General features: G+C 33.0%; 52 protein-coding genes, 1 tRNA gene and 1 pseudogene (2 of these 54 cut by a window edge). 18 read left to right on the top strand and 36 right to left on the bottom strand.

From position 1 onward, the window contains the following. Together ACW9JY_RS03040 and murB are read left to right on the top strand one after the other, a co-directional pair. Nucleotides 1-936, top strand: partial view of a sulfotransferase gene (locus ACW9JY_RS03040; RefSeq protein WP_457283340.1) — the 3' portion only. Its footprint begins 12 nt before the window's first position; only the last 936 of its 948 coding nucleotides appear in the window; its start codon lies off the left edge, out of view; the stop codon is at nucleotides 934-936. A gap of 18 nt (nucleotides 937-954) precedes the next feature. Further along, nucleotides 955-1,875, top strand: a complete 921-nt coding sequence (gene murB, locus ACW9JY_RS03035) for a UDP-N-acetylmuramate dehydrogenase (protein WP_457283339.1) — start codon at nucleotides 955-957, stop codon at nucleotides 1,873-1,875. Nucleotide 1,876: 1 nt separating this feature from the next. Here the strand turns inward: murB and rnr are convergent, their stop codons facing one another. The 11 genes from rnr to ACW9JY_RS02980 form a co-directional block, all read right to left on the bottom strand. After that, nucleotides 1,877-4,090, bottom strand: a complete 2,214-nt coding sequence (rnr, locus tag ACW9JY_RS03030) for a ribonuclease R (protein WP_457283338.1) — start codon at nucleotides 4,088-4,090, stop codon at nucleotides 1,877-1,879. Nucleotides 4,091-4,333: 243 nt separating this feature from the next. Further along, nucleotides 4,334-5,704: a replicative DNA helicase gene (gene dnaB, locus ACW9JY_RS03025; protein ID WP_103077405.1), complete on the bottom strand. Its 1,371-nt coding sequence runs from the start codon at nucleotides 5,702-5,704 to the stop codon at nucleotides 4,334-4,336. A gap of 15 nt (nucleotides 5,705-5,719) precedes the next feature. Then, nucleotides 5,720-5,929: a hypothetical protein gene (locus ACW9JY_RS03020; protein WP_103064959.1), complete on the bottom strand. Its 210-nt coding sequence runs from the start codon at nucleotides 5,927-5,929 to the stop codon at nucleotides 5,720-5,722. Then, the gene (locus ACW9JY_RS03015) at nucleotides 5,929-6,993 is read right to left on the bottom strand and encodes an alanine/ornithine racemase family PLP-dependent enzyme (RefSeq protein ID WP_457283337.1); all 1,065 of its coding nucleotides are present in this window, start codon (nucleotides 6,991-6,993) and stop codon (nucleotides 5,929-5,931) included. Before ACW9JY_RS03015 ends, ACW9JY_RS03020 begins: the two co-directional genes overlap by 1 nt. Nucleotides 6,994-7,054: 61 nt before the next feature. Continuing rightward, nucleotides 7,055-7,294 (bottom strand): hypothetical protein, encoded by a 240-nt coding sequence (locus tag ACW9JY_RS03010; RefSeq protein WP_103064957.1) that lies wholly within the window; start codon nucleotides 7,292-7,294, stop codon nucleotides 7,055-7,057. Nucleotides 7,295-7,309: 15 nt separating this feature from the next. Further along, on the bottom strand, nucleotides 7,310-7,666 hold the full coding sequence (locus tag ACW9JY_RS03005) for an RnfABCDGE type electron transport complex subunit B (protein WP_457283336.1): 357 nt from the start codon (nucleotides 7,664-7,666) through the stop codon (nucleotides 7,310-7,312). 61 nt (nucleotides 7,667-7,727) lie between these two features. Beyond that, nucleotides 7,728-8,168 (bottom strand): GatB/YqeY domain-containing protein, encoded by a 441-nt coding sequence (locus ACW9JY_RS03000; RefSeq protein ID WP_457283335.1) that lies wholly within the window; start codon nucleotides 8,166-8,168, stop codon nucleotides 7,728-7,730. Further along, entirely contained in the window at nucleotides 8,169-8,546 is a 378-nt protein-coding gene (locus ACW9JY_RS02995) for a hypothetical protein (protein WP_457283334.1), read from the bottom strand. It abuts the gene before it with no gap. Continuing rightward, nucleotides 8,543-10,552 carry a ferrous iron transport protein B gene (gene feoB / locus ACW9JY_RS02990; RefSeq protein ID WP_457283333.1) on the bottom strand — a complete coding sequence of 670 codons (2,010 nt, stop codon included), beginning with the start codon at nucleotides 10,550-10,552 and terminating at the stop codon, nucleotides 8,543-8,545. The genes ACW9JY_RS02995 and feoB overlap by 4 nt, the downstream gene beginning before the upstream one ends. Before the next feature lie 17 nt (nucleotides 10,553-10,569). Then, nucleotides 10,570-10,821 carry a hypothetical protein gene (locus tag ACW9JY_RS02985; RefSeq protein WP_103077398.1) on the bottom strand — a complete coding sequence of 84 codons (252 nt, stop codon included), beginning with the start codon at nucleotides 10,819-10,821 and terminating at the stop codon, nucleotides 10,570-10,572. A gap of 3 nt (nucleotides 10,822-10,824) precedes the next feature. Continuing rightward, a complete protein-coding gene (locus tag ACW9JY_RS02980) occupies nucleotides 10,825-11,283 on the bottom strand; it encodes a FeoA family protein (RefSeq protein ID WP_457283332.1) in 459 nt (152 codons plus the stop codon). Between the two features lie 240 nt (nucleotides 11,284-11,523). Between ACW9JY_RS02980 and ACW9JY_RS02975 the strand changes: the two genes are divergently transcribed. The 4 genes from ACW9JY_RS02975 (at nucleotide 11,524) to ACW9JY_RS02960 (ending at nucleotide 15,366) form a co-directional block, all read left to right on the top strand. After that, nucleotides 11,524-11,599, top strand: a tRNA-Pro gene (locus ACW9JY_RS02975). A 167-nt stretch (nucleotides 11,600-11,766) separates the two neighbouring features. Continuing rightward, a complete protein-coding gene (gene iadA, locus ACW9JY_RS02970; protein ID WP_103077396.1) occupies nucleotides 11,767-12,897 on the top strand; it encodes a beta-aspartyl-peptidase in 1,131 nt (376 codons plus the stop codon). A 22-nt stretch (nucleotides 12,898-12,919) separates the two neighbouring features. Beyond that, a complete protein-coding gene (locus ACW9JY_RS02965) occupies nucleotides 12,920-13,987 on the top strand; it encodes a mandelate racemase/muconate lactonizing enzyme family protein (protein WP_103077395.1) in 1,068 nt (355 codons plus the stop codon). A gap of 17 nt (nucleotides 13,988-14,004) precedes the next feature. Beyond that, nucleotides 14,005-15,366: a transglutaminase-like domain-containing protein gene (locus ACW9JY_RS02960; RefSeq protein WP_457283331.1), complete on the top strand. Its 1,362-nt coding sequence runs from the start codon at nucleotides 14,005-14,007 to the stop codon at nucleotides 15,364-15,366. 4 nt (nucleotides 15,367-15,370) lie between these two features. On the opposite strand, the gene ACW9JY_RS02955 is transcribed toward ACW9JY_RS02960, so the two are convergent. Genes ACW9JY_RS02955 through ACW9JY_RS02940 form a run of 4 tightly spaced genes read right to left on the bottom strand, consistent with a single transcriptional unit; the run spans nucleotide 15,371 to nucleotide 19,647 of the window. After that, entirely contained in the window at nucleotides 15,371-16,447 is a 1,077-nt protein-coding gene (locus ACW9JY_RS02955) for a Gfo/Idh/MocA family protein (RefSeq protein ID WP_457283330.1), read from the bottom strand. Between the two features lie 25 nt (nucleotides 16,448-16,472). Further along, nucleotides 16,473-17,780: a nucleotide sugar dehydrogenase gene (locus ACW9JY_RS02950; protein WP_457283329.1), complete on the bottom strand. Its 1,308-nt coding sequence runs from the start codon at nucleotides 17,778-17,780 to the stop codon at nucleotides 16,473-16,475. A 50-nt stretch (nucleotides 17,781-17,830) separates the two neighbouring features. Further along, complete coding sequence (locus tag ACW9JY_RS02945) at nucleotides 17,831-18,997, bottom strand: DegT/DnrJ/EryC1/StrS family aminotransferase (protein ID WP_457283328.1); 1,167 nt, start codon at nucleotides 18,995-18,997, stop codon at nucleotides 17,831-17,833. Further along, nucleotides 18,994-19,647: a winged helix-turn-helix transcriptional regulator gene (locus ACW9JY_RS02940; protein WP_103077391.1), complete on the bottom strand. Its 654-nt coding sequence runs from the start codon at nucleotides 19,645-19,647 to the stop codon at nucleotides 18,994-18,996. The genes ACW9JY_RS02945 and ACW9JY_RS02940 overlap by 4 nt, the downstream gene beginning before the upstream one ends. A gap of 296 nt (nucleotides 19,648-19,943) precedes the next feature. Here ACW9JY_RS02940 and ACW9JY_RS02935 point away from each other — a divergent pair, with 296 nt between their 5' ends. The 3 genes from ACW9JY_RS02935 to ACW9JY_RS02925 are packed head-to-tail and all read left to right on the top strand — an operon-like array spanning nucleotide 19,944 to nucleotide 22,408. Next, nucleotides 19,944-20,765, top strand: a complete 822-nt coding sequence (locus ACW9JY_RS02935; RefSeq protein ID WP_457283327.1) for a fumarate hydratase — start codon at nucleotides 19,944-19,946, stop codon at nucleotides 20,763-20,765. Beyond that, nucleotides 20,752-21,249 (top strand): FumA C-terminus/TtdB family hydratase beta subunit, encoded by a 498-nt coding sequence (locus tag ACW9JY_RS02930; protein WP_457283326.1) that lies wholly within the window; start codon nucleotides 20,752-20,754, stop codon nucleotides 21,247-21,249. The genes ACW9JY_RS02935 and ACW9JY_RS02930 overlap by 14 nt, the downstream gene beginning before the upstream one ends. A gap of 19 nt (nucleotides 21,250-21,268) precedes the next feature. After that, the gene (locus ACW9JY_RS02925) at nucleotides 21,269-22,408 is read left to right on the top strand and encodes an NAD(P)-dependent malic enzyme (protein WP_457283325.1); all 1,140 of its coding nucleotides are present in this window, start codon (nucleotides 21,269-21,271) and stop codon (nucleotides 22,406-22,408) included. Nucleotides 22,409-22,440: 32 nt separating this feature from the next. Here the strand turns inward: ACW9JY_RS02925 and ACW9JY_RS02920 are convergent, their stop codons facing one another. Then, nucleotides 22,441-24,033: a DEAD/DEAH box helicase gene (locus ACW9JY_RS02920; RefSeq protein ID WP_457283324.1), complete on the bottom strand. Its 1,593-nt coding sequence runs from the start codon at nucleotides 24,031-24,033 to the stop codon at nucleotides 22,441-22,443. A 188-nt stretch (nucleotides 24,034-24,221) separates the two neighbouring features. Here ACW9JY_RS02920 and ACW9JY_RS02915 point away from each other — a divergent pair, with 188 nt between their 5' ends. The 6 genes from ACW9JY_RS02915 (at nucleotide 24,222) to ACW9JY_RS02890 (ending at nucleotide 33,509) form a co-directional block, all read left to right on the top strand. Continuing rightward, nucleotides 24,222-24,674, top strand: a complete 453-nt coding sequence (locus tag ACW9JY_RS02915; RefSeq protein WP_103077380.1) for a hypothetical protein — start codon at nucleotides 24,222-24,224, stop codon at nucleotides 24,672-24,674. Between the two features lie 4 nt (nucleotides 24,675-24,678). Next, nucleotides 24,679-27,924 carry a PD-(D/E)XK nuclease family protein gene (locus ACW9JY_RS02910; RefSeq protein ID WP_457283323.1) on the top strand — a complete coding sequence of 1,082 codons (3,246 nt, stop codon included), beginning with the start codon at nucleotides 24,679-24,681 and terminating at the stop codon, nucleotides 27,922-27,924. Between the two features lie 121 nt (nucleotides 27,925-28,045). Beyond that, nucleotides 28,046-29,923: a GumC family protein gene (locus tag ACW9JY_RS02905; protein ID WP_457283322.1), complete on the top strand. Its 1,878-nt coding sequence runs from the start codon at nucleotides 28,046-28,048 to the stop codon at nucleotides 29,921-29,923. Nucleotides 29,924-30,021: 98 nt separating this feature from the next. Continuing rightward, the gene (locus ACW9JY_RS02900) at nucleotides 30,022-32,181 is read left to right on the top strand and encodes a GumC family protein (protein WP_457283321.1); all 2,160 of its coding nucleotides are present in this window, start codon (nucleotides 30,022-30,024) and stop codon (nucleotides 32,179-32,181) included. 26 nt (nucleotides 32,182-32,207) lie between these two features. Further along, nucleotides 32,208-32,846, top strand: a complete 639-nt coding sequence (locus tag ACW9JY_RS02895; RefSeq protein ID WP_457283320.1) for a CpsB/CapC family capsule biosynthesis tyrosine phosphatase — start codon at nucleotides 32,208-32,210, stop codon at nucleotides 32,844-32,846. A 111-nt stretch (nucleotides 32,847-32,957) separates the two neighbouring features. Continuing rightward, the gene (locus ACW9JY_RS02890; protein ID WP_457283319.1) at nucleotides 32,958-33,509 is read left to right on the top strand and encodes a GNAT family N-acetyltransferase; all 552 of its coding nucleotides are present in this window, start codon (nucleotides 32,958-32,960) and stop codon (nucleotides 33,507-33,509) included. Between the two features lie 49 nt (nucleotides 33,510-33,558). Here ACW9JY_RS02890 and ACW9JY_RS02885 read toward each other — a convergent pair whose 3' ends face one another. The 14 genes and pseudogenes from ACW9JY_RS02885 to ACW9JY_RS02820 all read right to left on the bottom strand — a co-directional run bounded on the left by ACW9JY_RS02885 (nucleotide 33,559) and on the right by ACW9JY_RS02820 (nucleotide 48,292). Then, complete coding sequence (locus ACW9JY_RS02885) at nucleotides 33,559-35,010, bottom strand: oligosaccharide flippase family protein (RefSeq protein WP_457283318.1); 1,452 nt, start codon at nucleotides 35,008-35,010, stop codon at nucleotides 33,559-33,561. Nucleotides 35,011-35,066: 56 nt separating this feature from the next. Then, nucleotides 35,067-36,053 carry a glycosyltransferase gene (locus tag ACW9JY_RS02880; RefSeq protein ID WP_457283317.1) on the bottom strand — a complete coding sequence of 329 codons (987 nt, stop codon included), beginning with the start codon at nucleotides 36,051-36,053 and terminating at the stop codon, nucleotides 35,067-35,069. Between the two features lie 8 nt (nucleotides 36,054-36,061). Further along, nucleotides 36,062-37,252 (bottom strand): glycosyltransferase, encoded by a 1,191-nt coding sequence (locus tag ACW9JY_RS02875; protein ID WP_457283316.1) that lies wholly within the window; start codon nucleotides 37,250-37,252, stop codon nucleotides 36,062-36,064. A 43-nt stretch (nucleotides 37,253-37,295) separates the two neighbouring features. After that, on the bottom strand, nucleotides 37,296-37,793 hold the full coding sequence (locus ACW9JY_RS02870; protein ID WP_457283315.1) for a winged helix-turn-helix transcriptional regulator: 498 nt from the start codon (nucleotides 37,791-37,793) through the stop codon (nucleotides 37,296-37,298). 67 nt (nucleotides 37,794-37,860) lie between these two features. Further along, nucleotides 37,861-38,772, bottom strand: a pseudogene (wecB, locus tag ACW9JY_RS02865) (non-hydrolyzing UDP-N-acetylglucosamine 2-epimerase); the annotation flags it as partial. 84 nt (nucleotides 38,773-38,856) lie between these two features. Next, a complete protein-coding gene (locus tag ACW9JY_RS02860; RefSeq protein WP_457283314.1) occupies nucleotides 38,857-39,759 on the bottom strand; it encodes a glycosyltransferase family 2 protein in 903 nt (300 codons plus the stop codon). Continuing rightward, a complete protein-coding gene (locus tag ACW9JY_RS02855) occupies nucleotides 39,756-40,694 on the bottom strand; it encodes a GDP-L-fucose synthase family protein (protein WP_457283313.1) in 939 nt (312 codons plus the stop codon). The genes ACW9JY_RS02860 and ACW9JY_RS02855 overlap by 4 nt, the downstream gene beginning before the upstream one ends. Nucleotides 40,695-40,709: 15 nt before the next feature. Next, a complete protein-coding gene (locus ACW9JY_RS02850; protein ID WP_457283312.1) occupies nucleotides 40,710-41,318 on the bottom strand; it encodes a hypothetical protein in 609 nt (202 codons plus the stop codon). A gap of 846 nt (nucleotides 41,319-42,164) precedes the next feature. Then, the gene (gene fcl, locus ACW9JY_RS02845; RefSeq protein ID WP_457283311.1) at nucleotides 42,165-43,100 is read right to left on the bottom strand and encodes a GDP-L-fucose synthase; all 936 of its coding nucleotides are present in this window, start codon (nucleotides 43,098-43,100) and stop codon (nucleotides 42,165-42,167) included. A 26-nt stretch (nucleotides 43,101-43,126) separates the two neighbouring features. Then, nucleotides 43,127-44,248: a GDP-mannose 4,6-dehydratase gene (gmd, locus tag ACW9JY_RS02840; protein ID WP_457283310.1), complete on the bottom strand. Its 1,122-nt coding sequence runs from the start codon at nucleotides 44,246-44,248 to the stop codon at nucleotides 43,127-43,129. Beyond that, the gene (locus ACW9JY_RS02835; RefSeq protein ID WP_457283309.1) at nucleotides 44,245-45,366 is read right to left on the bottom strand and encodes a glycosyltransferase family 4 protein; all 1,122 of its coding nucleotides are present in this window, start codon (nucleotides 45,364-45,366) and stop codon (nucleotides 44,245-44,247) included. The genes gmd and ACW9JY_RS02835 overlap by 4 nt, the downstream gene beginning before the upstream one ends. A gap of 68 nt (nucleotides 45,367-45,434) precedes the next feature. Next, a complete protein-coding gene (locus ACW9JY_RS02830) occupies nucleotides 45,435-46,754 on the bottom strand; it encodes an exopolysaccharide biosynthesis polyprenyl glycosylphosphotransferase (protein ID WP_457283308.1) in 1,320 nt (439 codons plus the stop codon). 323 nt (nucleotides 46,755-47,077) lie between these two features. Beyond that, on the bottom strand, nucleotides 47,078-47,665 hold the full coding sequence (locus ACW9JY_RS02825) for an outer membrane beta-barrel protein (protein WP_457283307.1): 588 nt from the start codon (nucleotides 47,663-47,665) through the stop codon (nucleotides 47,078-47,080). 93 nt (nucleotides 47,666-47,758) lie between these two features. Then, nucleotides 47,759-48,292, bottom strand: coding sequence for a hypothetical protein (locus ACW9JY_RS02820; protein WP_457283306.1), 534 nt, complete (start codon nucleotides 48,290-48,292; stop codon nucleotides 47,759-47,761). Between the two features lie 135 nt (nucleotides 48,293-48,427). Here ACW9JY_RS02820 and ACW9JY_RS02815 point away from each other — a divergent pair, with 135 nt between their 5' ends. Together ACW9JY_RS02815 and ACW9JY_RS02810 are read left to right on the top strand one after the other, a co-directional pair. Next, complete coding sequence (locus ACW9JY_RS02815) at nucleotides 48,428-50,032, top strand: gamma-glutamyltransferase family protein (protein ID WP_457283305.1); 1,605 nt, start codon at nucleotides 48,428-48,430, stop codon at nucleotides 50,030-50,032. Nucleotides 50,033-50,109: 77 nt separating this feature from the next. Continuing rightward, entirely contained in the window at nucleotides 50,110-51,312 is a 1,203-nt protein-coding gene (locus ACW9JY_RS02810; protein WP_457283304.1) for an MFS transporter, read from the top strand. On the opposite strand, the gene ACW9JY_RS02805 is transcribed toward ACW9JY_RS02810, so the two are convergent. The 5 genes from ACW9JY_RS02805 to ACW9JY_RS02785 form a co-directional block, all read right to left on the bottom strand. Beyond that, nucleotides 51,307-52,248 carry a ribokinase gene (locus ACW9JY_RS02805; protein WP_457283303.1) on the bottom strand — a complete coding sequence of 314 codons (942 nt, stop codon included), beginning with the start codon at nucleotides 52,246-52,248 and terminating at the stop codon, nucleotides 51,307-51,309. The genes ACW9JY_RS02810 and ACW9JY_RS02805 overlap by 6 nt on opposite strands. 200 nt (nucleotides 52,249-52,448) lie before the next feature. Next, nucleotides 52,449-52,637, bottom strand: a complete 189-nt coding sequence (locus ACW9JY_RS02800) for a transposase (RefSeq protein WP_457283357.1) — start codon at nucleotides 52,635-52,637, stop codon at nucleotides 52,449-52,451. 213 nt (nucleotides 52,638-52,850) lie between these two features. Then, complete coding sequence (locus tag ACW9JY_RS02795) at nucleotides 52,851-54,359, bottom strand: IS1634 family transposase (protein ID WP_457283356.1); 1,509 nt, start codon at nucleotides 54,357-54,359, stop codon at nucleotides 52,851-52,853. Between the two features lie 141 nt (nucleotides 54,360-54,500). Continuing rightward, nucleotides 54,501-54,707: a transposase gene (locus ACW9JY_RS02790; RefSeq protein ID WP_457283355.1), complete on the bottom strand. Its 207-nt coding sequence runs from the start codon at nucleotides 54,705-54,707 to the stop codon at nucleotides 54,501-54,503. 20 nt (nucleotides 54,708-54,727) lie between these two features. Continuing rightward, nucleotides 54,728-54,865, bottom strand: a complete 138-nt coding sequence (locus ACW9JY_RS02785; protein WP_457283302.1) for a hypothetical protein — start codon at nucleotides 54,863-54,865, stop codon at nucleotides 54,728-54,730. 171 nt (nucleotides 54,866-55,036) lie between these two features. On the opposite strand from ACW9JY_RS02785, the gene ACW9JY_RS02780 reads away from it, so the two are divergent. Further along, complete coding sequence (locus tag ACW9JY_RS02780; protein WP_457283301.1) at nucleotides 55,037-55,336, top strand: hypothetical protein; 300 nt, start codon at nucleotides 55,037-55,039, stop codon at nucleotides 55,334-55,336. Nucleotides 55,337-55,581: 245 nt separating this feature from the next. Here the strand turns inward: ACW9JY_RS02780 and ACW9JY_RS02775 are convergent, their stop codons facing one another. Next, nucleotides 55,582-57,671 carry the 3' portion of a family 78 glycoside hydrolase catalytic domain gene (locus tag ACW9JY_RS02775; protein WP_457283300.1) on the bottom strand. Its footprint extends 601 nt past the window's final position, so 2,090 of the gene's 2,691 nt are visible here — the last part of the coding sequence; the start codon falls outside the window, past its right edge; its stop codon occupies nucleotides 55,582-55,584.

The following is a 57,671-nucleotide window of genomic DNA, read 5'->3' as shown; positions in this document are numbered from 1 at the left end:
TTTGATAAACATTGTGTATTTATCACTTCAACCGGAAGAACAGGTACGAGATTCCTTGCAAAAAGTTTATCAAAAATGGTTGAAGATTGTTATGCGGTCCATGAACCTGCGAATGTGTTTATTAAAGATCTAAAAAAATGGAGAGATGATATAAAAAGGTTCGGTTTTTATCAAATGACCGTAGGGCAGTTTTTGCCTTCCAAATCCATGTGTAAGTTGAGTACTTACAGGAGAAGAGGGAAAATAACCGATGAAAAAGCAAAAGAGTATATAAAGGGTTTGAGAAAACAAATTTTGGAGGAAACAAAGGAAAGTTTGTACGTCGAATCAAGTAACCATCTTCATGGGGTTATAGATCTATTGGGAGATGTCTTTCCTAATAGTAAAGTCGTGTTTATTATAAGGGATCCAAGAACATGGATCCGTTCAGCTATAAGTTCCCCTGTTTATTTATTGTATAGTAAAGTTGATTTTTCATTTTTAGGAATGAGTATGAGAGCTTTCCATTTCAAAGACGATCCCTACTCGATGAAATGGAATAGCATGAGTAAATTTGAAAAGTTTGCCTGGTATTATAATAAACTGAATACTTTGGTATTAGAATCTATGAAAAATAAAAAGAATTTCAAATTATATCGATACGAAGACTTATTCCTCGGTGAGAAAAAAGAAGAGAATTTTATTGATCTATTAGAATTTTCCACGAAGTTTGAAGATGGATTCAGTAGAAAATATACTTTTGAGCCTTCTTTCCTAAAGAAGAAAATAAACTCAGCGTCGGATGAATATAAGATACCACATTGGAAAAATTGGGATAAAAAGAAAGCGCAGATACTTCAAAAACATTGTGGAGATTTGATGGATATGTTCGGTTATGGAAAAGAACCTGAGTGGTTAGAAAAGTTGAATTCGGATTATAAAGAAGAGTACGCATAATTAATATAGGAGTATTCAATGATTTCAGAAGATCTTAAACTTAGTTTGTACACAGATGGATGCGATATTAGACAAAATGAATTTCTCAAATATTATACGAGTTTTAGAATAGGAGGGTCTGTTCCATATATCTTATTCCCTAGAACTTTAAATGCTTTTGTGAATGCTTTATCGCAATTAGTTAAAAGGAACATTCCTTTCAGAATTATAGGTCAAGGAACCAACCTCATCGTAAGTGATGAGCCTTTAAAATTTGTGGTACTTTCCACGAAATACTTAAATAAAATGAATTTTGAAGAAAAAAATAATATGGATTTGATTGTAGAAGCACAGAGCGGGATGTCTTTATCTGCTCTTTCTTTTTTGCTATCAGAAGATGGATACTCTGGACTTGAGTTTGCATGTGGCATTCCAGGAAGTGTAGGCGGTGGAGTTTACATGAATGCAGGAGCCTACGATGGTGAGATGAAGGATGTCGTTGTGGAAACAACGGTACTCGATTTAAAGGATGGAAAAATCAAGACTTTAAATAAATGTGATTTAGAGTTTGGTTATAGAACCAGTATTCTCCAGAAAGGTTCTTTCGTCCTTCTATCCACTAAATTTTTACTAAAAAAAGATGACCTTAAAAGGATCAAAAGTAAATTGATAGATTTTTCAATCCGCAGATGGGAAAAACAACCAATCGATTTACCATCTGCGGGGAGTATATTCAAACGACCGAAACCAGATTTTTTTGTGGGTACTACGATAGAAAATTTAGGATTGAAAGGCTTTTCCATAGGCGAAGCTCAAATATCAACAAAACATGCAGGTTTTATAATCAACAAAGGTAACGCTACTTTCAATGATGTGATTTCATTAATTGAGTATGTAAAACGTATTGTAAAAGACGAATACAAGGTGGATCTAGAGGTTGAACCAGAGATTTGGGAATGAATTATGATTTTTTCTTTTTTTTCTTATTTTTTTTGTTAACTTTTATTTTGGCATGAGGATGTTCCTTTTTCAATTTTTCAAAATCATCTTCCGTATATGGAACAAAATCTACTTCCGTTCCAATTTTATCTGCTCTTACCACCTTGGCTTGTAACTTATCTCCGATCCTATAAATATTGCCGGTTCTTTCACCTTTCAACGTATTGTCACGTTCATCGTAGATATAATAATCATCGCTCAGCTCTGATATATGTATCAATCCACTTATCATCTTTTGGGGTATTTCTACGAATAAACCAAACCTTGTGACGCCTGTTATGTACACCCAAAAGACTTCTCCTATATGCCTTGAAATGTATTCAACTTTTTTCATATCTATTAGATCCCACTCAGCTTGATCTGCGACCCTTTCCATTTCAGAAGAATTTTTAGCTATTTCAGGAAGCATTTCAGAATACTTCTTTATTTCTTTTTTTGAAAGGGTTCCTTTATGTTTGATGAACTCTTTCAGCAATCTATGAACCACTAAGTCAGGGTATCTTCTTATTGGTGATGTGAAATGTGTATAGGATGATGAAGCAAGACCAAAATGTCCCACGTTTTCTTCAGAGTACAATGCCCTCTTCATAGACCTAACAAGCATCATCTGAATATTTTTACTTAAAGGATGATTCTTTGTTTTTTCCAATATTTCCTGTAGGACCTTCGGATGAATATTTTGAGGAAACTTTACATTTATTCCCAACATATCCAGATAATTTCGCAATTGAAGTAATACATCAGGATCCGGATTTTCGTGGATTCTATATATAAAAGGTAAGCCTTGAACATCAAAGTATGAAGCAACTGTTTCGTTGGCCAAAACCATGAACTCTTCGATCATTTCTTCCGATATGCCTCTTTCCACAGGGATGATATCCTTTACATAGCCTTTTTCATCGAATTCAAAGTATACTTCATTGCTTTCAATGTCAATTATCGAGCCTCTTTCTTTTCTTTTTGCACCAAGTATTTCCATCAGTTCTTTCATCATCTCAAGATCTGGCTTTAAAAAGCCTATTTCTTTTTTTACTTCTTCACTACAATTGTCAGATAGGAGTTCATTAACTTTTCTATAGGTCAATCTTTTGGTACTTCTTATCACTCCATTGTATATTTTTGAGTTTACCAAGTTTCCATAAGGGTCAATTTCCATTAGTAGGGACATTGTCAATCTATCTTCACCTTCAACCAAAGAACATATCCAGTTGGATAACTCAAATGGAAGCATTGGGATAACGGTGTCGATTAAGTAAACGCTTGTACCACGTTTGTATGCCTCTCTATCAAGAGCACTGTTATTTTTTACATAATGAGATACATCTGCTATATGTACCCCGAGTAAATAATTGCCGTTATCTAACTTTTTTATACCAACGGCATCATCAAAATCTTTTGCCGTATCACCATCGATAGTAAATATAGTTTCTTTTCTAAAATCTTTTCTGTCTTTAATTTCATTTTCAGAAAGTTTATTTGGAAGTTCTTTAGCCTCTTGTACCACTTTTGGAGGGAAGTAACCTGGCTCAGGTAAATCATGCTTGAAGATCACTATAGGCAAATCTATGGAAGGGTCATCTTTGTCACCAAGGACATTGACTATCTCCACCTCTGGTTTTTTCGTGGGAGATTGATATTTTGTTATCAATGCTTTCACTATTTGACCATTTTTAGCTTTTCCTATACTTTCTGGGGCTACGTAAAAATCGGTATTTATTTTTCCATCAATAGGTATAACGAATCCAAAGATCCCTTTTCTTACGAACTCACCTACCACATATTTTAATCCTCTTTTTAATATTCTAACTACCCTGCCTTCTTTTAAATCACGCCATTTACCTATTATTTCAACCAAAACTAAATCTTTATGCAAACTGATTCCAGAATTTTCAACCTTCACAGCAATTTCGCTTCCATCTGGGCATTGTACAAAAGCTATATTTCCACTCTTCGTGAATTCGATGGTTCCAACAGCCATGTTTTCATCTAATTTTCTGTATCTGTTTTGTGAATCTTTAATTATTTTTCCTTCATTTAGGAGTTTTTTTAGTATTCTTCTGATTTTAGCCTTTTCCGATTTTTGAAATGCATTTAGATTTTCGTAGAGTTCTTTTTGTATCATAGGCTTTTTATCTATTATTTCCAATATTAGATTTTCTAAGTTGTCTTCATTCATATTTTACCTCCATTCAATATATTATTCCATTTTTTTAAAAAGCTAAAAACTTGTTTCAGCGCCCCTTCGCCCCGCTCCCCACCCTTCTAAGGAAAGGACCTGCGGTCCCTTAAACCCAAACATTAAGGAGATTCCCCTTAAAAACCCCAAATCAAGGTCAAAATCATTTAAAAAATTGTTTGCACACTGACGCAAACTGGGCTCTGCCCTGTAACCCTTTAAATTAAAATCTTATTTTTACAGTTACTGATATCCTCTATCAGAGGTGTAAAAAGTTGCAAGTTTAGGATTGAAAGTTAGTTTTATGGTTCCAACCGGTCCGTTTCTTTGCTTACCTACAATAAGTTCTGCTTCATGTTCATCATTTAAAGAATCTTTACCGGGCTCATCTTTTTTTCTTTTGTAATATGAATCTCTATACAAAAACATAACGACATCAGCATCCTGTTCAATTGCTCCTGATTCTCTGAGATCACTTAAACGAGGTCTTTTATCTTCTCTTTGCTCAACTGCACGGGAAAGTTGAGACAAAGCAACTACGGTGATATTTAACTCTCTAGCGAGCAATTTCAGGGACCTTGATATATCTGTTATTTCTTGTTGCCTGCTCTCATAACCTTTAGATCTAGAAGTCATCAATTGTAAGTAATCGATAAAAATTACTTCTATACCATATTCTCTTTTCATTCTCCTTGCTTTTGCCCTCAGCATTCTGGGAGTTAGATCTGGTTCGTCGTCAAAGATAAGTCTTGATTTCGATAATTCTCCTGCTTTTTGTACTAATTTTTCCCACTCTTCATCAGAAATTTGTCCAGTTCTAACCTTGTGTAAATCGACTTTTGCCTCAGAACATAAAATTCTGTTAGCTAACTGTTCTTTCGACATTTCCAAACTAAAGATTGCCACGGCAACATTTGCCTGTAAAGCCATGTTAGTTGCAATATTTGCGGCAAAAGACGTTTTACCCATGGATGGTCTAGCGGCGATGATAATTAACTCAGATCTATGAAATCCTGAAGTCATCCTGTCTAAAGCTTTGAATCCAGTAGAAACACCCGTAACGAGATCTCCCTCGCCTTTTTGAGCTCTGTTCTTCAATTCTTCTATCTGTTCAAAAACATCATGCATTACATTGGATAAAAGATCGTATGTTCTGGTTGCACGGGCTTCGGCTATGGAAAATATTCTCTTTTCTGCATATTCTAAAACTTCTTGAGCATCTCCAATATTTCTTACGGCATCAACTATCTCCGAAGATGCGTTTATTAAAGCTCTTAAAAGGGCTTTCTCTTTTACAATTTGGGTGTAATACATCACATTAGCCGTTGTTGGGACAACCTGAGCTAAATAAATTATTGTATCTTCTCCACCGATTTTCTGTAAAAGATTGGATTCTCTTAGTTTTTCAATCACCGATACAGTATCAACAGGTTCCCCTTTGTCAAAAAGTTCTTCCATAACTTTAAATATTATCTTATTGTTTTCGTAGTAGAAGTCTTCCCATCTTACCTCTTCGATCACGTCAGGAAGTATGGAAGGGTCTAAAAAGATGCTACCTATGACCGACTCTTCAGCTTCTTTACTATTAGGAGGGGTAAAAGAAGTAAGTTCCATTTGTATCCACCTCGATCAAACTAATAAGCTCAAAAAATAAGATAAAACAAAAATTCCAACACTTATTAAAAGGCCTACCAGTCCTTTTTTGTCCATTTTTTTTACGTCTTCATCAGAACTTTTACTACCGTTTCTTATCATTTTAGCAGATCTCCATAAAAATACGGTTGAAATTATAAAAAGGATCATTGCTATTACAAAAAGAGTGTTTACAAAAGCAAACATTAAAGTATCACCTTTTCAACATAAGGACTTGTAAAGGCCCTCAAAACAGAGGAGTAACCTAACCTAAATCTTATCTTATCTCCTACTTTATACCTCACTTTAGATTCAGTTAAGTCTACGATTGTATGATCACTACTTGCATGGAGTATTTCAATATCGTCATCCAACGGATACATACTTGTAGGATTAATATCTTGTTCTCCCACAGCTAAAATGCCTTTTATTCTATTACCTTTGTCTTCAAATTTTGGTTTACGACCAAATGCATCATAACCAATGTTGCCGTAGGGGACGGAAGGTTTTTCTTTTAATTCCACAATTTCTGCTTCCAAGATTATCGTATCCTGCCTTGTCCCTGGAACGTTGCGGTTGTTAGTTGCGTCCATTCCACAGATGATCGATTCGCCTAGTCTATATTGGTTTATACCCTTTGGTAAACTTCCTTTTTCAATTAAAGGTAAGGCAGCGGTATTTCCCCCGGAGATTATATCTAGAGTTCTTCCAGTTTCTCTTTGGATTTCTTTCTTTATTTTTACGAGCCTTTGCATATTAGTTTCATCAGGGATTACTCCACCAAAACATCCTAAGTTTGTGCCTATTCCAACAATCTCTATTCCTTCTATAGCAATGGCATTTGAAACCTCAGAAACAGCTTTTTCAAACCAAACTCCTTCTCTCAGATCACCCACGTCAACCATATAGATGACTTTAGATCTCTTATTGAACTTAGAAGAAACACTCCCCAATTTCTTACTTATCTCTAAATCACTTATTAAAGTATAATCAACATAATTTGCCACATCATCAAGTTCAGAGATCATGGGTATGCGAAGTAACATAAAAGGTCCTTTTATACCAGAATTCCTCATTTTCTTTATGTTTTGAATCCTTGAATCACCCAGTATTTCAATTCCACATTCTTTAAGTGCATGAGCTATTGTAGGTTCACCACAAACTACTTTAGTGACAGCTATTATTTCTACACCCGAATCAGTACACAATGATTTTAAAAATCTTGCATTTTCTTGAATCCTTTCTAAGTAAGCGTAAACCTTTGGATACAAGGAAAATCCTCCTTTATTTAAAATTGCGGGCAATCTTGGCCCGCAATTATGAAAATTTTACTTACGTTAAAACATCTAGATTTTGACCCTGATACAATTCACCAACGGTTCTAACTAATTTCATCGAAATTCCAGTTTGTTTGTAAATTACAAAAGATAAAAGTTTTTCCATCTCTTCCTTGGACATTGTAGGACTCTGGTTAATGTTTTGACTACTCGTGTGTGGAAGTTGATCACTTCCATAATCAAAACTACTTAGATAAAGTGGCTTGTATTGTTGAGAGGATATAGGATCGATCAATTTGATCCCCCCTTTTTAATTTTGTTTTAGTAGTTTTAAAATTTTAGAATCGTCTTCCCCGCTTTCTTCATATATTTTGTTCAATTCGTCAACAGACATCTTAGATATTTTCTCCAAAAGTTCTGGGACACCTTGAGATTTGCCAGGAACACAACCGTCTTTTCCAACCTCACCTTTGACAAATGCCTTTGCGAAGGCTGCACATCCAGGATAACCACAAGATCCACAGTCATTACCTGGCAATACGGCTTTAACAATAGCTTCTCTTGGATCTTCCTTTACTTCAAATTTTTTTGCCGCAAATGCTAAAAAAGTACCGGAAGCAAACCCTAAAATCCCTAATAATAAAACCGAATAAACTATTGTGAGCACTGCAAAAAACACCTCCAAAGAAATTCTTTCTAGTATTATTATATCACATATTAGTTATATGTTAATTTAAAAGTGTCGACAGTATTTCACTTATTTTCTTTCCATCGGCCCTTCCTTGAACCTTTTGAATTACTAATTTCATAACTTTGCCAAAATCTTTTTTTGATGTTGCATTAACTTCGTTTATAGTTTCTTCTATTATTTTTTTCAATTCTTCGTCAGAAAGCTGCTCAGGAAGGTACTCTTGCAAGATCTCAACTTCTTTTCTTTCTTTTTCAGCAAGATCTTTCCTATCTGCTTTTTCGAATTGTTCAATGGAATCTTCTCTCATTTTTATCTGTTTTTTTATCAACTGGACTATTTCTTCCTCTGTTAATTCAGAACCTTTTTCAACCTCTTTATTCTTAATCTCTGATATTATCGATCTAACCGCATTTAAAGCAAGGGTATTTTTTTCTTTCATATATTTTTTTAAATCATTATTTAATATATCTTTTAACATTTATTGTTCCTCCTTATTCAATGCTTCATTTCTCTTTTTTCTTAGATACCTCAATTCTAAAAAGAATATGATTATGCTTAGTATACCAAAGATTATAACATAAATATTTAAATTTATTTCAGAAAATTCACCCGCAAGCATAGTGAACAAAATATCCAAGATTTCATAAGCTAAAAGAAATAGACCGATAAAAGAAGAAACTATTATATGGGCAGATTTATGATACCATATTCTATTATCATTAGAAAAACCGTAGATCGAAATTAAAAATATAACAAAAAAAGAAAAGACGTAGAAAAAGTTTTTCTGTATATTTAGCAACATGAAAATAATCGATAATATTGCTATCAAAGAAAGTGTCAAGTTTTTGTGCTTCATAGAAAAATACCTCCCACAAAAAACACCAAATTAGCTATAAGATAAGCAACGACAGTGGTGTAAATAAAACTAAAAACAGCCCATCTCCACCCATTTGTCTCCGCTTTAATCGTGGCTAACGTTGCAAAACAAGGAATATAAGCCATAACGAAGAATATGAGTGCTAAAGCAGATGCTGGGGTTAATGCATTTTGTAAGGCATAGGTTAAAGAGCCTTCTCCAACATTAAAAATTGTGGCATAGGAAGACACAACTATTTCTTTTGCAGCGACACCAAAAATCAAGCCGGTGTTTATTCTCCAATCCCATCCCAAGTGATTGGTTAAAGGTTCAAACACTCTCCCTATAGAAGCGGCAAAACTACTGTTTATATCTGTTCCGAAATTAGGGAAGAAAGACAAAAACCAAATTAGTACGGTGGCTATTAAAATTATGCCTCCAGCTTTTTGTAAAAAGTGCTTTCCTCTGTTCCATGTATAAATGGATAAATTTTTTAAAGTAGGCATCCTAAACCTCGGCAGTTCTATGATGAAGGGGATATCTTCTGATTGGGTAATGAATCTTTGTAAAAATTTTGAGGATATTAAGACTAACGCTATACTCGATAAATAGACTAGCAGCATTATAGTGGCTGCATGTGTTGAAAAGAATGCACTTATTAAAAGAATGTAAACGGGTAACCTTGCACTACACGATGCAAAGGGAAGGCTAAGAATTAAAGCTAATCTTTCTTTTTTATTGGCAATCGTTTTAGTAGAGATAATGGCTGGAACGTTACAACCAAAACCTAAAATAATAGACATAAAAGATCTACCACTTAATCCAAAATTCCTGGCAATTCTGTCGACTAAAAAGGCCGCCCTTGGTAAATATCCCGATTCTTCCAAGAATCCTAAGAAGAAAAATAAGATAAAAATCTGTGGAATAAAAACTAAAACACCACCAACGCCAGCTATAACCCCATCAACTAGTAGTGATTCCAACCAAGGAATAGTTACAAATTCGCTGATAGAATTACCCAAAAAAGTAAAAGTCGAATCCAGCAAATCCGATAACGGTTGAGCGAGGCTGAATGTTAGAGAAAACACTGCAAACAAAGCAAAAACATATATCAATATTCCCAAAATCTTATGTGTAAAAACGTGGTCTAAAATATCTCTCAAAGACCAGTCTATACCCTCTTTTATTATCGAAGAACTAACTAGATAAGAAATGAAATTAAACTTCCAATTTAAATATTTGTTTTTAAGTTCTTCTATATCAAAATTTTCTTTTAACTCAGTCAAAAAATCTTGGGGAAGTTCTAAATCTTCACTTCCAAACTCTAAAAAATATATTGGTAACCAACTACTATCTATATAATTTTGATATTTTGAACTTATTTTAGGAAACTTTGAAACTTTGTCTTGAAAAAAATTGATAAAATTCTCTATTTCTTCTGGATACATTATTTTCTTTTTTGTAAGATTTTTTTCTTTTGAAAGCTTATATGCTTCTTCTAAAAGTTCTTCCTTACCTTCACCTGTCTTGGCGGAAGTCAATATGACAGGGATGTTTAAAGTTTTGGAAATCGGGGATGGATCGATGATTCGTCCTTTTTCCCGAGCTTCATCTACGGAGTTTATAACCAAAATAGTCTTCACGCCTATTTCTATAAGTTGAAACAATAAAAACATAGAACTTTCCAAGTTCAAAGCATCTGCTACGACAATTACTATCTCTGAAGTATTACTTATTAAGTAATCCTTAGCAACTCTCTCGTCTTCACTTTTAGCTGAAAGGGTGTAAACACCTGGAAGATCAACTAATTTAAAGGTTTTACCTTTATACTTAAAACTTCCTATTTTCTTCTCTACTGTAACCCCTGGCCAATTGGCAACATATTGCTTTGTGCCCGTTAAAAGGTTGAATAGAGAAGTCTTTCCGACGTTAGGATTTCCAATTATTGAAATCTCAGCTTCCTTGTCAACGGTTTCAACGTTATCTTTGAGGGTATCCTTGCTCATTCAAGCTCCTCCCTGTATTAAATTTGTTTTGTAGAGTTATTAGTATAATAACAGTTATTTAACAGGCCTTTTCCACATTTATCTGACAATGGACAACTTTTACATACAGGTTCTATTTTATTTATTTTTTTAATTTCAACATCCATTATTCTTAAAAAAGGAATCAAAATATTAGTTTCACTTTGATTTAAGTGAAATTTCTCTTTTAATTCCAAAATATCTACTTCTTTATTATTTCTTACGTATTCTTCTATAAGCGATATATTCATTAATTATTCCACCTTTTTACAAAATATCTTGGAAGCTCTTCCCCTGCCCAATTCGTATTTTTTCCCATCAACATCTATAATTATCCTATTCCCAAGCTTATTAACTAAATTAATATTAACTCCTTTATACAACCCCATACTTCTCATTTCTTCTACAAAATTCCTTCCGCCTTTAATATCGATAATTTCATATTTTCCAATTTCACTTTCCAAAAGGTTGAATACTTTGTAAGGAACATCTACAATGATCCTAGAAGCTTCGCTCCTTCTTAAAACTACTTTTTTTTCTCCAATTTTAAATACTAAAGGATCCCCAAAAGGAGAAACATGGGCTAATTCTATAAATTTACCTGGAGTAATTCCCATTGCGATAAGACGATTTTTAGTACTTTCTTCTTCAATGTTTAAACTCACTATCTTTCCCTTTTGTCCAATAAACAGGTTGTGTAAAGGAATTAGCAAATTATAATCACCTCTTTCAATTATTTCATATCAATTATAACATTTTTTAAAAGAGTTAGCTGTGCCTAAAATTAACAATAAAATGAATTATTATAACGCAATAGTTAAATTATATACGGATATATGGTTTGTAGCAACTTCACTTATATTATTTAGACAATTTATTATTTCTCAATTTTTTTATTAGTCTTCACTTCGATTCAAAAATATGATAAAATCAATTATGGAATAATAAGAATTCGGGGCGTAGCGCAGTTGGTAGCGCGTTGGTTTCGGGAACCAAAGGTCGCTGGTTCAAGTCCAGTCGTCCCGACCATTACCAAACTTTTCTTTCTTTGAAAGCTCAAAAATCTTTTTTCGGATTTTTGAGCTTTTTGTTTTTTATTTAAAAATTATTGGTAGAATGCGTTAACTTGACTTTATAATATTTCTATGGCATGATTGAAATAAAAATTATAATCATAGAAAAGGAGAAGAAGAATTTTGCTTACCCTCATAAAGAATGCAACGGTTTACTCACCGAAAGCTTTAGGGAAAAAAGATATATTAATTGGTGGAGAAAAAATCTTAGAACTAGTCGATTCGATAGAATTAAATTCTAATCTTAAAGTTGAAATTATCGATGCTGAGGATTATATAGTAGTTCCAGGTTTTATAGACTCTCACGTTCATATAACAGGAGGAGGTGGAGAAGGGGGATACAGCACAAGAACCCCAGAGATATTTGTTTCTAAGATAGTAAATTCTGGAATTACTACCGTAGTAGGTGTTTTGGGAACCGACAACGCAACTCGAAGTATGCAAAACTTAATCGCAAAAGCAAAAGCATTAAAACAAGAAGGAATAAGCTGCTACACGTATACGGGTTCTTATCATTTTCCTATAAAAACTTTTACCGGCAGAATTATAGACGATTTGGTTTTCATTGAAGAAATAATAGGTGTTGGAGAAGTCGCTATTTCAGACCATAGAGGTTCCCAACCAACCTTAGAAGAACTGATAAGATTGACTTCAGAAGCTCGAGTGGGCGGAATTTTATCAAAAAAGGCAGGCATTGTAAATATTCACGTTGGCAGAGGAGAAAAATTTATTCAAATATTGATAGATGTTGTTGAAAATTCAGAATTACCTATTACACAGTTCCTTCCAACTCACATGAACAAGGGAGAAAAAGCTCTTAAAACATGTAAAAATTTTATAGAAATGGGTGGAAGAATAGATTTCACAACTAGTTCGTCAAAAAAGAAAGACAAAGAAGATCCATCAAAACCATCTAAAGCTTTGAAACTTTTGTTGGAAGATGGGGTAAGTATTGACAATATATCATTCTCATCCGATGGACAGGGGAGTTTACCACAGTTCGATGACAAAGGAAATTATTTAGGTTTAACAGTAGCAGATGTAGGTACACTCTTTGAAGAGGTTAAGGATTGTGTATTACAACAAGATATCCCTTTAGAAGAAGCTTTAAAGGTTATCACTATCAATCCTGCAAATTTTCTTAAATTAGAAAACAAAGGCCAAATAAAAGAAAACTTTGATGCCGATATAGTGTTCTTAGATAAAAGTAATCTGGAAATAAAAAAGGTTATGGCAAGGGGTCGAACTATTTAAAAATCCAATGGGAGGTAGAGAAATGAGAATAACAGATTTAAAATTTGAAAAAATCAAAATTAAACTCAAAAAACCTTTTGTTATTTCGCGAGGAGCAACGGAGTATTGTGAATCGGTGCTTGTAAAAATAACTACTGATGAAGGATACTACGGTTTTGGAGAAGCTACTCCTTCTCGTTCGGTAACGGGGGAAAGTATCGATAGTGTAACATTTGTTCTTAAAACATTCAAAGAAATATTAATAGGGCAGGATCCACTCGCAATAGAAAGAATACATTATATATTGAACAAAGCAATTGCAGGAAATACAGCAGCAAAAGCAGCGGTTGATATCGCTCTCTACGATATAAAAGGGAAAGTGATGCAAGAACCTCTTTATAAGCTTCTTGGTGGATTTGAAAACAAAGTACAAACAGATATCACGATAGGGATTGGTGCACCACAAGAAATGGCAAACGAAGCCAAAGAGAGCGTAGATAAAGGATTTAATATATTAAAAATCAAAACTGGCGTTGATCTTAAAAACGACATTGAAGCTATCAGGCTAATAAGAAATAGCGTGGGAGATAACGTAAGATTGAAAATAGATGCCAACCAAGGATGGAATATACACGATACGTTAACCGCAATCAAAATGATAGAAAATTACAACGTTGAAGCCGTTGAGCAGCCGTTAGCCGATTGGGATTTTGATGGGTCTGCACTTTTGCGAAAAAAGGCTGATATGAAGATAATTTTAGATGAATCAGTTCATAACGCTCATGATGCAATGCATGCAATGAAAAAAGATAGTGCCGATATGATCAACATAAAACTGATGAAAAGTGGAGGGCTTTACGAAGCTGAAAAGATTAACGCAATTGCAGAATCTGCTGGAATTAATTGTATGGTTGGATGTATGGTAGAAACAAAGGTGGCCCTTACTGCGGGGGCAAGCTTAGTCGCAGCTAAGAGAAATATAACAGATGCTGATTTAGATTCTTTCATGTATTATGAAGAATTCGAAGGAATAAAAGGAGGATTTGAAGTAAAAGGAGATACAATAATTCTTTTGGACAAACCTGGTTTAGGAATAGAAATCAATATGTGAAAGGGGAGGGGAGACTTTTGAACGATAACGATTTAGGTTTTTTAATCGCAAATTTACCAGAAGATATCGAAAAACTTGTAGATTCTGGAGAATTTGAAAAGGCTAATAAACTAATAGATATTTATTTACAAAGAAACATTTCAGGTACTTTAAAAGAAAGGTTGAGTTTTGAAAAATACAGAATGGAAATTCTAAAAAAAGAGTATATCTATGATTATGAAAATGCATTGAAAATGCTTCAAGAACAAATAAAAGACTTTGAAGTAGAAGAACTAGAAAGGTTGAAAGAAGAAAGATACGCTGATTGGATCAATATTAATGGTAAAGTAATGTTTCACAAAAGATTTTTTGAAAACATCCAAAAAACCTATTCATCGATGAAAGGGCGTCTAATCAGTAAGCCTCAAGAAAATGAAGAAGCAAAAAAATTACAAGAAAGTATTATAAAAGAAATTATTGAAAAGGGTGAGAAAAGTTACTTCATACATTTAAAAACAGGTATTAAGTTTAAAAAGGGAAAAGGACGATTAAACGAGACTGTCAGAGTTCACCTGCCCATCCCACAAAAGGCTCAGCAAATCAAAAATATCAAGATTCTAAATACTTCACACAAACCAAAATTTATATCTCCAGAAACTTATCCTCAAAGAACAATATACTTCGAAGAAAAACTAAAAGAAGAAGAGAGCTTCACCGTTGAATACTCCTACGAAAACCATGTTAAATATGTAGATCTTGATTATAACAAAGTGTTAGACCGCCAACCCAATTTCTACACATCTGAATGGCCACCTCAGATTGTTTTTACTCCTTTTTTAAAAGATTTGGCAAGAGAGATTGTAAAAGACGAAAAGAATCAATTAAAAAAGGCTAGAAAGATCTATGATTACATAACCCAAAACGTTATATATTCTTATGTCAGACCTTATGTTTCGATACTAAACATACCAGAATATGCAGCCTATAATTTAAAAGGCGACTGTGGAGTTCAAGCACTTTTGTTTATAACGTTGTGTAGAATAGTCGGCATTCCCGCAAAATGGCAATCTGGTCTATATGTCGATCCCCACAGTATAAGTCCTCATGACTGGGCACAATTTTATGTCGAACCGTTTGGATGGTGTTTTGCTGATCTATCTTTTGGTGGCAGTTCATTAAGAAAACGAAATGAAGAAAGATGGAACTTTTATTTTGGTAATCTTGATCCTTTTAGAATGGTTTCTAACTCAGAATTTCACTACAATTTCTATCCTCCCAAGCATTTCTTAAGGTTGGATCCTTACGATAACCAAGTTGGTGAAGCAGAATATCTTGATAAAGCTATAGATAAAGATAACTTTGAAACTATTTTGGAAATAATCGAAATACGTGAAATTTAAGATGTCATTGTTGACCCCTTTTGATTTCTATCGTTGAAAAATCGATTGGAAATTTCACAGGTCTGTCCAAAAGGGCAGACTTGTAAATTCCTAAAACAGCTTCTACAGCCTTTTTCCCTTCTTCACCGTTAATAAAGGGATCTCGATCTTCTTCTATCGATTGATAAAAATCTCTGTAAAGTGGAATGTGCCCGCTCCCATAAACCGTATCAGGATCTGGGAGATTTTGAAATGGATGTCCATCTTCTCCTTCAAATCTCCAATGTTTTATCTTATTCACCGCTAAGCCACCGATAACCACTGTGCCTTTTTCTCCAAATATCGATAGAGTTTCTTCCAAGTTTTTTGGATATATATTTGCTGATCCTTCTATAATTCCTACAGAACCGTTTTTAAATTTTACTATTGCCCCTCCAAAATCCTCGGCTTCTATATAAGGATGCGTGAAGTTCTTAATAACACCGTATATTTCATCTATTTCAGAGCCCATATTCCACAATAGCAAGTCTATATTGTGCGTACATTGGTTCATCAACGTGCCCCCGTCGTATTCCCAAGTGCCCCTCCATTTTGCCTGCTTATAATATTCTTCGTTTCTATTCCACCTAATGGAAGCTTGACCATGGAGAATCCTTCCAAATGAATCTGTTGTAATTTTTTTTCTTAATTCTTGTATAGGTGGATTGAACCGATTTTGAAAACAAACCCCTAACTTTAAATTTTTCCTTTTTGCAAACTCTATCATCTCGTTCATATGTTTTGTTGATAGGGCCATTGGTTTTTCCACTAACACATGTTTGTTGTTTTGCAGAGCTTGCATGGTGATTTCATAGTGATTTCCACTTTCGGTGGCTATTGCCACGGCATCTATATCGGTTCTTTTCAACAATTTACTGTAATCCGTGTATATTTCTGGTTTGTTTAATCCAGAATTTTCTACCTTACTGGCAAATTGTTTTGCTCTTTCTTCTTTTAAATCGCAAACAGCCACGTTTTCAATAATATCAGAATTTTTTATGATCGCTTCTGTGTGTTTTTTTTGAGCAATTCTTCCACAACCTATTACAGCCAATTTAAGCACGGAATATCACCTACTTTTAAACTTTTTATAATAGAGAAACTTTTTCTGGATACTTCTCTCTAAGTTCTTTTGTGATATTTTTTGTATCGAAAACTATATCGGCATTTTCCAAAACAAAATTGTAATCCACCTTTTTATGTCCGGTAGTAATTAAGACCGCATCTGATTCCTCTAACAATTCTTTAGTTAAATCTACCGTTTTATACTCTATTCCTTTGTGAGAAAAATTTTTTATATAGGGATCATGAATCTTTACTTCTGCTCCCTTTTTTTTCAAAAGCTCCAAAATTTTCAATGCAGGAGACTCTCTTAAATCGTCTATATCGTTTTTATAACTCACCCCTAACATCAATATTTTGGAACCATTCAAACACTTTTTATTTTCGTTTAAAATGTCCATTAGTCTTTCGATTACGTACTCGGGCATATAATCGTTTATTTCCCCTGCCAATTCTATTATCCTTGTGTGATAGTCAAACTCTCTAGCTTTATACGTTAAATAAAAAGGATCTATTGGAATACAGTGACCACCCACACCTGGTCCTGGATAAAAAGGCATGAACCCAAAAGGCTTTGTAGCAGCTGCATCTATGACCTGCCAGATATTTATTCCCATTTTCTTTGCTAAAATAGCCATTTCATTGATGAGACCAATATTCACTATTCTAAAGGTATTTTCCAAAATTTTTGACATCTCTGCTTCCTTAGGGGACGATACGGTGAAAACTCCTGCGTTTAATACGTTTTCATACAGTGTTTTTGCATGTAAAGTACATTTTTCGGTAACTCCACCGACTACTTTTGGTGTATTTTTGGTCTTGTAAATCAAATTTCCTGGATCTACCCTCTCTGGGCTAAAAGCTAAATAAAAATCTTTTCCAACCTTAAACCCATATTCTTGTAATAATGGCAGAATTACTTCTTCGGTGGTTCCTGGATATGTAGTGCTTTCTAAAACAATCAATATTTCTGGGTGAAGCCTTTTTGCAATCTCTTTTGTTGAATCAACAACAAAACTTAAATCAGGTTGTTTGTATTTATTCAAAGGAGTTGGAACACATATCATAACACAATCGCATTCCCTTATTCTATCATAATCAGTTGTGGCGCTTAGATAACCATCTTCAACTAGCTTTTCTAACTCTGAATTTACAATATCTCCAATATAATTTATTCCTTTGTTGACCTTTTCAACCTTTTCTTTTTGAATATCGAACCCTAAAACATGGTACCCTGCCTTTGCCTTTTCTACTGCAAGAGGTAAACCCACATAACCTAAACCTATTACCCCTACCTTTGCCGTTTTATCTTTTATTTTGTCTAGTAATGCCATTTTTCAGTCCTCCCCTTTCTAAAATAACACTGTTTTTATGAATTCTAAAACTATTTTGAAAAAAACTCTTTAATACATTTAACTACGTATTCCTGCTCTTTTTTGGTGAGCTCTGGAAACATTGGCAAAGCTATCGTCGATTTAGATGCCTTTTCAGCTACAGGGAAGTCCCCTTCTTTATAACCCAAGTTCTCAAAACACTTTTGAAGGTGCAAACCCAGGGGATAGTATATCGATGTTCCAACACTTTTATTTTCTAAGAATTTTTTTAATTTATTCCTATCTTTGGGGTTATTCAAAGTGACAACGTATTGGTGATAGACATGGGTTCTATCATTAAAATAAGCAGGATAACTTAAATCTTCGTTGAGGTTATGTAATTCAAATAATTCTTCATAATTTTTTGCCTTTTTTATTCTTTTATCAATGTATTCATCTAAATTGTTTAGTTTTATTCTCAATATTGAGGCTTGAACTTCGTCTAACCTTGAATTGTAACCAACTTCATCGTGATAATATTTTTTTGCTGCACCATGGACTCTTAATTTTCTGACCCTATCTGCCAAATCCGCATCGTTTGTAACAACCATTCCACCATCACCATAACCACCCAGATTTTTTGTTGGGAAGAAAGAAAAAATACCCAAATCTCCTATACTACCACTAAATTTTCTTTCGCCATTCTTATACTGCCATACAGACCCAATAGATTGAGCGGCATCTTCTATGATTTTTACGTTGTAATTCTCTCTTATTTTTTCCAATCTCTCTAAATCAACGGTTTTTCCAAAAAGGTGTACAGGAATAATTGCTTTAATTTTTTCTTTTTCCGGATGATTTTCAAGCAAATCTTCGACTTTATCCAAATCAAGGTTGTAGTATTTATCTTCTACATCCACGAATATAGGGGTAGCACCATTCAGGACAATGGCACTTGCGGTTGCAAAAAAAGTATATGGTGTGGTGATAACGTAATCTCCTTCTTTTATACCCAGAGCTTGAACCGATATTCTTAGGGCATCAGAACCATTAGCAACACCGATAGCATACTTTACATTTATATACTTCGCAATTTCCTCTTCTAAGGCTTTTACATTACTTCCCATAACCACGTTTCCAGAAGTGAAAACGGCATCCAACTTCTTCAGAACATCTTTTCTCAATTTTTCATATTGCCTTGTTAAATCAAAAAGAGGAACCTCCATCTTATCTTTCATTTCATATCCCCCTCCAAAGAAATATTGCCTTCCTCATCTATCTTAAAAACGTACAATTTTTCCAAATTTCTTTCCGTTGCCTTTTCCAATATTTTTTCTGACTTCCTGAACGAAGCTATTATGAGGGCATCATAGGTTAACTCTTTGGCTTTTTCCGGCGGGTAAATATCTATTCCTTGGAGCTTATCTCCTTGCTTTGAAGGAGAATCATCCAAAAATCCAATTATATTAATATTTTCATCCTTCAAAACCTTTAGTACAATCCCTCCAACAACCCCTGCACCATATAAAAGAATATCCTTTAAATTATCTTTTTTAAGAGTTTGAAAAACTTTTTTGAAGGAGTCTTTGGTTTCTGTGTACAGCTCAGAAACCTCATCAACGAAACTCAGGGTTAAAAATTGCAACCTCTTTTTTCCCGCCTCTGTAAGTTCATAACTCATATTACGTTTGTTTTCACCGCTTTTTATAATATTTCCATTCTCTTCAAAATCCTTTAAATACTTGTTTATCATCGATGGGACAACCCCTACTTTTTTCGCCATCGTTTCTTGAGAAATATCGTTTTCTTGAGAAATTAACTTTAAGATCATCATTTCTCGAAAGTTTGGAGAGGGGTTGAAAAAAGTGTAATTTTGAATATTTAGCATTGGGAAGATCACCTCTAATCATTTCATTCATACACCAAGTGAATAATCATAATTAATTATAACAATTATTTTTTTAAAAGTCAATTGAACGCATTAGATAATGTTAGATGCCGCGTTGTTAAAGTCGAGTAGAGGCGATTAGGACTCAAAAACTAAAAAATTCTTAATTTTTCATTTTTATGTTAAAATTTCAAAAAGATGGAAAAATAGACGATAAAATAGAAACTTGAGAAATTAAACAATTAGCATCGCTAAAGAGAGTAATCAATTATAAAAAAGGAGTTTGAAATTTTGAGATGATATCTAAGCGTGAAATATTAGAAAAGTTGACAAACCATATAGTACAGGTCAATGAAACGATAAATCCAGAAGTAAAAACTTACATAGACGAATACAAAGGTCCATTTTCTCAAGCGCTAAAAGAAAATTATAAGATTGCAGAAGCTGAAAAATTACCTCTCTGTCAAGATACAGGCATTGTTGAATTTTTTGTTTTTCTAGGGAACGAAGTTATTCTTGAAGACCCGATATTTTCCACGTTAAGTGAGGTGGTTGAAAAGGTATATACGGAAAATCCCTTTCGATTTTCAGTTGTAAGTGATCCCCTTTTTGAAAGAAAAAACACTAAAAATAACACTCCACCTGTGGTACACATATTCCAAGTCTCTGGGAAGAGTTTAGAGATCAAATTTTTGGTGAAAGGCGGGGGGAGTGAAAATCTCTCAGCCTTGTTCATGTTAAAGCCATCGATCGGGGTCCAAGAATTAAAAGATGTAATAATTGGGCATGTGAAAGAAAACGGAGTAAAAGGTTGCCCGCCTTTACATGTTGGAATAGGAATAGGTGGAACTTCTGATAAAGCAATGGTTTTATCCAAATTAGCATTGACCAAAAGTTTCAAAGAAAGAAATCAAAACCCTGTATATGCGGATTTTGAGGAAGCGCTTTTGAAAGATTTAAATACTTTAAAAATAGGATTTCAAGGACTAAAAGAAGGAGTTTCGGTTTTTTCTGTACATGTAGAATATGCTCCCACACATATTGCAACACTTCCTGTGGGGGTTTCCTTAGATTGTTACCTTTGTAGAAAAGGTGTGGTAAAATTTGAAGATAGATGAAATTGAAAAATTAAGAATCGGAGAACTCTTACAATACACTGGTGAATTGATAGTTATGAGGGATGCTGCACACCAAAAACTTTTAGAATTACTTTCAAAAAATTCGCAGCTTCCTGTAGATTTAAATGAAAAAATTGTATTTTATGCAGGCCCTGCAAATCCTCCAAAGAACTCTAAGATAGGTGCTATAGGTCCGACAACGAGTGAAAGAATGGATAAATATCTTGAAATGATCTTTAAATTAGGTGTGCTAGGAACTGTTGGAAAGGGAAAAAGAAGTGATTTGGCAGTAAAGTTATGTATAAAATACAAGAGAGTTTATTTTATAACTCCAAGTGGTGCAGCTGCGTACCTTTCTAAGTGTGTGAAGGATATAAGGGTTCTTGCTTTTCCAGAATTAGGGCCAGAAGCTATTTACAACATAAACGTGGAGGATTTTCCTTTAATGGTGGCAATAGATAAAAACGGCAATCAAATATTTTAACTTTTAAGGAGAGTTAATCTTGGACGCAAAAGAATTACACAAAATACTCAAGGGAAAAATCAGGACAATTTCAAATGTTGACAATTTGAACGAAGAATCGTTATCCCTACTATACACTCCTGGGGTAGCAGATGTTGCAGAAAGATGCTCAAAAGATCCAGAAAACACATTTTTATACACAAGACGTTGGAACACCGTTGGTATCGTTTCAGACGGAAGCGCTGTACTAGGTCTCGGTAACATAGGTCCATATGGTGCTCTTCCCGTTATGGAAGGTAAAGCATTATTGTTTAATCTTTTTGGCCAGCTTGATGCCTTCCCAATTTGCTTAAATACACAAGATCCAGAAGAAATTGTTTCTATTGTGAAGAACTTAGAACCTTCGTTTGGAGGTATAAACTTAGAAGACATCTCTGCTCCCAGATGTTTTCGAATATTAGAAGAATTGAATAAAACAATGAATATTCCGGTTTTTCATGATGATCAGCAGGGAACTGCTGTAGTAGTCACGGCAGGATTGTTGAATGCATTGAAATTAATGGGCAAAGAAGCAAAAAATATTAAAGTTGTTATTAACGGTATAGGGGCAGCGGGATACAATATAGCCAAGTTTTTGATGGATTTTGGGGTCATAAATCTTGTTTTAGTTGACAAGAATGGGGTGTTGAATAAAAATGTTCCAGAAAGTTGTTTGCATGAATATCACCAAGAATTAGCAAAGATAACGAATCCAGAAAATATAACCGGGAATCTCTCAGATGCTCTTTTTGGTGCGGATGTGTTTGTAGGGGTATCTAAAGGTAATATTTTGAATGAAGAGATGGTAAAAAAAATGAATAAAAATCCTATAATATTTGCACTTGCCAACCCTTTACCGGAAATAGATCCAATATTAGCAAAAAGCTTCGGGGCAAGTATAGTGGCGACTGGCAGATCAGATTATCCTAACCAAATCAACAATCTCATAGCCTTTCCTGGAATAATGAAAGGAGCGATAGAGAAAAAATCAAAGATAACTAAAAAAATGCTCCATTCTGCAATACTTGCAATTTCAAATTCATGTATTCCTACACCTAATAGGATTTTACCCGAAGCTTATGATAAAAGATTACATTTGAACGTATACGAAGCGGTTAAAAATGCTTCTAGTTCGAACTAATTCTTCCTATAATCCATTTTTGATTTCACTTTCTAATTTCTTTTGGACTTAGCTTGTACTACTAGTGGTCTTTTTCTCTTTGATTTTTGCTTAAAGATCTCTATTATTGCTTCAGCTTGTTCGGAAGGAACCGTCACAAAAGAAAATTTATCCATTATTTGTATATCTTTTATTTTTTTTCTATTTACACCAGTTTCCTTTTCTATGAATTCAGCAAGTTTTCTTGGTGTCATTTTACTTAAACTACCTAATGCAACAAATAACCTTTGGTCTTTTCTTTTTGAAGAGTTTTTAACTTCTTTTATTTTGCTATAATTTTCTTCTTTCAAGATTCCACCATAAAAATACTTTAAAATAGAAGCAATTATTTGGCTCGGCTCTTGGTCGGTCTCCTCTAAGATTGTTTCCGCCAAGATTTCATAAATGGGATCTATATCTTTGGAAAGATTAGATTTGATCTCATCTTTTATTTTTTCAACTTTTGCGTTAACAATATCTTTGGCTTGTGGTATTTTAGCTTCTTCTATTAAGGCTTTTGAGGAATGCTTGATGAACATAAATTTTCTATACTCGCTCGGTGTGACAAAAGTAATAGCTATACCCTCATTTCCAGCCCTCGCAGTTCTTCCTATACGATGTATATAATTTTCTGGATTTTGTGGAAGAGAATAATTGATAACGTATTTAAGATTGTCTATGTCTATACCTCTGGCTGCAACATCTGTGGCTATTAAAATTTTTATACGTTTGCTCTTAAATCTATCCATTATTCTTTCTCTTTGATTTTGAGAGACATCACCATTTAGTGCTTCTGCTTCGTAACCTTTTTTGATTAATTTGTTTGCGATTTCTTCTGATTGGACTTTTGTTTTAGTAAATACAAGACCGTAAAAATCACTATCTATATCTATGAGCCTACTCAAAAGTTCTATTTTATCAGATTCAGAAATCATGTAATAAATTTGTTTTGCCTTTTTTACGGTTATATCCTCTTTGTTTCCTTGAACTGTTGTTACCGTTTCAAAATTCCCCATATACTTTCTAGCAAGGGTAATAATCCTTTGAGGTATCGTAGCTGAAAACATCAAAATTTGCTTTTCTTTATTAGTTTTTGAAAGTATCGTCTCCACATCTTCTATAAAACCCATATCTAGCATTTCATCGGCTTCATCAATGACCAAATACTTAATTTTGCTAATATCTAAAGTACCTCTGTTCAAATGGTCTATTATTCTTCCTGGGGTACCTACTACTAAATCTACGTTTCTCTTAAGGGCTCTGATTTGATTTCCAATTGAGACCCCTCCATACACGGGAAGAAGATTCAATCTTTTGTTTCCCTTCAGTGAGTCAATTTCGTTACAAACTTGCAAAGCTAATTCTCTCGTAGGGGTTAATACTAAAGCTTGAACGTCGTTTGCTTTCTCTTCTAATCTTTCAATTAGAGGTATACCAAATGCTGCAGTTTTTCCTGTACCAGTTTGAGCCTGACCGATTACATTATTCTTGCCTGATAAAAGAAAGGGGATAACCTTTTCTTGGATAGGAGTTGGTTCTTCGTACCCTTTTCTATCAATCGCGTTGAGTATGCTATCAGAAAGGCCCATGTGTTGAAATTTTGTCATGTTTTTACTCCTTTTTCTAATTTTTGGGCCAAAATAACCTTTTACATTATACCATAAGTTTCGTAAACAAATGGTATTTGTTTAAGAATTTAAATAACAATTACCTTAAAAATCTTTTGTGTATCGAGATAATAAATATGATATAATTAACTGAAAGAGAGTTACACCATTAAAGAGGTGAAAGACAATTGAAAGAAGGATTTTTAGAAATCTTACTTCCTTTTGCAATAATTCTTTTGCTTTTTGGTTTTTCTTCACAAAAAGCTTCAACAACAGCTCAGCCATCTCCTACAACAGCCCCAGAAATACCTTCGTTTTCAGAAGAAGATGAAAACTTATTCGAAGTCACTTTTATAATCACTTCCGTTCCAGAAGATACACCGGAAGATGCTTCAATTTATATGATGGGAAACTTCAACAATTGGTTGGTGGGAGATGAAAATTATAGGTTTGAAAAAATGGAGGATGGGACGTACCAATTGTCTCTTAGAATGCCTCCAAATACTGAAATAGAGTACAAATATAACCTTGGTAACTATGATTATATAGAGAAGGATTTCTTTGGGAACGAAAGAGAAAATAGAACTTACAAATTTGAATATAACTTCGATGAAGTGAGAAACGAAATAGAAAGCTGGTAGAAAAATGAGAAAGGTCTATTTATTTGACTTAAATCCAGAACATTTTAAAAACGTTGGAGATCTTGTACTTCCTTTTTACAACGAAGACCCTCTGAACTTTTTGTTTCTAGGACCTTCTGGTTTTTATGTGAAGCAAGTGGCAGAATACGTTGCCTCACAAACAAAAAAAACTATCAATCGTGATGCCTTCAGGGTTATAAACCAATATGTAACTGAGACGCTAAAAACATACCAGCCACAATCTGTAATACTGGATAGAGATTTTTTGAAGGTATACATCGAAAACGAGATAATGGACTTAATAGAAGAAGAGAAGAAAGACGAAGAATTTTCTGAATATCTAAACGTTATATCCAAATCTCAAAAATCAGTGGAGTACATATTAGATATTTTCGAGAAAAAATGGGAAATTTCAAGGGTTGAAGATGAAGAAATCGTTGAATCCTCTGAAGAATACAAGTTGCTCGATGATTCTATAGATAACAATTCTAATTTGTACATACTTTACACTAAATTAGAAAAAAAACTCGAAGATATTTTAGAAACGAAGTTCGATATGTCTATTAAATATCAAAGAAATTACGATCCCGTTAGTGTGTATAAATGGTTTTATGAGATTTTACCTACTAGATTGAAAGAAGAAGGGAAAAAATATATAGGAAAAAGGGTCGTTATTTCGGGTTTTTTTGATATTTCTCCAGCCGTTAACAAAACTCTTAAAGCTTTCTTTAATCTCTTTGAAGAGGTTCATTTTATTACTTGGGTCAATATAGAAGACAGAAGTTTTGATTCTATAACTAACATACACAACTTTTTAAAAAATGAAGGGTTTGAGTTCCAATCGAAAAATAAAGGGTTAAAACGGATTTTTGAAAATACCAATATTGAGATCTTTCCAATGAACAACGATGTTTCTGAAATAGAAACCCTTACAAAAGAAATAAAAAGAAAATTGATAAGTGAAAATCTTTCACCTGATGAATTGGGGATCGTTGTTCCCAATAGTTCAACTGCAAAATTATTGGCGGATTATTTGGAAGATGCCAAGGTACCTTACCGGTTTAAAAATGATGTTCCTCTAAACGAAAGCCAAATAGTTTTAATACTTCTTCAACCAATTAAAACGTTGGTGAGGGGTTGTGAAGTTGAAGATATCTTGGCGATGATTGAAAGTGGTTACGGGGGAGTAACTGAACTGACAATGGAGCAGATAGAAAAGTATCTAAAGCGACTGAACTTATTCTATGACATACAAAAATCCTCTCTCAAGAACCGAAAAGAAAAGTGGATGAATACCGTTGAGAAAGAAATAGATAAAAGAAATTCTCAACTTAAAGGTACAGAAGAAATAGAAAGAATAAGCGAAGAACTCAAAGACTTAAATGAATTAAAAAAATGTCTTGGCAACATATTTTCTCTTTTAGAAAATATCCAGAAAAGCAAAGATCGAAAAAAGTACTTCAGTGTTTCTGATTACAGGGAGTTAGTGAAAGAATGGATAGATACTTACCTATCTCATTTCAACATACTGAAAACATACGAGGATGTACTCTCTATTGAGAGTCAATTAAATGCATTAAAAGCTTTTGAAGCACTAGTATTTAACGTCGAAGAAAATTTGGAGAAAATTCTAAAGTCAAATAAAAATTTAGGAATTGAAAAGTTCTACAAAATACTTTCTTCTCTTATTCAGATTGAAACGTATAGAGAATCCGAAAGGTACGATAATACAGTAGAAATAATGAGCCTTGAAGACTCAAGATTTGTAAAGAAAAAATACAAATATATTGTCGGTTTCACCGAAGAAAACTACCCTTCAATAAAGATCAATCCTTTCATCACATCTATGAGTAACGAAGGGACCTCAATCGCCAAACATTCAGAAAAGATCAGTAGAAGAAACTTGTTTATCTCGATGATCTTCGCTGATAATATAGTATTTACATATCCAAACGCTAAACTAAGTGGTGAACCAATACTACCCTCTCCATACGAAAAAGAGTTTAGGAACAACTTTAAAAACGTCAAATATTCGAATAAGTTCCTCTCTAAAAAAGAAATCCTACCAAAAGATCCCGAGAATATATTCTCTGAATCAGAAGCTTCTATTTATTACATATTGAACGGGAAGAAAGAATATTTACAAAGTAAACACTTTACTGATATTGAAAGATTAAAAAAAGAGATAACTAATCCAGGCTGGCAATTATATAAAAATACCGACCTTGGACGGTTAAGTCATACAAAAATAACTACTTATGTGGATTGCCCTTTTAAGTATTATCTTGGAATTGAAGGTCGGTTAAACGGAGATAAAGATTTTGAGAAGTTTTTTGATGGGCTTATAAAGCACAGGGTAATGAAAGAGATATTTTCCAAATACAAAAATTATGAAGTTATGTCCCAAAAAATTCTCAACAAAGAAGAATTGAAAGAAGAAATAAAAGATATCATTGAAGATATTTGGGAGGAGTATACAGACGATTTTTTACACACTTATGAAGCTATAAAAGACGTGGAAAGTGAAATAATAACAGAAGATATTTTAGAAAGCATAGAAGACATACATCGAAAGTATATCCATTTCAAAAAAGGTATAGATCTCACTTATTCTCAAGTTATAGCTACAGAGTTAGAGGTAAATTCAAAGATAAATATCGGGAATTTTCACGATGTAGACCTAACCTCCAGAATAGACAGGGTAGATCTTTTGAACGGAAACTATGTGTACCTTCTTGATGAATTTGGCGACCAACTTTTACCAGAAGCTTACTCAATTATGGATTACAAAAGATCAAAAAATTTCCAAAGTGAACAATTGCTAATTTATTACCTAACCTTATTAAACAACGAAGAATGGAAAAACAAATTAGCAAATTCTGACGTGTATCTAAAGTTTCAAGTAGTATCAAAGAAAAAAGAACATAAAAATAGTAATTTTATAAAAATACAAAAAAATATTATTATATATAAACAACACGGGCGGGGTGTTAAGTTCGTATCTTTCGATATTAAAGAATTCTACACGTGGTTAGAGAAAGTTTTTCAAAACATCAATAAATCTGATTTCACCCCTATAGCAGTAAAAGAAAGACAAATAAGAAGGTTCTTAGAGGAAATGCATGATAAATACAACAACGCAAAAACAGGAGAAAAATATTATGATTGCTCTTCTTGCCAATTCAGAAGTTTATGCGAGCTGATGCAGTACAAAAGAGATTTTAATATGAACATAAAAAAATACTTTTGAAATAAGTCTACCATATGGTAGAATATTTTGCATAGAATAAAATAAAGGGTGGGGAGCGGGGCGAAGGGGCGCTAAAAGAGCCTAAACACAGTAAAAAATAACTAAAAATTGGAGGATGGAAATGGAAGAAGAAAAAGAACTAACCTTTTCAGACATACTCAGAATTTTTAAAAGAAGAAAGTGGACTTTTCTAATTATTTTCTTTTTAACTATCTTTTTAACAGTGGTTTATCTGTTTTTCATTGCAACCCCCACGTATGAAGCAAAGCAGGTTATAGAGTACAAATCAAGTTCTTCCCAACCAAGTGTCTCTTTAGGGTCCATGTCTTCTGCCGCAAACTTGTTAGGAATTAGCCAACCGGCTGACTCGGGTTTAACCACCGAAATTGAAAGGATGAAAGCCGATTGGGTGTTGGCAAACGTTGTAAAAGAGCTCAATCTTGTAGAAAAAGCGAATGAAAACAAAGGGTTAATTGCCAGATTAAGAGGCACAGAAGTAACAGAAAGAGATCTTATCGATTCACTAAAAGAAAATATAAATATACAGAATGTGGAAGAAACTAATATGATAGAAATAAGCTATCAAAGTTCTGATCCAACTATTGCTGCTTCGGTTGTGTCACTAGTGTATTCTTACTACACCGAATATGCAAAAAAACTTTATTTTGAGGATTCGCAATCTTATTTGAATCAAGTCGAAACTCTATTTGAAGATGTTTCTCAGCAATATGATCAGATAAATAAAGAGGTTTTGGATTTTCAAACTAAAAATAAACTACAGGGAACTACTTTAGATCCTTCATCAGAAAGCACTCAAGGTGTGGATCCCTTAATTAATTACTACTCAGAAACCTATATGAATATACTCAAATTAGAAGCTGATAAAAACCAATTAGAAATCAGAAAGCAAGCTATTGAAGATAATATTTTCAAAATGAGCCCAGAAACTAAAGAGTTTATATTAACAAATACAGAAAAAGATACACCTGTTAAGGATATAAAATCCAAATTAGTAAGTGATAGAATAGAATTAGAAACTTTAAAGTTAAATTCCCCTAGTTCTCCGAGAATTGGTGCTTTGGAAGCTGAAATAACCGTTTTAGAAAATGAATTGGAAAATAACCTTGAAGCAATTTTTTCCAACGATTTAAACTTTCTTGCATCGATTGATATGGGAACTTTTAATGAATACACAGGGATAATTACACAACTCCAACTTTTCGATGTAACAAGACAAGTGTACGAAAATATGCTCCAACTTATAGATGATGAAATTGCGAAAAGATCCCCTATTATGTACGAATATTTCCTTTTGAGAAAAGATCAAGCTATACTTCAAACAAGATACAACACTTTACTAACTGTATTAGAGCAAGAAAGAATGAAGGCATCACTGTACGATAACAAATTCACAGTAATAACCTCCGCTTACGTACCAGAGAATCCTGTATCACCAAATACCACCCTCTCTTTAGCTATTGGAGTGGTATTGGCAATATCCTTGGGAATTTTGGGGGTTTTCGTAAGAGAAGTAAACGACAAAACAGTGAAAGATCTATACGAATTTGAAAGTTTATTTGGGATTCCTGACATTATTTTAAATGATTCAAACGATGCTGAGAAGATAGTTAATTATATTTACAAAAAAGATTTTAAAAAGTTTGGATTGTTGTTTTTGGGAAATTTCTCAGTTGCCCAAAATCTTGCCCAAAGAATTTACAACATCTTAAATACAATAAAATCTTACAAAATAGAGTATTATATCTCACAAGAAAACGAAGATTACAAAGAAAAGTTTGAAAAATTTGAAAAGTTTAAAAATACGAACGAGGCTTTTATCGTGTTTGACAATTTTAACAACAGTGATTATATACTATACAGAGATGATTTAGAAAAAATTATTATATTTATAGAAGAAAAAAGAACAAACTTGGAAGATATAATGGAGGTTTTAGAAAAAGAAAAGGATCCCACCGTTGTTTATGTGAAAAAATATTAAGAGATTAAATAAAATTCATTATATTTGGTATAATGATTTTATAGAAGAATTTATTATTCAGACATGAAGTAAGTTAAAGACCCCTGGGAGGTTTAAAGATGGAAAATGAGTTGACATTCGAGGACATTTTAAAGATATTTAAAAAAAGATTCTGGTGGTTTTTTTTAACCGTAGTTGTAACGGCAGTAATTACCCTAATCTACCTTTTCAACACTACTCCAATTTATGAAGCAAATACAACCTTGAAAATTGACCCATCTCAACAAAGTTCCGTTGCAGATATTTTCGGTACACAGATGGGGTCAACCTCATCTAAGATATCGACAGAAATTGAATTGATAAAAAGCAGAAGAAATCTAGAAAAAGTAATCGACAATTTAAACTTAATGGAATATTTTCAAGCAAAAGCTGAAAACCCAGAAGAGGTCACAAGAAACGGCGTTGTTCGTGCCCTCGAACAAATGATCACGGTCTCACCTGTTAGCGATACAAATGTCGTAAGGATATCGGTTCAAAGTGAAGACAAGGAACTGGTAAGAAGCATCGCTGATAATTTAGCGATTGTATACAACGATTTGTTAAAAAGTTTGTCTCAAAACGAGTACACCGCAAGAAGAAAGTTTATAGAAGAGCAAATTCCATTAGCTGAAAGTGATTTGAACGCTGCTCAAGACGATCTTAGAAATTTTAAAGAGGAAAATAATATTTTTTTGTTAGATGAAGAGGCAAAATCAATATTACAATTTCTGGTTTCCTACGATCAACAGATAAATACTTATCAGATGCAAATGGAAGAAACTAAGATAAGGCTGCAAACGTTGAATGATACCTTAAAAAGTATGGATCAAGAAATCATTTCATCTGAGACAATATCAATAAACCCAGTCGTAAGTAATTTAAGAAATCAGATAGTTAATATCCAGGTTCAGCTCGCAGGCTTGGAAGGTACTAAATCTCCCAGCGATCCCGAAGTTTTGAGACTAAGGGAGGAACTGAACCAAGCCCAAGAGATGCTAAAAAGTGAGATAAGTACTATTGTAACTTCCCAAGTGAGAACTACCAATCCGCAGTATAATAGCTTGTATTCACAATTGATTGAAGAACAAGCCAGACAACAAGTTCTTCAAGGCACAATACAATCTTTAACAACGTTAAGAAACACCTATCAATCCCAATTGAACCAATTACCTGCATTGGAGCAAAGACTTATGAATTACGAAAGAGAGGTAAGAGTAAAAGAAAATCTGTATGTTCTTCTTTTAGAAAAATTGGAAGAGGCTAAGATTGCTGAAGCTGGTGTAATTGGTACAGCAAATATAATAGACCCTGCTTTTGTTTCTCCAAATCCTGTTAAACCAAATAAGACTCTGACTGCCTTAATAGGAGGAGTTTTAGGAATCTTTTTAGGTATACTTGTAGTTTTTCTCATCGAATATCTGGATAAAAAGGTTAAAGATGAAAACGAACTGAAGATGATCGTTAAGGGTTACCCTGTTCTTGGTAGAATACCGCATTTACATGTAGACAAAGAAACAAATGATGAATTAATAGTTTTAAGGGATCCAGTCTCCCCAATTTCTGAAGCTTACAAGATGTTGGCTACCAATATTAACTTTTCTAACGCCAAAGAACCTAATGTTATTACCTTTTCCAGTGGTGGACCCACTGAGGGTAAAACAATAACCGCAGCAAATGTTGCTATTTCATACGCCCAAAGCGGTAACAAAACGTTATTGATAGACGCTGATATGAGAAGACCAAGAGTTGAAAAGATTTTGAATTTAAAAAGTAAGAATGTTGGGTTAATAAATCATTTATTGAGAGGAGCTTCTATAGAACAATCTGTAAAGAAACCTTTTGAGACTCTAGATAACTTTTATGTTTTGCCTGTTGGAACTTTACCTCCAAATCCCACAACTGTACTAACTTCAAATGGATTTAAAGATCTACTTGATAAACTCAAAGAGTTTTACGATAAGATAATTATTGATCTTCCACCAATAATGGTTGCTCCCGATGCTATGATCGCATCAAGATATTCAGATGGACTGGTATTAGTGACTCGTTATGGACAAACTTTGAAACCAACTTTAAAAGCCGCAATTGAAAACATAACAACATCAGGGGTAAAACTCATTGGAACGGTTATAAATGATGTAAACGAAAAATCCTCTAATTATTACTATTACTACTATTATTACTCGGATGATGGGGATAAAAGCAAGACAAAGAAGAGAAGAAGAAAAACTAGAACATAAGGGGCCCATAAAGGGGGTAAAATAAAATGTATATCGACATTCATTGCCATTTATTACCTGGAGTTGATGATGGCGTAAAAACTATTGAAGAAACATTAAATGAACTGAGAAGGTATAAAGAAAACGACATTACCCATGTTATTTTTACACCTCATGTCAACCATCCTTCTGTTAAAACAGATATAACTAACATCAAAGAAGTTTATCAAAAGGTGAAAGAAAAAATAGAGAATGAAATTGGTTTAAAGACCTATCTTGCCTCTGAATTATATCTAACCCCAGATTACAAAGATTTTATTCCGTTTAATTCCTTCGTTTTGATAGAATTCCCAATACAACCTATGCCTATTTATGCCCTTGATTCGATATTTAATTTACAATTGGATGGTTATGAAGTTATTCTTGTACATGTGGAACGATACAAATGGTTATATGAACACAAAGACATCATTCAAAGAATGAGAGAAATGGGTGTACTCTTCCAGGTCAATTTTGAAGGGTTAAAAACTCAAGAAGGTAAGTATTATTTTGATAATTACTTGGTGGATTTCTTAGCGACTGATAATCATGGAAGTTCGAATAGAGAAGAAGTGGATTTAAGTCTTTTCAAGAAATATTCTGAAATAACTAAAAACGCCTTCGACATTTTAGGAATAGTTCCTTAAGTTACTTATTAAAACGATTCCTTAAGCAACTAATTTTAAGTAATTCCTTATGGGGCGGTGGGCGGGAAAAGATAACATCTTTTGGAGGTGTCGGTAACGAAGCTCGAATTAATGAGCAAAGAAGAGTTTGAAATATACAAAAAGAAAATGTACGAAGAATATGCAAAAGTTTTAGCTGAGAATTTGTTGATTCCTTACGAAGAAGCCTTGGCAAGAGCTGAGGATCAAATTGATACCATCTGGAACGAAGATATGAAAAAAGGAAAAAACTATGGATATAATGTTATAAACGGTAATAACGAACACGTTGGAAGAATATGGGTTTTTGTTAATTACAGTTCTAAAAAAGCGTTTATATACGATATTAGGATTTTTCCTAAGTATCAAAAAAGGGGATTTGCAAAGAGTGCTATAAAAGAATTAGAAGAAACGTTAAAAAAGGAAAACGTAAAATCTCTTGAACTGAATGTTTTTGGGAACAACAAAGTTGCGTATAATTTGTATAAGAATCTTGGATTCGACGAGACATACATTAATCTCATGAGGGGTTTTCAAAAACAGAGAGTTGTTACTTTACCAAAATTTTTGAAGTTTTTAGAAACTCTCTTTTTAAAAGCAGGATATAGAATAGTAGCTATCGAGATGAGAAAAAAATTAAAATAACAACAGGGGTGGGGAGCGGTCTTAGGGCGAAGCCCTACCAATACCACCCTCACTTACTAACAACCCTCTCCTTCACTTCCCTCATCAAATCAATCCCCAAATCAAACACATATTTCACCTGGTCTCTATACACAAACATTACAACGATCAAACCCAAAATAGCAGACACAACCTGAAAAACTATATTAGGGACAAAAGTGTTCACAAAAGCAACGATCACAAAAACAAACGTACTGATATAAAATTTACCCAAATGGTAATTCACGGGATACAGTTTCTGGGAAATATATGTACTTATTGAAAAGAAAACAATGTAAGAAAATCCTGTGGAAAGGGCTGCTCCTTTAGCGCCATATATAGGAACAAGCATCAAATTTCCAAATATATTAACACCAGCAGATATAATTGCCCTTACTGTATACCAATAGGTTTTCTTTTTAAAACTTATTCCTTGACCAGTAATATAGTCAACAGTTCCCATAATAGGCATCAAAATCAAAAAAGAGCTAATCCCAGCAGCCTGCCTATAAGAACTTTCTAAAAGTAAAAATATCACATCTTTGAACACAACTATCAGCAATCCAAATATAAACATCGCTGTGGCAGTGAACACAGAAGTCTTCTCAAAAACCCCTGTACTCTCAGGCTCTTTTTCATAACTTTCATAAGAAACAGGTACCCAAAACGTAGTAAACCCCACTTGAATTAAATTCATCACCGCAACCACTTTGAAAGCGGCAGAATACAAACCAATCTCTGTAAAATTAGAATAATTTCTTAACGCCAACCTATCTATCGACTGAAAAAGCCACGTAATTAAAAAAGTAGGAACAAAAGGAAGCCCATATCTAACAACCGCTTTTATCGATTTAAAATCAACCTTGAACTTACCAAACCACAATTCTCTTTCAAAAAAGATCGCTAGTAAAGCTGTAACTATATGAGAAAAAAACAAACCAACGATGACAGCATAAAAGCTTCTTGAAACAAAAATGGCGTATAAAATCGTAAAAACAGCATTTGTTACTCCGTTTATTACCCTCAATGTAGAAAAAGCGATACCTCTTTTTTTCATCCGAACAGCCAAAGTGGAAAATCTTTCTAAAATACCAACTAGTATAGTAACCCCCAACAGAAAAATCGGAAGAAAATGATTATAATCCCCAAAAAGAACGAAAGACAGCTCTTCCCAAAAGATACCAATTACAACAAAAACCACAACGCCTATACTCAAACTTGGCAGCAAAGAATCCCATAGCAAATCTCTTCTCTTATCCTCAGGTCTTTCATAAAACATACGAACAAAGCTCTGATCCGCTCCAAGAAGTGCCACATTGAGAAGCAAATTGAAAGCTAAAGTGAACATCGATGCCTTACCAAACTCCTCTGGGATTATAAGCCAAGTAGTAATAGGGGTAGTGATGAAAGAAATCAATGCAGATATCCATTGACCTATTGAGAATTGAAAAAAATATTTAATAAATTCTCTTTCTTTAGACATTATAGCCTCCAACAAATTTTGGTAAAAAGAATATTTTTACTATATAATTCACTGAGTTATTTGAAAATAGAAATATACATAGATGGAAAATACAATATTATCATTTTTCTTATCTTGCCCTTAAGTGATTTAAATTTATATTTTTTTAATTCTTTTCTTATAAAGTTATTTTTTATCAGCCTAATAACTATGTCTTTTGTTTTTTCATCATTTTTATCGAACAATAACAAGCCATTGATCATATTCCAATAAAATTCAGGTTTAAATTCATTTATAAATATTTCTTTTTCTTCTGTACCGTCTTTTAATAAAATTTCCAATAAATAGATTGCTTTTATCGTATGTACTCTTTTAAAGTTAAAATTCTTTGAGATGGATTGACCGTGAAAAAAATAATAGCTCAAACTTTTTTCAATACAAGTAATATGATTAGCCTTTAATAAAGCTTTAAATATAAAATTCACATCTTCAGCAAAAAATACTTTTTTTAGGAAAAATATGTTATTATTAATTAAAAAGTCTTTGTTGTACATAGCGCTTCCAGTCCAAATCCAGAAGTTGTGTAGCATATAATCTTTTATGAAAGAATTGCTATTTTTTATGTATTCATAATGGTCTTCGTATTTACCTATTACCTTTCCACTTGGATCTACCTTATCCCAACCCCAATATACTATGTCAAAAGGTTCACTATCCTTTAGCTTTTTGTTTAATTCTTTTATCAAATCCTCATGTATAGCATCATCTGCGTCTAAAAAAATTATATAATTCCCCTTTGCTTCTTTTATACCCAAATTTCTTGCAATGCTTACTCCTTCATTTTCTTTATCTATGAACCTATATGTGAAATTACAATCCTCTAATAATTCCCTTAAAATATCCCTTGAGTTATCCCGAGAGCCATCGTTGATAAATATTACTTCAAAATTTTTTTCTTTTTGTTTCTTTAAACTATTTACACTGTTGGCAATTAATTTACCAGAATTATAAAAAGGAACGATTATCGAGATTAAAGGATATTCTCCCATAAGAAACTCCTTCATTTTAATCTTTAATTTAAGACTTCCTTATATACTTCTATTTCTCTTGCTACAATATTCTCCCACGAAAAACCCAAAGCCCTTTTTCTTAAATAACTTTCATCAATTGGATTTTCTAACAACTTTACAACCGATTCAGCAAACCTTTTTTCAAAATCTTCCTCTTCCTCGACGACTATTCCTCCATCTCCGATTGCCTCGGGTATACCCCCGTTACTGCTACCAACAACAGCCACCCCACATCCCTGTGCTTCCAATACAACACACGGCCATCCTTCATTCCTACTTGGAAGTATCATTACATCCATAACATTCATATAATAAGGTACGTCTTCATGAGAAACACGACCAACAAATTTAACCTGCAACCTTCTTTTCTTACACTCATTTTCAATGCCTTTTCTTAACTCACCATCTCCTACCACTAAAAATTCAGCATCGTAGATTGAAGAAATGTAAGAAAAAATTTCGGGCAATTTATCTGCCCTTTTTACTTCCTTCAATCCACCCACAAACCCAACAACCTTTTTAGATAACCCCAATTCTTTTTTTGTCTTTCCTTTATCAAAAGGTTTAAAGATATCTGGTTCAATCCCGTTGGGAATAACAACAGAATTCTCACCAGCATACCCAAATGATTTAGCTTTGTTCAATAACGCATTACTCACAAAGATAACCTTTGCAGCATTTTCTAAAACATCTACGTACAATTCTTTTGCCTTAGGCATCGCTAAGTTTATATCACTACCATGGCATGTAACTACATATGGAATATTTAACTTTTCAGACAATACTTTAGCAATTAATCCCGCTGGTGGTTTGTACATCCCATGTGCGTGAATTATGTCGAATCCTTCGCCCTTGATTTTATCAAATAGCTTATTTACAATTTCTTTTGAATTTTCAATTTGATTATTTTTCTTTAATACTCTCCAATTAAAAATGTCGATTACATTTCTACATAAAGTTGCATATTTGTATTTTACACCATTAACTTCGTAAAATGAATCAGTAACATTTCCATTTGTGCTAGAAAGAATCTTCTTTAAAAGTTTTACGCCAAAAGTATCCTTATAAGTAATACCATAAATATCGAAATTCATATTAAAACTTTGTAGAGTTTTAAGCCTATTTGTTATAAAAATTCCACCTGTAGGATTATGAGGAGATGGCAACAAATTCGTCAGGAACAATACCTTCACTATTTATCAACTCCAAATGTAATTACGATTTAAATATTGAAAATTAGGAAAGCATCAAAAACTCACACTTCAAACCTTCAAGTTTTTCATTATCCTCAACATTCCAGTATAATACAACATTTGTACTTTCTATTTTTTCAATATCGTTTTCTGTTATGTATTTAACTCTCAACTCTTTCAATATTCCTTCTATTATTTCCTTAATCTCTTTATCTTTCCCAAATAGAACGTAAGTTCTATTTCCTCCATATGTTTGTACTATTCTTTCTATGTTTTGTTTTATCAACAACGTTCTTCTATAATATATCTTCATGTACTCTATTGTCTTTTTACTCTTTTCTTCGAATCCTTCGGGCGTTAATATGTACCTGAAACTCTTGCCATTCAACCTTTCTAATTTAACAAACCCTTTTTTGATGAACTTTTTTAAAAGTCTATTCACCATTCCCAAGGACAACCCTGTTTTTTCTGAAAGGCCTCTTTGAGTTATATTAGAATTCTTTTCTAATTCTTCTAAAATGAGTATCTCATTATCTTGCATAATATTCGACTCCTTTGTTCAATTTTTGAACAATATAAAAAGATTATAGCAACTATTTTGGTATTTGTCAAATGGATAGTAATTTTACTAACTTTTCCCCTGTGTTTCCGTCTCCATATATATTTTCTACATTTGAAGATATTTCGTTGCTCATTATATAATCCATCTTATTTTTGATTTCATCAGGTTCACTTAGTACATTCCAACCTGCTTGTGTTAACTCTCTCCAACCTGTATCTGGCATAACAACTATTGCTCTTTTCCCTGCAAAGTATGCTTCTTTTTGCAACCCTCCACTGTCTGTTATTACAAGAAGGCTCTTTTGTACCAATCCCATCATACTTAAATAATCAAGAGGTTCTATCAGTAAGATATCTTTTGTGTATTCATTAAGTTTGAATTCATCTATTCTCTTTTTGGTTCTTGGATGTATGGGAAAAACAACCTTTATTTCTTTTGTTATTTTGTCTAACTCTTTCAAAATACTCTCTAGTTTTTCTTTACTGTCTGTGTTGAAATCCCTATGAATCGTAGTGACTATGTATTTATTTTCTTCTAAACTCAATTCGTCGATAATATCTTCTTTGAAATATGGCTTCATCTTTAAAAAGAGATCGTACATTATATCTCCTGTGAAATACACTCCTTCAGTGATACCTTCTTTTTTTAAGTTATTTACAGCTAGTTCAGAAGGGCAAAATAAGTATTTTGATATATGGTCCGTTAATACTCTATTTATCTCTTCAGGCATGTCTTTTGGTTCTTGCCTTATCCCTGCTTCCACGTGTGCAATAGGGATCTTTAATTTTGCTCCAACTATTGATCCTGCTAATGTAGTATTTGTGTCCCCATACACTAATATAATATCCGGATGTTCTTTTAATACAACCTTTTCAAATTCTATCATTGTTTTAGCCGTCATTTGGGCATGCGTTGCTGAACCTACTCCTAAATTGTAATCAGCTTTTCTTATATTTATTTAAAACTTTAAAGAACACTGCACTTACTAAAAGATATAAAATATAAAAAAACTAATAAATTGATAAATAAAAAATCCATATAATCATCGTTTAAGTAAATACCAAACTCTTAAAATAAAGGGATAAAGTTTAGTAAATTTTTTTAATAGTATAATTTTAATTTTCATTAAATTTGTAATGTTTTTCGATTTTAAAATCTTAATTATAGATATTTTTTTTTCTGACAGTAAGATAAAATATTCTCTTGTTGAGGAAAATCTTGATATATTAAAATCAAAACTAAATCGCTCCAAATTATTTAATAATCCTTTTAACATTTCGCAATTTCGACTATATAGATATTCGATCTTTTCTTTGCTCATATTATAAACTCCATATGTTTGATCATCATTTTGTCTATAGAAATAAAGTTCTCCTTCGATTTTCATTATTTTTGAATATCTTTTTATCATATTAGAAATCCAAACATCTTCAAAAATTAATTCTATAGGAATAGGAAATATTTTTTTTGCAACACTTCTAGGAATTATCCAATTACCTGATCCTATACTTTTTAAATTATAAATACTTTCTTCAAAAGATGAATTTAAAAAATCTGCAGTTGTTTTTATTATAAATTTTTTATTTAAGTTTTCATCAGTAACTATTACATCATGACAATAAGTAGTATTCGTATCCAATTCTATATCTTTAAAATCTTTTCCTAATACATCATCTCCACCGATAAGTTTTATAAAATTTCCTGTAGATTTACTAAAAGCTAAATTTAAAGCGTTCAATTTCCCATTACCTTTATTATTATATAAATAAATGTTATTATTATCAGATTCATTTATAAATTTTAATATTTTATCTACAGTATTATCAGTGGAATGATCATTTACTACTATAATTTCATAATCAATAACATATTTTTTTATAGAATTTAAACATTCATAAATAAATTTTTCTTCATTTTTAACAGGTATTAAAAAAGAAATTTTCAACGTTTTCTCCCCCAATTCTCCTTAAACCACTGGTATGTAAGTTCTAACCCTTTTCTCAATTCTATCTTATGTCTCCACCCAGTATTGTGTAACCTTGTTACATCTAAGAGTTTCCTTGGTGTTCCATCGGGTTTGTTTGTGTCGAATCTTATTTCTCCTTCGTATCCCACAATTTCTTTTACCAATTGTGCAAGTTCTTTTATCGTTAAATCTTTCCCTGTTCCTATGTTTACTGGATCATTTCCATCGTAGTTGTTCATTAGATGTAATACACCATCTGCCAAATCGTCTACATGCAGGAACTCCCTTCTTGGATTTCCTGTTCCCCATACCTCAACGTAGGGCTTGCTGTTTATTTTTGCTTCATGGAATTTTCTCAGTATCGCTGCTAATGCATGGGATGTTTCTAAATCAAAGTTGTCGTTTGGGCCATACAAATTTGTTGGCATTACGCTTATGAAGTTAGTCCTGTATTGTTTATTGAAGTATTGGCACATTTTTAATCCTGCTATTTTTGCTATTGCATACGCCTCGTTTGTTGGCTCTAAAGGTCCTGTGAGTAGGTATTCTTCCTTTATTGGTTGTGGACATAGTTTTGGATATATACATGAACTTCCAAGAAAGAGTAATTTCTTTACTCCATAGTCATATGATGCTTTGATTACATTGCTTTCTATCATTATGTTGATGTAAGCAAAATCTGCTGGATATGTGTCGTTTGCTTTTATTCCTCCAACCTTTGCTGCAGCTAAAAATACATATTCAGGTCTTTCTTTTTGAAAGAACTCTTGTGTTTGTTGCTGGTTTGTTAAGTCTAATTCTTTGTGTGTTCTTGTTATTATATTTGTATATCCTTCATTTTTCAACTTTCTGTATATGGCTGAGCCTACTAGCCCTGTGTGTCCAGCTAAGTATATCTTACTGTCTTTGTTCATTAAAAAGAACCCCTTTCAAATATTTTCTACTCTTTTATCCATTCGTTTCTTTGATTTTCTTTCAAGGCAAGGTTTAGATCGTTTTCTACCATTATTTTTACAAGTTCTTTGAATTTCACTTTCGGAATATTTCATTTTATCCTCTAACTTTTCAATATTAATTAAGATAAAAACATAAAACAAAAAAGGTATTAAACTTCTGCTTACCAATGCAAATTCTGTAATTAGGTTGCTTATAAAGTATAAAAAAAGGAGTACAGAAAATAAATAATAAATTTTTTTTCTTCTAAAAGAGTTTACATTTTTTCTCCAATAATATAAAAACAACAGAAAAAAAATTAATAAAGATATTAATCCACCTGTTGCAATGATCTGCGAATGTATTCCATCATACCATATACCTTGCTTAGAAAACAAACCAACACCGAATAAATAAATTGAATTAGAAGCTTCTTGTACCGCTGTTTGAAATTTTGTTACTCTTCCAAGAACGCTTTCATCCACAGAAAAAGAAAGAGTTCTTGTTATAAGAAGACTTGTATCACCAGAAATATTTAAAAATAAAATAAATGAAATTATAAACACTGCCCCAAAATATAGTAATTCTTTAGATAAATATCTCATATTTTTAAAATTTAAGATAATTATTGCGGGTAAACTTAATAATATTAGCAGCAAACCATTTCTTGAGCCCGTTAGAAAAATGGACGGGAAAATTAAAATTAATTCGATTAATCTAATAATTTTAGGAAATTTGAAAAAATTTCTAGTTAAATGGAAAAAAATAAAACTCAAGGATAAATAATTAGAGTATAAGTGAGCGTCACTATATTGGTAATCGTTAGAGAAAGGGAAAGAAGGTCTCAATGAACCAGCTAATAGTTTATTTGATACCAAATAAATATAAATAAATACCCATATCATTAAGATATAATAAACAGCATACCATAAATTGTATATTATTTTTAATTGTTTTTTATCTGGTTTTATGGTAAACAATGAATTCTTAAATGCGTAAATGAAAAAGAATTTATATAAAAATCCTAAACCATTTTTTAAATCGAATGAGTTTGTCACCTGTAACCCTAAAAAAGAATTAAAAAAAATCAGAACGAAAATAGTTATCCAAAAAAATAATTCAGTAATGTCCAATTTCCATTTCTTCAAAGTAAAAATAATCAAAATAATGGATAATATATCAATAGGCCTAAAAAAATCCATTAATATGGCATAATTTATAGGATAAAAAAGAATAATACAAACAATTAATAGAAAGTAAAGTTTATTAGAATTTTTTCCTCTTGAATCGTATGAAATAATTTATCATCACCTTCTAACTTCTAAAAGTTTATTATCTTTAATATCTGAGTCATTCCTTCACAATTTTCCCTTAGCTAAATCCAAACAAGAGGAAGGCATATAACTTCTTGCATATTTGAAAAAATTCGCTTTTTTTAGTGGAGGATGAACTCAAATTTTTCCCCAATTCTCCTTAAACCACTGATATGTAAGTTCTAACCCTTCTTTCAATTCTATCTTATGTCTCCATCCAGTGTTATGCAATCTTGTTACATCTAAGAACTTTCTTGGAGTTCCATCGGGTTTGGTTGTGTCGAATCTTATTTCTCCTTCGTATCCCACAATTTCTTTTACCAATTGTGCAAGTTCTTTTATCGTTAAGTCTTTTCCTGTTCCTATGTTTATTGGTTCATTTCCATCGTAGTTGTTCATAAGGTGTAATACAGCATCTGCCAAATCGTCTACATAGAGGAACTCTCTTCTTGGATTCCCAGTTCCCCATACCTCAACGTATGGTTTGTTGCTGATTTTTGCTTCATGGAATTTTCTTAGTATCGCTGCTAATGCGTGGGATGTTTCCAAATTAAAGTTGTCGTTTGGGCCATATAAATTTGTTGGCATTACGCTTATGAAGTTAGTTCCGTATTGTTTGTTGAAGTAGTGGCACATTTTTAATCCCGCTATCTTTGCTATTGCATACGCCTCGTTTGTTGGCTCTAGAGGTCCTGTGAGTAGATATTCTTCCTTTATTGGTTGTGGGCATAGTTTTGGATATATACATGAACTTCCTAGAAAGAGTAATTTCTTTACCCCATAGTCATATGATGCTTTGATTACATTGCTTTCTATCATTATGTTGATGTAAGCAAAATCTGCTGGATATGTGTCGTTTGCTTTTATTCCTCCAACCTTTGCTGCTGCTAAAAATACATACTCTGGCCTTTCTTTTTGAAAGAACTCTTGTGTTTGTTGTTGTTTTGTTAAGTCTAACTCTTTGTGTGTTCTTGTTATTATATTCGTGTATCCTTCATTTTTCAACTTTCTGTATATAGCTGAGCCTACTAGCCCTGTGTGTCCAGCTAAGTATATCTTACTGTCTTTGTTCATTAAAAAGAACTCCTTTCAAATATTTTCTATTCTTTTATCCATTCGTTTCTTTGATTTTCTTTCAATGCAAGGTTTAGATCGTTTTCTACCATTATTTTTACAAGTTCTTTGAATTTCACTTGTGGTTCCCACTTTAGTTTTTCTCTTGCCTTTGTTGGGTCACCAACTAACAAATTAACTTCAGTAGGTCTAAAATATACTGGATCGACTTCTATTATTGTATCCCCTACTTTTAGTGGTATTTTGATACCACCAAGCACTTGTTCGAGTTTTTCTCTGTTTAAACTGTCTACTATTCCTTTTTCATTGATTCCTTCACCTTTCCATCTTATGCTAACTCCTAAGTTATTAAAGGTTTCTTCACAGAATTCTCTTACACTGTATGTTTCTCCAGTGGCTATGACATAGTCATCTGGTTCATCTTGCTGAAGCATCAACCACATGGCTTTTATGTAATCAGGTGCATAACCCCAATCCCTTTTGGCTGACAAATTTCCTAAGTATAACTTTTGTTGTCTTCCAACAAGAATTCTTGTTGCTGCCCTTGTAATTTTCCTTGTGACGAAGGTTTCTCCTCTTCTTGGTGATTCGTGGTTAAAAAGTATTCCGTTAGAAGCGTGTAATCCATATGCTTCCCTGTAATTTATGGTTATCCAATAGGCGTATAATTTTGCTGCAGCATATGGGCTTCTTGGATAAAAAGGTGTTTTCTCTGTTTGTGGTATTTCTTGCACTTCTCCATATAGTTCAGATGTGCTTGCTTGATAGAATTTTGTCTTTTTTTCCAAACCTAATAGTTTAATAGCTTCAAGAATCTTTAGTGTACCTAAAGCTACCGTTTCCGCCGTGTATTCTGGCGATTCAAAAGAGACCTTAACGTGGCTTTGTGCAGCTAAATTGTATACTTCATCGGGTTCAACTTCTTTCATGATTCTTATCAAATTTGTGGAATCAGTTGAATCTCCATAGTATAGTATTAATCTTCTATTTTTTTCATGGGGATCCTGGTATATTTTATCTATTCTTTTAGTGTTGAAAGAAGAGGATCTTCTTATTATCCCATGAACTGTATATCCTTTTTCAAGCAGATATTCTGCTAAATAGCTTCCGTCTTGTCCAGTTATTCCTGTGATAAGTGCGGTTTTCATTTGGGTTCCTCCAGTTCTTTGAATAATTTTTCGTATTTTTCTAAAGATAAGATTCTACGTAAGTTTTCATAGTAATATTTCTTAGCATTTTTTTCTAACTCTTGTAAGTAATTTTTATTATCTGATAAATATTTTATTAATTCGTAAAGTTTCTCATAATCTCCATTACTTATATTAAACCCCAACTGCCCTTTCCTTATGTGTTCAGAAATAGTGTCATTTCCAGAATTAATATAAATAACGGGTTTTCCTGCAGCAACTATCCCATAAAATTTACTTGGCACAATAATTCCCTCAAGTTCTTTAGACCCTATTACCAAACATACATCTGCTGAAGATATAACTTCTGGTAATTTTTCTTTTTCAACATAAGATTTAAAGTGCACAAATTCATATTTGCCAACTTTACTTTTTAATAAATTATAGTTGTATCCTCCACCTACAAATTCAAAAAAAACACCATGTGCTTCATCATTATTTAGCTTTTCTATGCATTTTAAGATAGTTTCATGTTCATGCCCTCTTCCCATATTTCCTGAATAGAGAATGTTGAAATGATTGTTATCTTTTAGAACCTTCTCATTTTTATATTCTTCTATTTCTTTTAGAGCCCAATTTTCAATTATGGTCAATTTATTTTCGTTAACTTTGTATTCTTCCTTTAATGTCCTTTCCATACAACTCCCTATTACCACGATTATATCAGCACCATTAATTATTTTTTGAGAAATCTTCTTTGAGATAATGTAGAAAAATTTATTTTTATTTTTTTTATCCATTCTTTCTAAAATATCGGGATATAAATCTTGTATATTATAAACAAGTTTATATTTTTTAATGTTTTTAAGCATTACAGGAATAAAACTAATTAACGGGGGTGATGATAAAGTTAGAACTATACTATTTTTTTCTGTTTTAAACAATAAAAACCAAAATAATTTCCAGTAAAAAGTAAGGTATGAAAACAATTTTGTCTTTATATTTACTCCATCTTTGCTATTTTTTAATCGATGGACTACAACGTTATTTATTAATTCTTTTTTTTGTAGTTTTTTACTTCCATTAGTACCTGTTATTATCTCTATACTGTGGTTTCTTTCTGCTAAATATTCAGCCAACTCTTTTAATAATTGGCCGGTAGCCGCAAAAAAAGGGGAATAATACTGATTGATAATGTATACCTTTTTCACCTTGTCCCCCTCATTCCTAACATTGTTTCAACTGTTTTAAGCATTATTTTAATGTCCAGAAGGATATTCTGGTTTTTTATGTAATACAGATCGTACTCTGTTTTTTTTATGTAGTCTTCGAGGGTTGATGTGTGTTTGTAGTGTATCTGTGCCCAGCCTGTTATTCCTGGGTTTAGTTTAAGTCTGTAATTGTAGAAAGAAATTTGGTTTGACATAATGTTATGAAACTCCAGCATTTCTGGCCTGGGACCCACAATAGACATATCCCCTTTTATTATATTCCAAAATTGGGGTAGTTCGTCGAGTCTTAACTTTCTTAGTATTTTTCCACTTTTTAAGACACGTTTTTCTATATCTTTGTTTGGATCGTTTGGGTCTATTTCTGCTTCTTTTAAAGATCTAAATTTGTTGATAATGAATATTTGCTCGTCTTTTCCCATTCTTTTTTGTTTGTAAATAATGGGTTTGCCGTCTTCGATTAGTATAGCTAAGCTTATTATTAACATAAATGGAGAGAATAATATTAAAAGTATAGTTCCAAAGAATTTGTCAATTATCTTTTGTGATGGAGATGGTTGAACGTTTTGAAACACCACCTCGTAATATTCTTTGAATTTTTGAGCTACTTCTATTGGTATACGTTTTAGGTGTTCTTCTACCATGTTCGGCAAGTATTGAATCTCTAAGCCTTCTGCTTTGTAGTTTTGTATCTGTGGCTTTACCCTTTCTTCTAATTCTGGGTCTGTTATTACTATGCCGTGGAGCGTTTGGGTTAATGTGTTTTGTGCGTTTTGTTTTATTATTTCATCGAGAGTTACTGGGTTTGGGTTTATGTATTGGGTGAACTTTATTTTATTGAGCGTTTTTTCTGAGATTTCTTCCATTATGTGGCCTATTTCTTCTTTTCTGCCTATTACAAGGTAGTTTTTTACAGGCATGTGTTTTTCGTAGATATTGTATTCTATTTTGTGTATTATTGGCAAGAGGGTTATTGTGTACAATAGGTTGGTAAGGAAAAAGTATCTGTTGAAGTACTTACTTAGGAAGAAGTAGATAATTAGTATAACAATGAAACTCACAAGAGTTCCAACAGTGGTTTTTATTAAAGATTCTGTGTAACTTTTCATCGTTTCTGTGTCGTATGTTCTGAAGGAGTATATCCCAAGGTATATTATGAGAGATGAGATTGTTGAGATGGTTAATGGTAGGTTCAATATGAAGGCGTTCATAATGAATATGAGCGTTATGTCTATTAAGTGAACCGCTGCTTTTTGCATCTTCGAGTCAAACCCCCAGTTCTGTTTTTCAAGATTCATTATAGCATTATCTTAACGATTAAATATTAAACAAATATTAAAAATTGTTTTATTCTGGTACATTGCTTATGTTCAATATATCAAATGTCTTTTCAATAAGGATTTTATTATTATTATTATTATTATTATTATAATATATTTTTATGGAAAAAGGAATACTTTATTGTATTTTATTTCACGGTGTTTTTATTATAATTTATGGATACACTTACTAAAATTGTAAACGTGCACCGGTGGCGGAACGATCTTACCATTCCACATATTGGGTACAAATAAAAAACCTCCTGCACGGAGGTTTTTAGTTTTCTATGTTTACTTTTAAATTAGAATTGTATGCCTGCGTAAACTTTGAATTTTGGTCTTAACTGGAACTCGCTTTTATAAACATCTTCGTAGTCATCAGCTAATGTTGGCTTTTCAAATAAAACATCTGCACCTACGTTCATGTCGAGGTTTTGAACTGCAAAGCTTGCTCCAGCTCCACCACCGAAACCCAAACTGCTTGCTACAACCTTATCGTCACCTAATCCGAAGGAATAGTTAAACAAGCCTTGTACATACATTCCGAATGGTAAGTCTGGCAAAAAAGCATTTAAGCTCTGTCTGTAACCAGCGTTGACTCCTAAGCTCATTTGAGCTATCTCATCTGTAGGTGTGACATCGTTATTAACAAATTCTGCTGGAAAATAATAATCAAAAGAACCGCCGACTAACAACGCTCCACCTTCTACACCTAATCCATCATACAGGTAATTTGCGCCGACACTAATCCCTTGCATCGTTACATCTGTCACCCCAGTTACATCAGTAGCCACTAACGATGTATTCACATAACCACCTGTAACTTCAAACGCAGCGAAACTAAATACAGCCAACATACCTACCAACAACGTTGCGAAAACCTTTTTCATCTTTGTTCCCTCCTCTCTGAGATTTTGTAGAAATTATGACAATAAAAACTAACTAATATCCTGTTTTCATTGTATCATACTTAATTTTTATTTCTATGAAAAAATAAATACATTTTGTTGAATTTCGATGAAATCTGGCGTACTTTGTTTTAAAAGATTAAGAGAAACTATGTAATCTAACCTACTGTTATTTTGAGCAAACTTGTTTACCAAATCATTTTTATAAGAGTAATCGTTTTTATAATTTTTATTTTTGACGTTTGGATCTGATTTGATAAATTTGTCAGAAAGATTTTTGGATCGGTTATGGGATGTACTTGCCATCGAATTAAAAGTCGAACTGTAATCTTGGTTATAGTTTAAATCATTCAATTCTTTAATTTTTATAGTGTAATCATCAGTAGAAGCTAAATGATAAACCCCTATGGTAACCTTGGGTTTTTCATTTTGATCCACTTCCATCTCGCCAATCAATTCCATTAAATTGAGATTACCGTGTGTAGAAGAAACTAAAGACAAATTATCCAAATCGGTAAATCTACTGTAAGACGTATTACTTGCAAAAGATGAAAAAACAAACAATAGAAAAATTAATAATATGCTAGTGAATTTTGTAGCTTTTATCATAATTACGTCACCTCCTGAAATAACCCATTGTACTATTTATGAAAACTTATATCTACGCCCCTTTAATTTATTCGATTTCAATGATATAATAGATTACATTCCTTAAAATTAGATTAAAAGAAGGGAGTAATTCGAATGTTTGATCCATTAAAATTTGTTTATCCATCAAAAAGGATCCCTATTTATGCAAAAAACGGGATGGTGGCAACAACAAATCCATTAGCTTCTGAGATAGGTATCGAAATTTTAAAAAAAGGTGGGAACGCGATTGATGCAGCTGTTGCAGTGGCAGCAAGTTTGACGGTTTTGGAACCGACTTCCAATGGTATAGGTAGCGATGCCTTCGCTATACTTTACAAAGACGGTAAACTATATGGATTGAATTCCAGTGGATACTCTCCAAAAAATCTTACCTTAGAAATAATGAAAGAAAAAGGGTTTGAAAAAATACCTCCGTATGGTTGGGAATCGGTAACTGTTCCTGGCGCTCCAGCTGCTTGGGCAACTTTGTCTGATAGATTTGGTGTTCTTCCTTTTGAAAGATTGTTAGAACCATCCATCAAATATGCAAGTGAAGGTTTTCCCGTTCCTCCCGTGACGGCAAAGTCATGGCAGAACGCTTTTAAAAGGTATAAAAAAGAGTTGAAGGGAGAAATTTTTAAATCCTGGTTTGAAGTATTTGCCCCAAATGGAAACGCACCTGATATTGGAGAAATTTGGAAATCTACTCATCATGCAAAGACATTGGAATCGATTGCCCAGACAAAGGCAAAAAGTTTTTATTTCGGAGAACTGGCCCAGAAGATAGTCAGTTTTTCAAAAAAGACAGGAGGTTATTTTTGCCAAGAAGATTTAGAAAGTTTTGAACCTATATGGGTAGAACCACTTAGTGTAAATTACAGAGGATTCGACGTATGGGAATTACCACCAAATGGGCAGGGTATAATTGTTTTGATGGCTTTGAACATACTAAAAGGCTTTGAAATGAGATGTAAAGAAGATCCAGAAAGTTACCACAAACAAATAGAAGCTCTAAAGTTAGCTTTTAGCGATGGTTTAAAATATATTACGGATATAGAAGAGATGAAAATATCAGTAGAATCGCTTTTATCAGAAGAATATGCAAACCAACGAAGGAATCTTATTGGTGAATATGCACTATTACCAAAAGCAGGAGATCCCTATTCTGGAGGAACGGTTTACTTTGCAACTGCGGATAAAGATGGAAATATGGTCTCTTTCATTCAAAGTAACTATATGGGATTTGGTTCTGGAATAGTGGTTCCGAATACAGGGATAAGTCTTCAAAATCGAGGAACGAGCTTTTCTCTGAATGAAGAGGATCACAACTGTTTAAAACCATTAAAAAGGCCATACCATACCATTATACCCGGCTTTATAACAAAAGAGAACAAAGCGATAGGACCTTTTGGAGTTATGGGAGGGTACATGCAACCACAAGGCCATTTACAATTCCTTAATAATTTTATCGATTTTCATTTAAATCCTCAGGCAGCCTTGGATGCTCCAAGATGGCAATGGGTGAAAGGCAAGGAAATTATGGTAGAAAAAGAATTTCCAAAGTATATCCTTGAGTCTTTAATAGATAAAGGTCATCAAATAGAAGTTTCATTAAATTCCTCTAATTTTGGAAGGGGACAATTTATATATAGAACAAAGGATGGTGTGCTGATAGGGGGAACCGAACCAAGGGCGGATAGTAACATATCTTGCTTTTAAAAGAAATTTAATGCAAATTCCAAAAAGAGTCTAAAAAATGGTGGTACAATATAGTTAGACAAGCTAACTATATTGAGGTGAGTAAACTGACACGAAAAGTTATTAATTTGCTTATTTTTTCGTCCATAAGTAGCTCTTTTTGGGCAATTTATAGGGTTGTTTTTAATTTATTTTTAAGAGATTTGGGGTATACAAATCAGTTCATTGGTCGAATGACCTCTTTTGAAATGCTTGGTGCTGCTATCATTGGGATTTTAGTAGGGATCCTTGGGGATAGAATCGGAAAGAAAAAAATGATCATTATATGTGCCATAGGGTTTGGTATTCTATTGCTGATAAGAAGCACTTTTCCATATAAAAATATTTTATTAATTTTTGGATTCTTGAACGGTGGATTCATGGCCTCTAGAAGATTACTCTTGGATTCATACCTGATGGATGTTACAGATAGTTCAATCCGAGGGGCTGCTTTTGGATACAATTTTGCTATTTTTATGGCTAGCGGTGTTTTAGGGAATTTCGTAGGTGGCTTTATGGGGGAATATTTGGGTTTAAGGTTGACTCTTTACATAACAGGAATATGCTATGCCATATCACCCATATTGTTAAAAAATTTACCCGAAAGCGTTAGAGATAAAAGAATCACCCTTCAAAAAGTTTTAGACTTTTCCCAATACAACAAAGAAGAAAAATACATTTTGAAGTACTATCTTTTAAGAACAGCGGCGATATCCTTTGGAGCGGGATTGTTTGTTAATTTTGGAAATATTATATACAAAGATTTATTCAACATGTCCCCTTCCTTGATAGGTATATCTCTGTCAATTGCACAATTTGGCGCCGCTGCTGGCTCTGCCCTTTCACCAGTACTTGGTAAAAAATTCGGTCCTTTTAAATATACCTTTATTTTAAATGGGTTAGTTATTCCATTGATTATAAGTTTAGGTTTTATCCGAAACCCTTTTATTTTTGTTGGTATTTACGCTTTGAGATTCACTTTTATGAATATGACCAACCCTGTGGAAACATCCTCTGTTTTGAGTGCACTTCCAAAGAATAGAGTCACATCGATATATAGTCTTAGGAACGCTGCCAATTTTTTGACAAGGTCTTTGGCTGCATTCATATTTGGAATCGTAAGTATATTACCCAATGGTTATACTTTCTTGTTTTTAATTAGCTCAGTGTTTTATACAGCTGCACTAATTTTCATGTATAAACTATTCGTTCCTTTAAGAAAAAACGGCGTTTTACATCAGTTGTATAGTAATAATTCATGACAAGCGCTTTAATACTTCTTTCCTTTTAGGGATTGAAGACTGGGCTCCTTTTCTTTCAACAGAAATTGCGGCAGCGGTATTGGCAAAATTAAGGCTTTTCTGTAAATCATTTGTTTTTGAAAAAGCTACCGCTAGAGCACCATTAAAGATGTCTCCTGCTCCGGTGCTATCAACTGGGTTAACTTTTAGGGGCTCAATTTTCTCTAAGTTTTCTTCTTCGTCAATGTATATAACGCCTTTGTCTCCCATCTTTACAATTAAATTTTTTACCTTACTAATTCTTTTAAATTCAAGCATTGATTTATCGAGGTTGTTTTCGTTGAAATCTATCCTTATCTGCCGTGAGGCTGTTTTCCTTTCTCTTTCACAAAGGAACATAAACTCTTTATCGTTGGGAGTTAAAAAATCTATATCTTTTAAACTTTTTATCTTTGTACTTCCAACAGGGGCAGGATCATAAATAATAGTTATTCCTTTTTCTTTTAACTTAGAAATAGCGTACTCAACGCTTTGCAGGGGAATTTCATTCTGTAGTAAGCAAATATCTATTTCATCGCCATATTCATCAAAAAACTTATCTATTTTCTCCTTATCCACCTTATCGTTGGCACCTGAGAAGATAATTATTCTATTCTCGCCATTTTTATCAACCTCTATATAAGCTCTACCTGTTTTTTCATTCTTTTGCGCGTAATAACCTTCTATTTTATACCTTTTAAAGTTTTGAGAAATTTGATTCCCATACTCGTCATCACCGATGCAGCTACAAAAGCAAACAGGCTTTTCAGATAATTTAGCGGCTGCAACGGCTTGATTCGCACCTTTACCACCAAAATAAAAATCTAACGAAAGGGCTTTTTGGGTTTCTCCTGGAAGTGTAAAGTGTTCAACGTTGAATACAATATCCATGTTACTGCTACCAATTACAGCGATCATGAGGTTATCTCTCCTTTGAATAGTTTCAGTAAAATTATAATATATAATATTTTTAAATCGGGGAAAAGTTTTTTACTCGAAAAGAAGTTCTTCTCTATTGAAAATGGTACATTAATTTTAAGAGAAGAACTTTGAATATGAAATACCGTTTTATTATTCTAAAAAATAGAAAGTGGTTCTATCGCGAAAATAGTGGGTAATTAAGCTGGAGTTAAATTAAGTTTACCAAGGGCAATAAAGAAAAACAGAAAACTGGCTCTCACTTTATCAAGTTGGACACTTAATACATTAAGTACATGGAATTTGTCAAATATTATCTTTGCTTTTGGGAAATGTTTTCTTGCTCCAGCTTTGAAAGGTACCGACATATCCTTTGAACCGTATCGTATGCACTGTAATATTTATCGTTTTATTCGAACTTTGCACCTTTTTTGAAATCCACATATATGTTGATTGTATTTCTTCCTGAGTTTGACAGTTACAAAAACGTAAGGATTCTAAAACAGGTATGAATAACTGCAAAAAAGCGTTTTTTGCTTTCTCTGTTTTTCAAAAGTGTCACTACATGCCTTTCTTTTCCTTTGTTTATCGGTGTTTTAGACTTACGTTTTCGCTTTGCTCCTTTCTGATCCTTTAATTTCTTCATTTTGGTCCTGTAGTTTCAGTTTCTCTATGAATTCCTCATATGGGGTTACCACTTTTGGAATTGGTATATTAAGTATCTTAAATATCTTCTGAGCTAAAACATTCATGTTAGTCCTAATGGCAAAATGTTGTTCGTTGGTTTTAATATCTATGTATTCCATGTTTTTAATCGCTTCTCTTATCTTTTCGTGTGAGTATTCTATATTGTTTCTCTCAAGTTCTAATTCAAGTGTTCTCTGCATTATGTAAGATACGAAACTCATCACTATGTGTCCCTTTATCCTTTTCTGTGTCCAATGGAATATCGGTCTTGTTTCAAGGTAGTTCTTTAGTGTTCTGAAGCTTTCTTCCACTTTCCACAAGGTATGGTATTGCTCTAATATCTGTTTTGGATTCAACTGTGTGTTGGTTATTATTCCATAGTATCCGTCATATTTTTCGTCTTTTCTATCTTTTTCTGCCCTTTCCTTTGAATGTATTATGAGTAATCTTTTGCCCTCGTATTCTATTTCTCTGTATTCAATCCCTTTTGATATTTCAGTGAATCCTCCACCGAATATATCCACCTTTTTTAACTGTTTTATCGATTTACCAACTATGAATTCGTAATCGGAATTCTCTACTATTTCCATATTGGTTCTACTCATCATCCCCCTATCACTAACCACTATTACCTTTCCCAACTGATACCTCTTTTTCATCGCCTCTATCGTATCTTTGAACGTATGTCCTTCAAACGTGTTACCTGGATATATATCAAAACTAACCGGCATCCTATCCCTATCTATCGACATCCCTAAAACCACCTGTGATTCGTTGAACTTCTTATCTTTGGAATACCCCATTTGCAGTAACTCGTTCGTTTGTTGTGTCTCAAAGGCTAACGTCGTCACATCGTAAAACACTAAATCTACTACAGAATTGAATAAACTTATCCTTTGACTGTACAGATGTTTCTCTAACTCTTCTTTCTTCTGCGCTAACACATCTAGCGTCCTGTACAGCCATTGTAAGGCTATCCCTTCTTCGTCTGTCTCTGCCTCATCTATTCTTTTGAATCCGTAATAATCTAATTCTTTGAATATTCCCAACTTGCTTTTCGGTTCTATTATTCTGTTCATAACCATTATTTTCAACATATCTTCCACATTGAACCTTATCTTTTTATCCATCTTTTCAAAGAACTTATTCATCTCATACCTTTCAAACAATCTATCCACTATTACCTTTGCCCCATAATTCTTCTTATCAGGTGCTTCCTCGACACTATTCAAATTCACATAACCTTTTATATCGAATATATGTATGAGTTTATCAACAATATTTTCCACTTCTTTTCTACTGATAGTATCGATTCTACCCAAATTAGCGATAATCTTTTGTTTATTCTTACCGTTTTCACGGTAACTTTCTACTATTCTTAAGTATTCTTTCCCTTGATTGTTTTTTACGGTTCTAACATACATCCGAATCATCTCCCGACTTCATAATGTCTTTAATATTATACCACAAAACTATTATGAAGTAAAGAGAATAATATAATTAAAAGAGAAAAAAGTGTCACTACATCAAAAAATTTTTTTCAAAAAAATAGGTGTGTTATCCCCTCAAACCCGCTTTCTTCCGTTCAGTTTACTGAAAAATCGTCTCTCAACTGTCAAACTCAGGAACAGAAAACTGGCTCTCACTTTATCAAGTTGGACACTTAATACATTAAGTACATGGAATTTGTCAAATATTATCTTTGCTTTTGGGAAATGTTTTCTTGCTCCAGCTTTGAAAGGTACCGACATATCCTTTGAACCGTATCGTATGCACTGTAATATTTATCGTTTTATTCGAACTTTGCACCTTTTTTGAAATCCACATATATGTTGATTGTATTTCTTTGTTGTTCTATCTTTTCTATGTACCATGGATTTGTTGTATCTGTTAAAAGAATTTGAGAAGCTCTTTTCTCATCTAGTATCACTCCTTATCTGTTTTGTGCTTTCTTACATGAAACCAAATTATTTTAACTTTTGTTCATATTTCATTTTTTCAACCCACACTTTTTGGAAGAGAACTATATTATACTTTTACTTCCTCACTATATAATTTATTTGATATCATATTTTTATTATTTTGTAAGGAGGTCATTCAATTGTCATTATACGGTAACTCTTTTCAACTGTACTTCGATTTCCTCTACTCTGACTATATGAAAGAACATTCTGAATTTAGATATCTCCTCGATTTAATCGATATGATCGATTGGTCCGTTGTCCCAGATTTCAGTAATAAGATGGGCAGAACAGGGTACTCCCGTCAGGCTTTACTTAAGGATATCTTCATTCAGAAGGTCAAGGGTTTTACAGTAAGGGAGTTGATTCACTTCCTTAAGAGTAACCCTTTTTCAACATCCCTATCTTCACCATTGTTTCCCCTGCTTATGCTCTTTTAATTCACAAAATAGGTAGAGACGCTTCACTATCTTCTTCTAAGACACTTATGTATGAATAAGCTTCTTAGCTTGTTTATTTAGAAGATCTAAAATCTTTTCAACATTTCCCAAATAAACGGTTATTAATAAGTGAGCTCCTTTCATGCGTATTTTTTTCCAAAAAATTCTTCAATTCTAACTACTTTTCGATTTTTTTAAAAATTATCTCGATTTTCAAATAAAATATTGAATAATTATCCAATATTTTATTTCTTTTCTAATTCAAAGTAATATTGACCACTACCTAAATTTAAGATTATATTTTCTTCATTATACTCTTTTAGTTTAATATCATTTCTTTCTTTAAAATCTTTAATTTGTTCGTTGTCGAACAATAATTCTCTTTCTTCTTTCAAGTTAAATTCATTCCATAATTTGGGGATAAATACATCAGCTTCCGTTCCAAAAGGTATTACTACTGAGAGTTTAAATAAATTTTCTCCCTTTTCCCATGAAACCTGAAATTCGCCTATTATTGTTTTAATTTTAGCTGAGGCAAATCTTTCTTCTCCAACTAAATGTGGTTTGATTCTAGCTTTTTTCCAGCCATCTTTGTCTAAAGATATTCCAGCCAAATATTTGTAAAAAAAGGTATCTACAGAGCCTAACATAATTTGATTTTGAGAGTTCATTCCTCCAGCTTCTAACTTTTCCCACCTCTCCCAAATGGTTGTTGCGCCTTCTTTAATCATGTATCCCCAACTTGGATAACTTTCTTGGGTAGCTATTCTAAATGCGAGGTCTGAGTATCTATTCTCACTTAGTACATCGAATAAATACCTTGTTCCCACTATTCCTGTATCTAGGTGAGAATCCTGATGCTCTACAATATTGTTTATCAATTTCTCTAAAATAAATTCTTTTTTATCATTCGGAACCATGTTATAGTATAAAGGAAGAATTTGAGATGTTTGAGAAATTAATAGATCTACCGGTCCAAACATTCTACTTTCGTAACCATAATCTTTAAGAAAGTAGTCATTAAAAGATTTTTTAATGTTTTCAGATAATTCAAAGTAATGTTGAGCATCTTTTTCTTTTCCTAAAACCTCAGCAATTTTTGAAAAGAGGTAAACGTCATTGTAGTAGTACCATGTTGAAGTAAACTCTACAGGGGTCTTTTTAGGAGATGTAGCTCCTGGAGGGCACCAATCACCAAATCTGCCCAATTTTTTTAACAAATTGTTTTCGCTACTCTTATGTAAAAACTCTACGTACTTTTTCATAGATTCGTAGTGATCTGACAATACTTTTTCATTTTTATAGTATTTATATAAGTACCAAGCTATCGTTGTGTAAGCTGTCCCCCATGCTGGATCAGCTGGATAATAAATTTTTAGATGGGCAGGTACAACGTCAGAAATTGAGCCATCCTCTTTTTGTGATAATTTTATCTCCTGAAGATAATTTTCATAAAAAAGACTCATATCAAAATTGTATATTGCTTCTTCCGCAGATAATTGTGCATCTCCCATCCATCCAAATCTTTCGTCTCGCTGGCAGCAATCTGTGGGAATACTATGTAGGTTACTCAATTGTCCCCACAATATATTTTTATGGATTTTATTTATAAGTTCATTTGAACAATAAAAGTCACCAACCTTTTCTACATCTGAATGAACAAAACGACCTTCTATATTTTCTATTGTAGGAGCAAATGGGAATCCGCTTACCTCCACATATCTAAAACCATGGTAAGTGAATCGTGGTTCGTAGCTTTCTTTACCTTCTCCTTTTAGGATATACGTATCTGTAGCTTCAGCTTTACGCAATGTATTAGTTTTTAAAGAGCCATCTTCATTTACTAGTTCGCTATGTCTTAGTTTTAATTGGGTACCTTTGGGGCCAGATACATTAATTTTTACCCAACCTGTAAAGTTCTGACCAAAATCATATACGAATACACCTGGTTTTAGGGTGTACATTTTTATGGGTTTGAGAATTTTTGTAACCCTAATTGGTGGCATATTTTGGTATCTCAAATTTGGGCCTTCTGTAACTTCTACGTCTTCCCAATTTGAAGCATCAAAATGGTAAGTGCACCAGCCTGGCATTTCTAATGTTCCGTCGTATTTTTCGCCGTAATATATTCCATTTTCCTGCAACGGTCCATGAGATGAACCCCAACTTTCGTCACTTAATATATATTCTTTTTCTCCGTTTACGTATTCGAGCAATATTTGAATTATAAGTTTTGGTTTCGAATATCCAAATTGTTCTAAATGTCTTCCGTTACCTAAAATCACTCCTACACAATTCTGCTCTGTAATAAAAGAAGTAATATTGTAAACATTAA

Source organism: Petrotoga sp. DB-2, assembly GCF_054051725.1.
This window is presented reverse-complemented; position numbering and strand designations above follow the sequence as displayed.

Bases quoted from the DNA above. Each gene is read 5' to 3' on its own strand.
- ACW9JY_RS02900 (WP_457283321.1), top strand. From the start codon at position 30,022: ATGGAAAATGAGTTGACATTCGAGGACATTTTAAAGATATTTAAAAAA.
- ACW9JY_RS02890 (WP_457283319.1), top strand. From the start codon at position 32,958: ATGAGCAAAGAAGAGTTTGAAATATACAAAAAGAAAATGTACGAAGAA.
- fcl (WP_457283311.1), bottom strand. From the start codon at position 43,100: ATGAACAAAGACAGTAAGATATACTTAGCTGGACACACAGGGCTAGTA.
- ACW9JY_RS02830 (WP_457283308.1), bottom strand. From the start codon at position 46,754: ATGAATCTTGAAAAACAGAACTGGGGGTTTGACTCGAAGATGCAAAAA.
- ACW9JY_RS02905 (WP_457283322.1), top strand. From the start codon at position 28,046: ATGGAAGAAGAAAAAGAACTAACCTTTTCAGACATACTCAGAATTTTT.
- ACW9JY_RS02895 (WP_457283320.1), top strand. From the start codon at position 32,208: ATGTATATCGACATTCATTGCCATTTATTACCTGGAGTTGATGATGGC.
- ACW9JY_RS02880 (WP_457283317.1), bottom strand. From the start codon at position 36,053: ATGAAGGAGTTTCTTATGGGAGAATATCCTTTAATCTCGATAATCGTT.
- ACW9JY_RS02795 (WP_457283356.1), bottom strand. From the start codon at position 54,359: ATGTATGTTAGAACCGTAAAAAACAATCAAGGGAAAGAATACTTAAGA.
- feoB (WP_457283333.1), bottom strand. From the start codon at position 10,552: ATGAGCAAGGATACCCTCAAAGATAACGTTGAAACCGTTGACAAGGAA.
- ACW9JY_RS02965 (WP_103077395.1), top strand. From the start codon at position 12,920: ATGAGAATAACAGATTTAAAATTTGAAAAAATCAAAATTAAACTCAAA.
- ACW9JY_RS02870 (WP_457283315.1), bottom strand. From the start codon at position 37,793: ATGCAAGATAATGAGATACTCATTTTAGAAGAATTAGAAAAGAATTCT.
- rnr (WP_457283338.1), bottom strand. From the start codon at position 4,090: ATGAATGAAGACAACTTAGAAAATCTAATATTGGAAATAATAGATAAA.
- ACW9JY_RS02935 (WP_457283327.1), top strand. From the start codon at position 19,944: ATGATATCTAAGCGTGAAATATTAGAAAAGTTGACAAACCATATAGTA.
- ACW9JY_RS03020 (WP_103064959.1), bottom strand. From the start codon at position 5,929: ATGTTTGCTTTTGTAAACACTCTTTTTGTAATAGCAATGATCCTTTTT.
- ACW9JY_RS02920 (WP_457283324.1), bottom strand. From the start codon at position 24,033: ATGACAAAATTTCAACACATGGGCCTTTCTGATAGCATACTCAACGCG.
- ACW9JY_RS02850 (WP_457283312.1), bottom strand. From the start codon at position 41,318: ATGAGATATTTATCTAAAGAATTACTATATTTTGGGGCAGTGTTTATA.
- ACW9JY_RS02885 (WP_457283318.1), bottom strand. From the start codon at position 35,010: ATGTCTAAAGAAAGAGAATTTATTAAATATTTTTTTCAATTCTCAATA.
- dnaB (WP_103077405.1), bottom strand. From the start codon at position 5,704: ATGGAACTTACTTCTTTTACCCCTCCTAATAGTAAAGAAGCTGAAGAG.
- ACW9JY_RS02950 (WP_457283329.1), bottom strand. From the start codon at position 17,780: ATGGCATTACTAGACAAAATAAAAGATAAAACGGCAAAGGTAGGGGTA.
- ACW9JY_RS02820 (WP_457283306.1), bottom strand. From the start codon at position 48,292: ATGATAAAAGCTACAAAATTCACTAGCATATTATTAATTTTTCTATTG.
- ACW9JY_RS03000 (WP_457283335.1), bottom strand. From the start codon at position 8,168: ATGTTAAAAGATATATTAAATAATGATTTAAAAAAATATATGAAAGAA.
- ACW9JY_RS02805 (WP_457283303.1), bottom strand. From the start codon at position 52,248: ATGATCGCTGTAATTGGTAGCAGTAACATGGATATTGTATTCAACGTT.
- gmd (WP_457283310.1), bottom strand. From the start codon at position 44,248: ATGAAAACCGCACTTATCACAGGAATAACTGGACAAGACGGAAGCTAT.
- murB (WP_457283339.1), top strand. From the start codon at position 955: ATGATTTCAGAAGATCTTAAACTTAGTTTGTACACAGATGGATGCGAT.
- ACW9JY_RS02940 (WP_103077391.1), bottom strand. From the start codon at position 19,647: ATGCTAAATATTCAAAATTACACTTTTTTCAACCCCTCTCCAAACTTT.
- ACW9JY_RS02855 (WP_457283313.1), bottom strand. From the start codon at position 40,694: ATGAACAAAGACAGTAAGATATACTTAGCTGGACACACAGGGCTAGTA.
- ACW9JY_RS02995 (WP_457283334.1), bottom strand. From the start codon at position 8,546: ATGAAGCACAAAAACTTGACACTTTCTTTGATAGCAATATTATCGATT.
- ACW9JY_RS02825 (WP_457283307.1), bottom strand. From the start codon at position 47,665: ATGAAAAAGGTTTTCGCAACGTTGTTGGTAGGTATGTTGGCTGTATTT.
- ACW9JY_RS02985 (WP_103077398.1), bottom strand. From the start codon at position 10,821: ATGAATATATCGCTTATAGAAGAATACGTAAGAAATAATAAAGAAGTA.
- ACW9JY_RS02815 (WP_457283305.1), top strand. From the start codon at position 48,428: ATGTTTGATCCATTAAAATTTGTTTATCCATCAAAAAGGATCCCTATT.
- ACW9JY_RS02945 (WP_457283328.1), bottom strand. From the start codon at position 18,997: ATGAAAGATAAGATGGAGGTTCCTCTTTTTGATTTAACAAGGCAATAT.
- ACW9JY_RS02910 (WP_457283323.1), top strand. From the start codon at position 24,679: ATGAGAAAGGTCTATTTATTTGACTTAAATCCAGAACATTTTAAAAAC.